Below are 48271 nucleotides of genomic sequence, written 5' to 3' on the forward strand. Positions count from 1 at the left end.
TATGGCTTTACCAAAGTAGAGAAAAAGGTGTGGTGAGTAGGGCAAAGGCTTGTGAGATGTGCGCGGCAAACCAGCGACGGGCGTGAGCGGCATTATGAAATTTAGCCTGTCGAATGAGAGCCAAAACAAGATTGTTGAGGGAGGCCATGACTTTTCCAGTATTGCCGACAGTCATGCGAGTAGCATCTTCTTTGAAAGTGACATCTCTGCGATAATGCAACCCGGTCTCAATGCCCCAATGGGCGCGGCGAATATGCAAGAGGCGGGCGGGAGTGGCTTGGGTACGGGTCAAACTGGTAATGCCGAATTCGATTTCATGGGAAGTACGGTAGCAGCGTCCAGAACGCCACCATTGGAATTGACGTTCCAAACGGTAGACTTGCGCCAGACCCGGCCAAGTCGAATAGGGGTTGAGCATTTCACTGGTGGTCATCGTGCGAGTTTCAAGGCGGCCATGCCCTTTGTTGACTTTTTGAGCCGTGAGGAAATCGGTCTGGATTTTCCCAAAACCAGGCTTCGGATATTCAGGGGCAAAGAGTTGCTGAATGTGTTGGTATAAGTGCAATTGATTTTCCTTGACTGGCAGAACATAGTCGCCGCCTTGGCTCACAATCTGAGTGGCTAGGGCTCTTTGAGTGTGAATCGCATCTGCGGTGACCACTTTGTGTGAGATTTCCACAGGGTGTAGGGCTTTGGAGGCTTTCGTGATTTCATTTTCTTTGCGACCCACTTCCACCTGCGACAGTACTTTTGCCTGTTCCACATCATAGACACTCAACAAATATTCTCCCGCCTCTTCATCCTTCTTGCGCATGCCGCGCACCGCCTTCCCATCCAGCGCATACACTTCCCCGTGCGCACCACCCTGGTTGTATTCCCCCACCAACCTCTCGATCTCTTCCTGATAGACCACGTGTGCCATGATCCGACGATACGTATTGTAATGCGGCAGGCTGGGTCGCTCCAGACGCAATAACTTCACAAGCTGCTCCTGATGGTTGCTGGCCCAATCCGCAATTTCCATCGGTCGATCACTGCCACACAACTTTGCCAGCACAATGATCATCAGCACAGTTTCCAGACGGTAACGCTTCCCCTTGGCCTTCCGAACATCCGTTAACTGACAGAACCGTTCATACACACTCCCGCGTTCATACTCAAAGCCCTCCGCACTGAACTCTCGTTCAACTTTGCCTGTGCTATACTCCATTTTAGATCCTCCTCGGTCTTTTTGCTTGTCTCTACTCGCAATTGTACCGAGAAGGATCTACTTTTTGCTCTTTGTCAACCTACTTTGGTAAAGCCATAGTGGGAATGCGGAGGAGAGGCGACCCAGATGTAAGGCGGGGCGAAGCGCTATTCGTATTTGAGCGCCAGCACGGGGATCATCGTCGCGGCTCGCAGGGCGGGATAGAGTCCAGAGAACATCCCCACCAGGGTTGAAAACACGAGCGCGAAGATGGGCAACCAAAGCGGGGTAGACACCGCAATGCTCAGCGGCGCGCCTCCCTGCTCGCCGGCTTGATTGGCGAGATAAACACTCGCAAGCACATTGATCCCTTGCGAAGCAAGCCAGCCAATGATCACGCCGCCCAGCCCGCCAAGAAACCCGATGCCCGCCGCTTCGCCCAAAAAGATGGCAAGCACATCGCGGTTCGTCGCGCCGACCGCTTTCATCAAACCGATCTCGCGCGTGCGCTCAAGGATCGACATCGCCATCGTGTTGGCGATGCCGATCGCCGCGACAAGCAACGCGATCGCGCCAACGCCGCCGAAAATGATCTGAAGAGCGATGAAAAAATTATTGATGCCTTCAAGGAACGATTGCGGCGTAAATGCTTGAAAGCCCATCGCTGTGATCTGGTCGGCGATCTCGATCACTTTATCCACGTCGCCAACTTTGACGATGACCATGCCGTAGCCGTCTTTGTTATAGTTGAAGCGGCGGCTCTGCGACCACTCGTTGAGCAGTTTTACCTGTTCGAGCGGCATGTATACCGTAAAATCGGATTCGCCGCGCGTTTCTTTTAGCACGCCCGTCACGCGCAAAGCAATGTTCTTGCGGATTTCGTTCCCATTGGCGTCATATTTGAAAACGATCATCTGCACTTGCTGGTCGAATAAATCTGGCGGAGGCGGAATCTCCTGCCCCGGCCGAACATTCGGGTCGTAAAAACTTTGCGGGACGGTAACGCCGATCACGATTCTCCCGCGACCTAGTTCTGTTGTGCCTTGCTCGGCTGTATCGCCCAGGTCGGCGACATCGTCTGTGCCGATGCCGATCACGTTGACATACGATTCCATCTTTTGAAATTTCATCAACGCGCCAGACATTATATACTCGCGCGGAATGACGGATTCAACCCCGGGGATGGCGCGAAATTCCTCCAACACGGAATTGGTCAGCAGTTTCACCTCATCCGACGCGGGAAAACCTCCGCCTCCTCCCCCGCCTCCGCCTGCTTCAACGTAGACGCCTTCACCGCCGTACGAGGGACTCACTTGAATCTGCGTCAAGTCGCCGATGCCGTATAACTGCTCGGTGGCTGTTTGTTGCAATCCGACTGCCAACGAAACAAGGATCACCACCGCCGCGGTGCCGATGACCACGCCTACAGCGGTTAACGCGACGCGCGCTTTGCGGCGGCTCAAATTTCCAACAACAAGACGAAGCAGATCGAGAAAATTCACGGACCGCCCTTGCCTCCGCCGCCGCCACCAGCGGGAACGCCTTCTTCGATGACGGCGCCCTCCTCAAGCGGAGCCGATTCGACGCCTGCTGGCGGCGAACTATCCAAACCAAGAAGACCGAGGATGAATCGTTTTACCTTTTGCCAGAATGTTTCTGCGGCTGGCTCTTCGACGCCTCCGTTGTTCGGGTCAACGGTCGGTTCTTCGATGACCATCTCCTCCACTTCAACTTCGAGGGTCTTGACGATCGTGCGCGGTTTATTGAAATCGTCCACGTATTCGATGGTGACGGTGAGTTCGTTCGTCCCTGCCTGCTCGGGCGTGAATAACGCGTCGATGGTGAAGAACGCCCCCAAGTCGAGCGAACCGACGAGTCCCGTGTTGCCTTCGAGGAAACCGGAATCCGATTCGATCTTCACATTTCCCAGCACCGCAGAACGCCTGCCCACGTTGACGATTTGAATCGGCAGAGGTCCGGGCTGACCGGTGAACAACACGCCGGGCGGTTGGTAAAAACTTACATCCAGATTCGGCAGGCTGTGAACAAGCAAGGTGATCACCTGCTCGTCGTTGACCACTTCGTTCTTATCGTTGAGATATGAAAATGAAATTTTCATCGGGTAGGCGCCGGGATTCGTGGACACGTTGACGATGAGACTTTGCGTCGCCTCGATCGCACCGCCCGCGCCGAGATCTCCCAGCGATTGCACATTCGAAGCGCCGACTGGCGCGAAGTTCGCAAAATCTCCTCCGCCACCCGAGACCCCGCCGGGTTGCGGAGTCCCGCCGGAGGTGCCGCCCGAACCGCCGCCCACGATCATGGTGATGCGCTGGGCTTTGGCATTCCCTACATTTTGAACGTTCAACTTGAGGGCAAACTGTTCGCCGGGTTGAAGCGGATCAATGTCTGTTGAGTAGCCGGTGATCACCAACTGCGAACTCTTCACGCCTGTGGGCGTGGACGTTGCCGCCGCAACTCCGCTGGAGACGCCGCCGGTTGCGGTGATCGAGAGCGTGAATTTATCCGAATACGATGCGCCTGAGCTGTCGTAATACGTGAGCGTGAGATCGACGACGACGATCTGCTGTCCGTAAATTTGACCGCTGACTAAAAAGGTCTGCGCCAGATTGGCGTTGTTACCGGCATCTACAGTTCCCAAAACAGACACGCCACCATTTTTAAGTGGCACGAGATCAGTGGAGGAAAGGACGGCTTGCGTGCTGTAAGCGGTTGCCGTCCCTGCGTTTTGGAGCTCGATGCTCAACTTGAATTCGGCATTCGTTTGAACGCTCCCCTTTGTCGCTGTTGCCTTGACCACCATCTGGGGGCGGACAAATGGAAGCGGCGTATTGGTAGAAGTTGGGACAGCAGTGGTTGGGACAGCAGTGGTTGGAACAGCAGTGGTTGGAACAGCAGTAGTTGGGGTTATCGGTGTGGAAGCAGTAGACGTTCCTGTAGGTGGCTCCGTAGCCTGAGCAAATACGTCAAAATACCCGCCAGCGCTGAACGAAAACGCCAACGAGATCAACACGATGATGGATGTAAACCGAGAAATTTTATTTTTCATTTTTTCCTGCACGTAAAAGTTATTCAACGCTCATCGCTTCCAACGCGGCGGCTTCGTATTCCGCTTCGCTAACGACGTGACCATCGAGCAAATGGATCTTGTGCGTGGCAAAGCGCGTCATGCGCGGGTCGTGCGTCACCACCAACACCGTGCGCCCGGCTTTATGCAGATCCGACAACACATGCATGATCGCGCTTCCACTCGTGGTATCGAGGTTGCCGGTCGGCTCGTCTGCCAAAATTAATTTGGGATCGTTGACCAGCGCGCGGGCAATCGCGACGCGTTGTTGTTGCCCGCCCGAAAGTTCGGAGGGACGGTGATCGGCTCGATTCCCCAGCCCAACCTGATTCAACAACCCCAGCGCCCGCTCCCGCCTCAGCGACGGGGCGACACCGGCGAATTGCATCGGGAACGCGACGTTATCCAACGCGGTCATACTCGTCACCAGGTTAAATGATTGAAAGACGAATCCCATTGTGCGGCGGCGAAACAATGCCAACGCATTTTCATCCATTTCGTCGAGGCGTTCGCCCTCAATAGCGATCTCGCCTGAAGTTGGGCGATCCAGCCCGCCAAGGAGGTAAAGAAGCGTGCTCTTTCCCGATCCCGAGGGACCCATCACCACAGTGAACGTCCCCTCCTCGATCTGCACATCCACCCCATCCAACGCGCGGACGATCTGCCCGCCCATCTCGAAATGTTTTTTCAACCCGACAATGCGAATGAACGACTTACCCATGTTACCCAAAGCTTGCGATTGCCGCGCCTACGCCCGATTGAATGGCGATGAGGATCAATACAACAACGATCACGCCCATCAATGCTTTGCCTTTTGGCAAGCCGTCCACCACTGCAAAACCGATCCCGAGCAAAGCGATATTCCAAAATAGGAAAATATCGGTTCGTGCCAGAAAGTGATACATGAAACCCTGCTGAACAAATCCCGAAAGTCCGGGGCTGGCGATCTCATGCCCCGCGATCAACATAAAGAACGCTTGCAATAGATCGCGAACAATGAACGGAGCATTCGCCCAGGCAACGATGTTCAACGCGCTTTGCGTCGAGCCGCGTCCGCCGAGCAATGTCGAAACCAACCGCATGATTCCCGCGAAGATCACCCATCCAAGCCAGAGCAAAATCAACGCGCCAATCGCCGGCAAAACGTAATTGACCAAGGGACCCTGAGAGGTCTGTTGCGCTTGAAGATAACTCTCCTGCATTTCCGGCGACCAAAACTCCCAATCGGGCGGGAACTCAACCACGCCATTCAGCGAGGCTTGCGTTTTGAGGTAGCCCACGACGATCACAACCAGGATCGACGAAATGGACAAGATGAGCATCGGAGTCAACCAAGAGCCTTGCCGGTCGGAAGCCATAGGCGAGAACGCTTCGCTCGGACGCAACATCATGGTTGCCAAACGAGGGAGATCGATCTTTCGCGCGGATTGTTTTTCAAAGGGTGTTTCAGTCATAGGATTTAATCGATTCTAACACGCCTTGAAGCGCCTTTCGTGGAACGAAAAAGCGGCTGGAAATGTTCCAGCCGCTTTGCATCTTTTTTACAGTTCAAACAGGTCGTTTTTTACGCGAAACTTCCCCTCTACAGGAGGATATGCCCGCATGTAATCGTCATGTTCTCCGAGGATGCGCGAAAGGATGCCGAACAATCCGCGGCGCATCTGACGTCCACCCTGCGAGGCGTGTTGCTCGCTCGCTTCGCGCTTGATGTCTGTCACCGAACGAATATTGATCCGGGCATGGACAGGAAAATCAACGATCAACTCCGTCAGGTCAATATCCTTGTTGCGACCCCACTTGCGAGGGTCTTTTCCAAGTAACGGCATCAAACGCGCTGACCATTTGAGAAGCCATTTCGGAAAGACATGGTAGTAGAGCGCGCTTGGTTTGAAGGGCGCCCCAGCCTCAGGGTGGAAAGACGCGTCGTTTGCTTTTTCGAAGGCAAGCGTTGTGGCGCGTTGGATGTGAATGTGGTCGGGATGTTTGTACCCGCCAATGGGATCGAATGTGATGACAACTTCGGGCTTAAGTTCGCGGATGTATTTCACAACGCGTCCCGCCACTTCGTCGATCGAATGCGCAACTTGCGCGTTGGGATGCTTGTTATCTTCCGAGCCGGGCATCCCCGAATCGCGGTAGCCTAGAAAGAACACTTCTTTCAATCCGAGAATTTTCGCGGCGCGCATCAGTTCATCGGTACGCATTTCAGCGGTGTCTTTGAAGCCTTTCATGAATTCTTCATCCGCCGCGCCGACCTCGCCGCGCGTGGCGCAGACATAATATGTGTCAACTCCTTTTCGGTGATACAGAGCCAACGTGCCGCCCAAACCGAAGGTTTCATCATCGGGGTGGGCTAGCACTGCTAGAATATTTTTGGTCATGGATTTTTCCTCGTTTGCATAGACGCAGGATCAGCTCGGAAGTTTACCTCCGCAAGAAGGTGGTTTTGAAAAGCAAATCGAATGAGGAAACCTACCGAGAGGGCGGATTATCTAAAAAGAAATTCTCTACCGTACATGAGAAGACTTTTACCGCAAAGCACGCTAAGGCCGCCAAGTTAAAAAGCGTTCTTTGCGGGTGTCGCATGGCGCCATGGCGACACTTAGCGGTGCAGATGTACGGTAGAGAGAAAAGAAAATGTCTTTCCTTTGTTATGAACTAGCCACCTGACAGTTTGTTTTTTTGGACGCAGAAAAACGCTGATCGACGCAGATTTTTGTGAAACCCATCTAAGGGTCTGTAAATTAATAACTTCCCGCGTTTTTGCTCGCTCGCAGTTGCACTGCGAGCGGGATGCACGATTTGCCAAGCAAATCGAACTGCATCTCAACAAGGAATTTATATTTTTACGAACCCTACAAGGTCCATCAGAATCAGCGTTTTCAGCGTTCACGCCGCACTGGCGCTCGGCGCAAGTGTCAGCGTCCCATTTTGAAACTGTCAGGCAGGTAGGTTATGAAATAGCCCGGTAAACATAAACCAAAAAGACATCCTTTCGCGGATGTCTTTTTTTGATTCTGAAAATCTTTACTTGATCTTGAACATATGCATCAACTTCATCGCCAGGTTCAAATCGCCGCCTAATTTCAACTTTCCCTGCATGAAGGCTTGCATGCCATCCAATTCGCCTGTGAAGAGTTTGACGTAATCTTCCGAGTCGGCGGTGAGCGTCATCGTCGCCGCGCCGCTGGGAGCGCCTTGCGCCACGTCGCACTTCCCATCGGCGATCTTCGCGTTCCAGTCGCCTGCTTCCGCGCCTGTGAATTTGAAGTGGATGGTGGCATTCACGCCCTGTGCCTTTTCAGGCAGGAACGCGCCAGGCATTTTTTCCATGAGTTGTGATACGGTGAGGGGCATTGTTTAGTCTCCTAGTTTGGTAGTTGGTTAGTTTATTAGTTCAGTGATCAAAGGTCGAAAGTCAAAAGTCGGCGGCCTTCGACCTTTGACATTCGACTCAGTTCTGAAGGTTCTCAAACACCGCCGCCGCGCCCATGCCGCCGCCGATGCACATGGTCACCATACCATACTTGGATTTACGGCGAGCCATTTCGTAGATGAGTTGCGTGGTGAGTTTCGAGCCTGTGCATCCCAGCGGATGTCCCAGCGCAATCGCGCCGCCGTTGACGTTGACCTTGCTCTCGTCAATCTCCAACGTGCGGATGATCGCCAGCGACTGCGCGGCGAAGGCTTCGTTCAATTCTATCAGGTCAATATCGTTCAGCGTCAGCCCCGCGAGTTTCAACGTTTTCGGTATCGCCACGATGGGACCGATCCCCATCAATTCAGGCGGGACGCCTCCAACGGCGAACGAGACGAATCGCACCAACGGCTTGAGTCCAAGCGCGTTTGCCTTCTCCGCAGACATGACCATCACCGCCGCCGCGCCGTCGGACATTTGCGACGAGTTGCCCGCAGTGACGACTCCATCTTCTTTGAATACAGGCTTGAGTTTGGATAACGCTTCCATGCTCGTATCCGCGCGCGGACCTTCGTCGCGCTTCACGGTGAAATTCTTTTTGACGGGTTTTTCATTCCCATCGAGTTCCGTGATTTCAACATCCAGCGGCACGAGTTCGGGATCGAACAATCCAGAGTTGACAGCCTTCGCCGCTTTCTGATTGCTCTTCAACGAAAACTCGTCCTGGTCTTCGCGGCTGACTCCGTACTTGACCGAGACATTCTCTGCCGTGAGTCCCATATTGGTGTAGTACTGCGGCAGGTCTTGTGCGAAATATGGATTCGGCGAGAACTTGAATCCCGCCATCGGCACCATCGTCATGGACTCTGCTCCGCCCGCGATGCCGACTTCGATCTGTCCCGATTGAATCGCATACGCCACATGCGCAATGGACTGCACACCCGAAGCGCAATAACGATTGATCGTCTCAGCGGGGACAGAGTCGGGCAAGCCAGCGCGTAAGGCGATCATGCGCGCCATGTTGAGTCCCTGCTCGCCTTCGGGGAAGGCACAGCCGATAACCACGTCCTCGATCTGGGCGGGGTCAAGATTCGGCGTCCGCTTGAGCAAGGCTTGGATGGTCGCGGCAGACATCTCATCGGTACGAACCGTGGCAAGTCCTCCGCGTTTGGCTTTGCCGACGGGAGTCCGAACGGCGGATACGATTACAGCGTCTTTCATAAAATCTCCTTCGTAGAAAGTGGAAAGTAGAAACTATCCACCACTTTCCACTTTCTAATTTCTAAGTGGTTTTCCCGTCTGCAAAATACTCCACATCCGCGCCTGCGTTTTTTCTTCACCGAACAGCGACAGAATCGCTTCGCGTTCGAGATCGAGAATATATTGCTCGCTCACCCATTGACCGCGCGTGAGTTCGCCGCCGCACATCACGTAGGCGAGTTTGCCCGCGACGTGATGATCGTATTGCGTGATGTAGTGACCTTCCTTGAACATCCACGCGCCGATGCGGATTGCGGCGAGCGCGTCGCGTCCAGCGACATAGATGAGTTCGGGCGCGGGCGGTTTATATCCCGCGGCGATCATGTGCAGGACTTCGTTCTTCGCTTCGGCGAGCAGATGACTGCGATTCATCACGATGCGATCGGCTGGCAAAAGAATATTCATGCCGCGCGCTTCCTCCGCGCTCGTGGCAACTTTGGCTTGACCCATTTGCAGAAACGCTTTTTGCAGCGCGGCGAGCGGCTCGGCATTTTCGACTCGCATCACAGGGTTGACGATGCGCCGCAGCATTTCTTTCGTGCCCGCGCCCGCAGGGATGACTCCCACGCCGAGTTCGACGAGTCCGATGTAGGTTTCCGCCGCGGCAACCACGCGCGAGGCGTGCATCGTGATCTCGCATCCACCGCCAAGCGTAAGCCCCGCAGGCGCAACGACGATCGGCTTCGGCGAATAACGCATCCGCATGTTCATGTCTTGCAATTTGCGCACTGCGCCGTCGAGCATATCCCACATGCCTTGTTGCGCGCCGACGACCATCATAAATAAATTCGCGCCCGCGCTAAAATTTTCGCCTTCGTTGCCGATCACCAGCCCGTCAAAATTTTCAAGCCGCTCAAACGTCTCGACCGTCATGTTCATCACATCTTCATCGAGCGAGTTCATCTTCGTGTGAAATTCCAAACACGCCACGCCATCGCCCATATCGCGCAACGTCGCGCCCGCATTTTGCGAAACAACTTTCGTGCCTCTCAGCATCACCACGCTTTCAAGTTTTTTCAACTTGACATACTTGCCCTTCGCCGCATCATACACAGAAACCTTCTCACCATTTTTATATTGATAAAACGACTCGACGCCGTTCTTCAACATCGCGCCGACCCACTTCGCCGCAGGATAGCCCGCCTCTTTCATCCGTTTGACTGTCTCGCGCACCCCAAGCATGTCCCACGTCTCGAACGGTCCCGCCTCGTGCATGAATCCCCAGCGGACGGCATCGTCAATCGGCTTCACCGTATCGGCAACTTCGGGGATGATGGACGACGCATACTGGAAACCTTGATACGTCAACGCGCGGACTAACTGCGCCGCTTTGTCGTCCGCTTCCCCCTTCGGGGACGGCGCAAGCATGACCTTCAGCCTGTCTCCCAATCCCTCGACATCTTTCGCCGCTTTGACCGATTCGAATCTCGGCTTCGTCGGCGCGACGTGTTCGAGAGTCTTCAAGTCCAGCGACCAGAATTCTTTTTTACCTTCAGAGTTGCGAACTTCTTTATAGAAACCAATTTTGGTTTTATTCCCAAGCCACTTGCGCTCGATGAGAGTCGAGATCAACTTGTTCGGCGCTTCGGCATTGAGATATTCCTGCCCCAACTTGTCATGCGGAATCAACGGCGCAAGATTTCGCCCCACGAGGTCCCACACGTCAATGCCGACCAAGTCCATCAAGCGGAAGGACGCCGTCTTCGGTCGTCCCATCAACGGACCCGTGAGCGCGTCCACTTCATCTACGGTGTAGTCGTTCTTCAAGAAGAAGTCCAGCGCAAACGCGCCCGTTCCAAAAGCGACTCGGTTGCCGATGAAGTTTGGCGTGTCCTTGCACAACACGATTCCTTTACCCAAACGATATTCGGCGAACCAAGAGATAAACTCGACAACCGCTTTATCCGTGTCTTTTGTCGGGATGACTTCCAGCAACTTCAAATAGCGCGGCGGGTTGAAGAAATGCGTCCCAAGAAAATGCTTCTTGAATTCCTTCGAGCGTCCCTCGGCGATGTCATTTACAGGGATTCCCGAAGTGTTCGTCGAAACAATCGCCGTTGGCTTACGCACTTCATCTATGCGAGCCATCAATTCCTGCTTGATCTTCAAATTCTCAACAATCGCCTCAACGATCCAATCCGCCTCGCCCACCGCGCCGAAATCGTCGTCGAGATTCCCCAATTTCACCAACGACTTCAACTCGTCCGCCATCAAATTGGCAGGTTTGGCTTTGAGGCAACAATCCCAGCCGTCTTTCACGATCTTGTTTTTATCGCCATCTTTTGCGGCAATATCCAGCAACGTCACAGGCACGCCCGCGTTCGCCAAATGCGCCGCAATCGCCGCCCCCATCGTCCCCGCGCCGATGACTACTGCTTTGTGAATTTGATATTTCATAATCACCTCGTTTCAATCATGCTTTGGTGGTCGAGACCACCACTATTCAAAAGACAAACTTGATTACCAAACTTACCTTACACGCGTTCAATCCCGAAGGGATGACAGAATTATAGAAATGGAGCAAAACATCACCAAATCCCGAAGGGATGATATAAATTTTCACAGAACGCTATGACACCCCTTCGGGGTTGACGAGCCTGTATCATGAAAATCTATCATCATTTCACTCCTTCGGAGTTTTGATTGCTTGCGCTCAAACAACACGAACCAAAACAAATCATCCAACGAAATTATGTATGCTTACCTGTGGTTTCGACCGCCTGCGCTCAACCACCGAGTACACAAGTCTCCAATCTCTAATCTCAATTCTCCAATTCTCTCAATTCTCCAATTACTATTTACCAATTACCACTCACCTCAACTCCGCTCCCGAATACCCCAATATCTGCCTCGCCACCACGAGACGATTGATCTGCCCCGTCCCCTCGTAAATATCTGTGATCTTCGCGTCGCGCATCCACTTCTCGGCGAGGAACTCGCGGCTGTACCCAAGCGGACCCAAAATCTCGACGACCTTCTGCGTGATCTTCGTCGTCACATCGCCTGCCTTCACCTTGCTCATCGAAGCCTCGAGCGCGTTCGGCTTTTTGTTGTCCGCCATCCACGTCGCCTTGATGACCATCAGCCACGACGACTTGAGCATGATCTCCATGTCAATCACATCCCGTTCGATGGACGTCAATTTCTGACGCGGCAACCCATAACGGATTTTGACTCCGCTCTCGGCGAGTTTCTCTTTCAGGAAATCGAGAGCGGCTCTTGCCACGCCGACGCCTGTCGCGGCGACGAGGGGACGAGTCGCATCGAACGTCGCCATCGCCTTTTTGAATCCCGCCATGTTCTTCTCGACGGTGGGACTTCCAAGAATATTCTCGAATGGGACTCTTGCGTCCACGAGCGAGATCGCCGCCGTGTCGCTGACTCGGATTCCCATCTTGTGTTCCAACTTGACGACCTTCACACCCTTTGTCCCGCCCTCGACGACGAACGCCCGCATCCCTGCCCGCCCCGCCGAGGGATCAATCGAAGCCCACACGACGATGAAGCCGCGCCCGAGTTTTTCATATTCGGTGAACGACTTGTCGCCGCCAGTGACGAAGATCTTCTCGCCGTTGATCACCCATTCGTTGGTCTTTTCGTCCAACACCGCGCGCATGCGGATGGCGGAATTGTCCGAGCCTGCGCCCGCCTCGGTGATGCACATCGCCGCGAACGTGGGTTTGTCCCCGTTGAAGCGTGATAAAAATTTCGCACGCTGATCAGCCGTCCCTGCGGAGTGAACCGCCGCCGCGCCGAGTCCGCCGCCTGGTAAACAGTGATACATCCCCACGTCACCCCACGACAACGCCTCCAACTGCGCGGCGATCAATTGATATCCGATCGGCGGTCGCTTTTCTTTTTCAGCATCTTTGCCGTTTCCATTTTCTTTCGGCGCGAGCGAACTTCCGCCCATCGCTTTCATGGCAGAGTGCATGAACTCGATGTAGTCCCAGGGAATCTCGTGTTCGTGCTCGTCGAAGTAACGCGACTTCGGTCGCATCATCTCCTCGGCGACAGTTTTCAACACAAACTGCGCGTTGGTAATTGGTTTCGGCGCTTCAAATTCGATTGGCATGATTCCTCCAGATTCCACTTTCTACTTTCCATCATGGGCGAGTAGAAAGTGGAAAGTAGTTTTATACGATTGCAAGTCCGGTGAACATTGCGAATCCGCGTCCATTCCTCATCCACATCTCAACAGGATGTTCGCGGATGTAGCCATGTCCGCCGAGAATTTGCACAGCGCGGTCGGTGACCATCATCGCCATATCCGCCGCGCCAGTGGATGCGAGATACGCTTCGTTGCTCGCGCCTTCGCGTCTTTGGTCCAACTTCCACGCGGCTTCCCACGTGAGCAAACGCATCGCTTCGATCTCCGTCCGCATCTCGGCGAGCATGAACGCGATGGCTTGCTTCTGCGCGATCTTCACGCCGAACGCCTCGCGCTCTTTTGCATAGTTCATCGAATATTCAAACGCGGCATTCGCAACGCCGACAGCTGTCGCGGCATTGGCGATTCGCATCGAAGCGAGCAGGACATCAAAATCGTGACCCGCCGCGCCGCCGAGTCGATTCGCAACAGGGACTTTCACATCCTCCAACTTGACGCGATACATCGGCAGCGCGTTGAGACTCATCAACTTCTCGCGCTCCTCGCCGATGGACAACCCCGCCGCTTCTTTTCCGACGATGAAGGCTTGACTCTGCCCATCGAGATTCGCGTACACGAGCATGGATTCGGCTCCCCTCGCAAACGGGACAAACGCCTTCTCGCCGTTGAGAACATAATTCTCGCCCTGAAGCGTCGCTGTCGTCTTCAAATCGTTCGGGTCGAAGTCAAAAGCATACTCAATCAACGCGGCAGTGAACGGACTCCACTCGCCCGCAACGATCTTCGGCAGGTATTCCTTCTTCTGCTCTTCACTGCCCGCCAGCAGAATCGGCGTCGCAAACAGACTCGGAGTCATCACCGCCAGCGTGCCAGCCAGGTCGCCGAACGCCATCTCTTCGATTGCCAGCGCGCCAGTTATTGCACTGCGTTCACCAAATCCGCCATAGGATTCGGGAATCGAGGCTTGCAAGAGTCCAAGTTCCCAGCCTTTGCTGATCAGTTTCTTCGGCAGTTCGTTGCTCTCCTCCGCATCATGCGCGGCGGGACGCAGATCGTTTTCGGCGTATTTCTTCACCGCGTCCATGAGCATCTGTTGTTCTTCAGTCGGGTCGAATGAGTACATGGATTTCCTTTCGGGGTACAGAGGTAAACAGGTAGACAAGTAAACAAGTACACACGTGTCTACATGTCTACCTGTATACCTGTTTCCTTGTTTACGTTTCTTTCCAATTCCTTCAACAAAACATCTTCGCCGCCCATTCTGCGATACATCGGCGGCAATCCCTGCTCCACTTCATCGGCGTTGACCACTTCAATCATGTCATGCTCGTAGAAATATTCAACGTACGCGCCTGTCTTTTCAACGACGAGCAATTGGCTATATCCCTCCGCTTTGCCATACACCGCCACGGAAATTTCGGCGACAGTGAGCGGCTCCGCAAGCGCATCCACAGCCTTGCTCATGCGGCGGAGGATATTTCTATGTGTCGCGTCAATTTTTTCGGGGAGGTTCGTGATGACTTCGTCGTGACCGTTCAAGATCAAACGCGTTCCGTTTGCCCAAGCCTGCAATCTCTCAAGCGAGTCGAGGTAGTGACTCAGTCCGTTGTATGCGCCGATGGTTTCTGGGAACAAATGCGGAGTGACGCCTTCCACGACCATGTCGCCGCAGAAGACGACATCGTCCAGCCGCATCGCCACGTGACCCGCGCAATGTCCTGGCAAATGGATCATCTCAAATGGACCGACTCGCATGTTTTGCGACTCGTATGTCAAGTCCACGGGAACGGATTGATAGAGGCTCTTCGTGAAGCGGTAAATGCCGAGGAGCGAATCACGCGTCTCTTCAGCGAGTCCAGCCGACGTCAGGAAAGAGGCGACGCGGGTACTCATCAACGCAAGGTCTGAATCGTGATGCGCCACGGTTTGCACATCCAATTCGTGACATCCGATGACCGCGTTCGTAAGCGGTTTCAATTTGGAGAGTCCGCCGTAGTGGTCAATGTGCGCGTGAGTCAAAAGGATGTGAGTTAAATCAGATGGAGCGAGTCCCGCTTGCTTGAGTCCGTTCAGCAAATCTTCGTGCGAGGTGTCTGTCCCCGAGCCAGCATCAATGAGATACGTTTCGTGAGCGTGTTGAACAACATACGCATACGCCCAAAAATTCGGGAAGACTTGAAGCGGAAGGCGAAAGATTCTTGCACCGCCCGCAGACTCAAAGGTGGCGAACGATGCGTTCATTTCAACAATCCGTTCAGCAACAAGTTGGAATATTCGTCGGCGATCTCTTCGATGGATTTGTCGCCGTCGGGCGAGTACCACGTGATCGTCCAATTCAATTGCCCCAGCAACGCGCGGACAGCCATTGGCGGGTCGTCACATTTGAAAATTTTCTTGCTCACGCCCTCGGCAATCACATCTTTCCAGAGCGATTCGAATTTATCGCGGCTGGGAATATGACGCGCATGTTGCCTGCGCTCGAGGGCGCGGTGTTCAAAAAGCAAAACTGCGGCGAGGTCCACATTCTCTGCCAGGATCTGCAGATATTGTCGGATCATCAACCGCAGTTTCTTGTCGGCGGAAATAGTTTGTTCGGTGATGGCGGAAATCTTGTCGAGGAGCAATTGCAGGGCGCGGTCTAAAATTTCGAGCAGAATTTCCTGCTTGGATGAAAAATGGTGATACAGGCTCGCCTTGCGTAGATGCACGGCGGCGGCAATATCTTCCATGGACGCGCCATGATAGCCTTTCTGACGAAAGACCTGCGCGGCGGTTTCGATGAGTTCGTCTCGTGTCATGATTTTCCCTACCGAACGGTCGGTTCGTGGTATAATACTGCGGAAGCAACGAAAGGTCAAGGTCGGTTGCAATTGCCGCAGGTTACAGATTTGCAACGAGGATAACTTTCAATGAAATATTTCATTACAGGCGCGACAGGTTTTGTGGGCGGCGAGATCGTTCGGCAACTCGTCAAAGCAGGGCATAACGTCCGCGCTGTTGTGCGTGACCCGCAAAAAGCAAAATGGATGGAAAAGCTCGGCGTCAAACTGCACAAAGGTGATGTGACCGACAAAGAGTCCATGCGCGAGGCGATGACAGGCGTGGACGGCGTGTTCCATGTGGCGGGCTGGTACAAATATTCGGCAAAGGCGAAAGACAAGCAGGACGGCTACAACATCAACGTGCATGGCACGCGCAACGTCCTCGAGTTGATGCGGGAATTGAAAATCCCAAAGGGCGTGTACACCAGCACCTGCGCGGTCAACTCCGATACCAAAGGAAAGATCGTAGACGAGACGTATCGCTTCACTGGCAAACATCTCACCCAGTACGATCGCACAAAAGCCGCCGCGCACGAAATCGCAAAAGACTTCATCGCAAAAGGACTACCATTGGTCATCGCCATGCCCGGAGGCATTTACGGACCTGACGATAAATCTCCCATGGGAAATGGCATACGAGATCTCTTACAAGGGAAGTTTCCTGTGATCCCAACGAAATTCGGCGTGTGCTACGACCACATAGAAGACACCGCGCGCGGACACATCCTCATGATGGAGAAGGGCAAGATCGGCGAAACATACATCATCGCGGGCGAACCGCACACGCTTGTGGAAGTCTATAAATTTACGTGCGAGATCGCAGGCGTGAAAATGCCGACAATCGCGCCGTATCAATTGATGAAGATACTCTCTGTGCTTGTAATGCCCATAGCAAGATTCATGCCTGAAATCTATTCCCCGGACGCCCTGCGCTCCCTTGCGGGCGTGACCTATTGGGGCGACAGCAGTAAAGCCAAACGCGAACTGGGACTGACACAACGTCCCTTCCGCGAAGGCTGGGGAACGCTCATCCGTCACGAGATGAAACTACTTGGAATGTAGCAATCACTCGCAGGTTTGGAATCAGAGAGCCGCTTTCCAGCAACTTGCGTGACGATCATCCGTAAATAACAATGCTATAATTTGATTATGACAACTCCGCCAACAAACCCCGAACCCACTCCGCGCACTCCTGAACAGATCGAACAGGAGAAGCAGATGAAACGCCTGATGATCGGCGTGATTATTGGCGCGGTCATCATTCTGGTCGGACTCGTCGCCGCCATCATCGCCCTGATGCAGCCCTCAACGCCCACCGATCGCATCCGCGACGTGTTCATCATCGTGGTCGCGCTTGAATCGCTTGTCATCGGAGTCGCGCTCATCGTGCTGATCGTCCAACTCGCCAGCCTGATCAACCTTCTGCAAAACGAGGTGCGCCCCATCCTCAAAGCCACCAGCGAAACGGTCAACAACCTGCGCGGCACGGCAGAGTTCCTCGGTGAGAATGTCGTCGAGCCTGTCGTCCAACTCAACGGCTATCTCGCGGGCTTATACCGTATGTTAGAATTGATGGGACTTAAGAAAAAATAGAAATCCGCGCTGAGCGGAGTGAAACGAAGTCGAAGCGCATTTTCTGGCAATACGTCCTTCGACTACGAACTGGGAATATCACCCAGTTCTCCGCTCAGGACGAAACTTAACTGCTAACCCCAAGGAGGTTACCATGTCTGATCGTGATGAATTCGGAGCCTTTCTCGTAGGCTTCATCGTCGGTGGACTCACCGGCGCAGTCGTATCCCTGCTCTTTGCCCCGCAATCCGGCGAAGAGACCCGCGCGTTGATCAAGGACAAGTCCATTGAACTGCGAGATCGCGCCCAGCACACCACGGAAGAAGCGCTCGCCCGCGCCGAAGCCGCCGCCGCCGAAGCCCGCGCCCGCGCCGATGAACTTGCCAGGCAAGTGCGCGAACGCGGCGGTGAAATGTACAACACCGCCCGCGAACGCGGCAAAGCCATCTACGACGATGCGCGCGAGCGCGGCAAATCTGCCGTCGACTCGCTTCGCAAAGGCAAAAAGTCCGAAGGCGAAGAAGCCGCCGCGTAAGTTTCACCGAAACAATGAGACGAGGGTTTGGCGCAACCAAGCCCTCGTTTTATTTGACCTCTCGCATAAGTATCTCTAGCGTAGCCACAGAGTCCACAGAGACCTTTGAGAAATACTCATTTTCTCTGTGTTCTCTGTGGCAGAAATGACTTTCGCAAGAGATCTATTATGAAAGCGCTCCTCCGTCTTTTCTTCAAACTTCTCTACCACCAGTTTGCATTCACGTACGACCTCGTCGCCGCGGCTGTTTCATTCAATCGCTGGAAGGACTGGACGCGGGAGATTCTCCCTCTCATCGAAGGGACTCGGATTCTCGAACTCGGCTACGGACCTGGACACTTGCAACGCCTCTTACGACGGGACGGCTGGTTCGCCGTAGGAATCGACGAGTCGCCTCAGATGACTCGTCTCGCGCGGCGCAACACGAATGGCAACGCAAATCTCACGCGCGGGCTGGCGCAACACCTCCCCTTCGCGAGCGGATCATTCGATACCATCGTCTCAACCTTCCCATCGGAATACATCTTCGACCCGCGCGCATTGGCAGAGGCGCGAAGATGTCTCATGGACAGAGGCAGGTTGATCGTCCTGCCTGTGGCGATGCCGAAGAGCCGATTGCTCGAATGGGTGTATAAGGTCACAGGCGAGGCTCCCTCCGAATCGGAGGAAATCGTCAAGAAAAAATTGAAAGAACCGTTTGCGAAAGCAAAGTTTGAAACCGAAATTATCATACGCGATGCGCAATCAAGCCGATTGTTCATCATCATTGCAACAAGAATCTATTCGTAAGGCTGACTTAAGTCGGCAGTAGCCAAGCAAGGAGAAAGAATGTCGAAAATATTTCGTGAGCCCGTAAATAGTCTCACCCATTGGGCGGGCGCGTTGTTCGCGCTTGGAGGGCTGGTCGCGCTGTTGATCATCGGCTGGGACACGCCCGCCAAAATTATCTCGCTCGCAATTTACGGCGTGAGTCTCATCGCCATGTTTTCCGCAAGCGCGACGTACCACATGGTGCGCGTGAAAGACCGCGCGCTGGAAATTTTTCGCAAAGTGGACCACGCCGCCATCTACCTGCTCATCGCAGGGACGTATACGCCATTTTGCGTCAACGCCTTCGAAGGCTTCTGGAAGTGGGGCATGTTGACCATCATCTGGTCTCTGGCGTTGATCGGGATCATCGTCAAGGTGTTTTACATCCGCGCGCCGCGCTGGCTGAACGCGGGGATTTATCTCGTAATGGGCTGGCTCGCGCTCGCCGCGGCGGGACAAATGCTCGCGGCTCTGCCCGCCTGGGTGCTGACGTGGCTCATCATCGGCGGCGTGCTGTACACGCTCGGCGCGGTTGTGTACATCACGAAAATTTTCAACTTCAAGCCCGGTGTCTTCGGCTTCCACGAGATGTGGCACATTTTTGTGCTATTTGCCGCCGCCGCGCATTATGTGGCGGTGATGGGAGTGGCTATTTAAAACAAATGACGACCATTTCAAATCAAGGCGATTAGGTTATGAGTCGCCAAACCATTGTTAGCCGTTTACTTTATCTTCGCAACTGGGAGCTTGTAAATATTTTCCTCTTGCCTATTTTCTTGTACAGGGTTCTCACGTTGTTCAGTGTCAAAAACTGGCAACCTTATGCGTTCGGCATGTTCATTGTTTGCTTTATTCTAATGCAAGGCGTTTTTTATTGGCATCTAAAACTTCAGACTATCGTTAATAATGAAATATCATTGCCGCCTTATTTTCGACAAACCTTCTTGTTTTTCAACACGGCAAATATTGCTCTATTATTAATTTACCCCATAGCAGCGACAAGCAGTGAACTAATGCCATTCATAAATTTTCGAGTTTCGCTTGGGGCAAATGCGCTTTTTATTTTTGCGTTCCTTGAATACATAAATTATTATCACCATCAACTTAGTCACGATAGTTTAAACGACATTCGGTATTTAATGAGACACAGAATAATTCGGAGATCTCCGTTATATACCGATTTACAGCGAAACAAGAAATAATCTTCAAAGCGAATTTCGAGCTAACACGGAGCCAACTCATAGAGGGGATTCTGTGGCTTCGGCAAGCATCTTCCACCCTCACATGCTTTTTCTATCCCATCTACCACTAACACAAACCAACGACTGTCACCCGCATTCACTTCAAAATCTGAAACAGATTGCTGTAATCATCCGTCCATAATTGGATGTCAGTAGAATATCCGCTCAAATCAACAGCGTGATCTTGAATAGCAGGACTTGCAAGCACCGCAGGGTCGCGGGCGAGAAGAATCCAATGAGAGGCATAGCCGCCGTTTTCGTCGCCTTCGTAGTTGACGCGCACCATGCTCAAGCCATAAAACTTTGCTAATTGCCAGAACACGGGTTGCAGATCGAGATGTAAATTCGTGATGTGCGCGGCAATGATGCCGTCAGGGGCGAGATGTTCGAGATACAACGCAAAGGCTTCTTTCGTGACGAGGTGAACGGGGATCGAGTCACTGCTGAATGTGTCCAAGACAAGCACATCGAAATTTTGCGCCTCCCCTTCGGCAAGTTCGCGCTCGAGGGATATTCTCGCATCGCCGAGGACGGTTGTGATGTTCGCCTCGCTGTCTTTCAAGAACGAAAAATAATCTCCCTGCCCTTCTGCCAGATCAATGACCACTGGATTGATTTCATACAAACGATACACGTCGCCGGGTTGACCGTAAGTCGCAAGAGTCCCCACGCCGAGACCGAGCAAGCCGACGCGCATGTTCTTCCCGTATTTCGGATGATTCAAGATCGCCAGCCCCGCTCCACCATCGCGGACATAGTACGTAGTGGGCATGTCGCGCAGACTTGGATTTGTGAATTGAAGTCCGTGCACGGTGATCCCATGCGACATGACGAGCGCAGGTTCGTTCGAGCCTTCCAGCGAAATGCCGCGCACACGAATCACGCCGTAGAAATTTCGCTTGGAATACAATGCGCCAGAGTAGACGTTGCTCAACACAGCCAGCATAAGAGTGACAAGCGCGAATATGACAAAAACAAATCTTGCTTTCTGTGTCACTTTCAGGGATTGGAGTTCTGCAACCGAGGAGCGGCTTACTCCCGAAAGTAGAGACCCTTCGCTGGCGCTCAGGGTGACATGCCTGATGTCGCGCAGAACGGTCAACGCGATGGCAACCGTCATTGCCAGACCGACGAAGAACTCCCAGTAGCCGTTGAAGATGGCGGGGGCAATGAGGCTAACGAACAGTCCGCCTAACGCGCCGCCGATGGAGACCATCAGATAAAAAGTTGTCAGGTGGTCGGCGTCGGGGCGGAGGAGATATAACTCGCCGTGACACAACATACACGCGGCGAATAACAACAGGCAATACGCGCCGATCTGCCAGTAGATATGCAACGCGGTCGCATTGAGCATGACGAACAGGGTCAACGCGAGGGAGATGAAAAATAAGATGGAATAAATCTTTCGATGGTAGCCGCGCCCTGAAAAGGTCAAGATGAACGATAGCAAGTAAATGGTCAGCGGCAAAATCCACAGGAAGGGAATCACTGCCACCTCTTGCGAAATTTGGTTCGTGACCGAAAGCAGAAACAGCGACGCGGTCGCGCTCAACGCCAGCCATAGCGTGAACAAGGCTGGGGATGGGCGTCCGCTCGACGAGGGCGAATCAACTTCCACTGGGGAAAGAGGCGACGCGCGTCGTGAGCGAATCGCGATCCAAACAGCGAAGAGTCCAAAGAGCGCGAATCCGATTGACCACATCCATCCTTGCGCGCGCAATGTCAACAAAGGTTCGATCAATGCGGGGTAGGCGAGCAAGCCGAGCAGTGATCCGAGATTCGATAACGAATATAAACGCGCGTAGGATTGGCTTGGAAAGATTCGGCTAAACCATGCCTGCATGAGCGGGCCGTTCGCGGCGAGAATGAAATATGGCAAGCCGACGGACACACTGAGCAATGTGAAAATATGGATGATCGGCGCGGCGACGTTTTGCGGCTTCCAACTTGAGTCGGGTGTGATGGGCGATGTCCATGCGAACGAAAGGGCGATTAGAACCGCGATGGAAAAAAGAATCAACGCGATGTGGATGGAAGTTTGCAAATGTATTTTCACGCGGCGAATGAGCCAATAGGCGTACGCATACCCGCCTGTGAGCAAGGCTTGAAAAAATAACATCGCCGTTGTCCACACGGCGGGCGCGCCACCGAACCACGGCAAGATAAATTTTCCGATCAACGGTTGGATCTGAAAAAGAAGAAACGCGGAAAGAAAAATGCTGAACGCAAATGAGATGAACATGCGCCGATTGTACCCCGCCCGAACTTTATTCGTCGGGGTCTGCGCGACGCTCCGACAGCAACGCGGGATTTCATGTACAATCGTGCCATGCGATTACTTGAGATCATCACACCCATCCTGCTCGCCGTTCATCTGCTATGGCGCGCGCCGCGCCCAATGATGGTTCGTTATCTGCCGCTACTCGCGCTCGCGTTGATTCTGATCCATTTTGTTGTTGAAGGTTATCGCTGGCAGATGATTCCATTGTATGCGCTGACGATCATCTTTTCGATTCTTGTCATCTTTCATGTGGAAATAAAGTGCATCGCTTCATTTCTAACGTTCATCCTGCTCGCACTCGCGACGGCTCTTCCTATCCTTCTGCCTGTTCCGCGCATCGCCAATCCCAGCGGACCTTACACCGCCGTCGGCACGCGCATCTACGAATTGACGGATGACTCGCGCCGCGAGATCTATTCGGGCAAAGACGAAGCGCGTCGCTTCATGATTCAAATTTGGTACCCGTCTGAAGCGGACTCATCCGCCAAGCGCGCGCCGTGGATGACGGACGCAAAGATTTACGCGCCCGCAATTGCGAGCCACATCGGTCTGCCTTCGTTTTTCCTCGATCATCTTGCGTTGGTAAAAATCCCCGCATACAAAGAAACTGAAGTTGCCCGTAGAGAGAAATCGTATCCCGTGATCCTATTTTCACACGGTTGGAACGGATTCAACGCGCAGAACACCGAGCAAGCCCTTGAACTCGCCAGTCACGGATACGTTGTGGTCGGCGTGCAACACACCTACGGCGCGGTCGTGACGGTTTTCCCAAATGGCGACGTGGCGTTGAACAACCCGTCGGCATTGCCTCCCGACGAAACTCCCACCGCGGAGTACGAAGCGACCGCGCAAAAATTGGTTAATCAATGGGCTGGCGACTTGGGGTACACGCTCGACGTGTTAGCCGTGATGAATAGCAGTTCGCAAACTCCGTTTGCAGACAAACTTGATCTCTCCCACGTCGGCGTCTACGGACATTCCACCGGAGGCGGCGCGGCGATCCAATTCTGCGGCACGGACTCGCGTTGCATCGCCCTGCTCGGCATGGACCCGTTCATGCGTCCCGTTTCATACGAAGTGATTGACAACGGAGTGACTCAACCGTCGTTCTTCATGTTCAGTCAGGTCTGGGCAGACGAGGTTGACAGCCGCAACAACGAATTGTTCAATCGGTTTTATCCAAACGTCAAACAACCCTTCGGCGTGATCAAAATTGAGGGGACTGCCCATTACGATTTCACCGACCTGCCTCTGCTTTCTCCTCTCGCCCCGCAACTTGGACTGAAAGGTCCGATCAACGGGAAACTCGTGACAAGGATTGTAAATGACTACTTGCTTTCTTTCTTCAACGCAACATTGAAAGATGGACAGTTTGACAATTCAAGCAAATATTCCGAAGTGAAAAAAATTCATTGATCCCATCGCAAGACTTTGTCGGTAATAAGACAAAGTTGGACGCTGAAAAACGCAGAAAGCGCAGATTTTTTCTCTCTTTTAATCGGAGTGAATCAGCGTTCATCTGCGTCCTAAAAATTATTTCCGATAGGGTCTAATATCAAGGAGAAAAATGGACACCAAACCCGCGCTCGAATCAAAACTTGTTCAGGAATTTGTCGCTGTTGCGCACAGCGACTTGAACCGCGTGAAAGAGTTGCTCGCGCAGGAACCCGCCCTCGTCAACGCAACATGGGACTGGGGCGGCGGCGACTTTGAATCCGCTCTCGGAGCGGCTGGTCACATGGGCAGAAAAGATATCGCCAACTTTTTACTGGAGCATGGCGCGAGAATTGATCTTTTTGTCGCCGCGATGCTGGGCAATTTGGAGATCGTCAAAGCCGCGCTGACCGCCTACCCTGAGGCAATCAACACACCGGGACCGCACGGCATCCCTTTGATCGCCCACGCCAAAGCAGGCGGCGAAGATGCGAAAGCCGTATTGGAGTTTTTAGAATCGCAGTTAAAGTAAATCTCCTACCCAAGAATGAACTTCCTGCCACGGATTACACGGATTCACACAGATTAAAAAAAATCCGCGCTAATCTGTGAAATCCGTGGCTAAGGTTTTGATTCAAGAACCCGCCCTCATCGCCCGCCTCTTGATCGCGGCGCGAAAAATACGATCCAGAAAACCGTCATGCCCCGCCGCGTCCCATGAGATCGGCAAGTCGGAGTGACTGCGGTCGTTGGGACCGTAATACAAAATTCCGCAGTTGGGATTGATCTCGATGATCACGATCTCGCCGTTCGGTCTCACGCGCAGGTCAAGCCGCGCGTATCCGTTCCCATCCATGGCAAGGAAAAATTTGCGGCACACATCTTGAATTCGAGCGGTGAGCGCATCGTCATTCAGCGGGATAACAAAAATATCAAAACTGTACCATTTGGCGGCTTCGTGTAAAAAGGTTTCGCCTTCAGGGAACAACACTTCCGCCGGGGAATATGCAAACGGAGACTGGGCATCGTCCGCGTTTTCAACGACCAGACAAGAGAACTCCCGCCCTTCGATAAACTCCTCCACGCGGGCTGATCCGTAGGCTTCGGACATTCGCTCAAATTGGATTCGTAATTCATCAGGATTCGTCACGCGCGATTCCTTCGTTAATCCCGCGCTGGCAAAACTATTCGGATGCTTCACGATCAAGGGATACGAAAGTCCATCCGCCTGTTTCAAATCTTCGAGCGACTCGGCATGGAATCCGCGCGCAAAACGGATTTGATACGCCTCCGCCGCCGCTTGCATTTCCTCCCGCGTGGAACGATAGAATTTCGACTCCGCGCCTGTGAACGGAAGGTTCAATTTCTCAAGCGCTTGAACGAATTGCAAACCCGAACTCTCCTTTGCATCCTCCCCCTCATAAATATTCAAGTACACATCATAATGGCGCGAGTGTGACAACTCGGTTATGAACTCGGTTACGGGCGGAGCAACCGTGACATAATCCCAATCGTAATTTTTGAAGTAAACCTCAGGGTTGAAATCCTCGACCTTTTCGTCGGTCAACAGGCAGACACGCATACAGCCTCAACGCGCCGCGCGCATTGCCTGTCGCAGTTTTGCCACGCGGAACATGCGGTCGAAGAAAACTTTGTAACCGCCCTCGTCGTACAGGATCATAAAATCAGCGGGACCGAACTCATCGGGGCGAAGCATGATCGCGGGGTTCGGGTTGATCTCAAGGATGAACATCTCGCCGCGTTCATTCATCCGCACATCGCAACGCCCATAACTCACCGCGCCGATGGCTTGATACATCCGCACGCCAATATCTTGCAAGCGCGGGATCAACTCAGGGTCAGCGACGCGCGCAAAGTTGAACGGGAGCGACGTGTCCCATTTCACAACCGTGTGCCAAAATTCTTCGCCGGGCGGAAACACCAACTCGGTCGGCGGATACGCGATCGGCTTGCTGAAGTCATCGGGGTTATCCACGACCAGCACATTGAACTCCCTGCCGACGATAAATTCCTCCATCCGCGCTGCGCCATATTCTTTGCAGACGCGCTCCACTTGCGCCAGCACTTCTTCGAGCGAATCGCACCGCGACTCTTTGATCATTCCCGTGCTTCCATAGCTCTGTGGATGCTTCACCATGATCGGATATCGCAGTCCCTCGACAAGTCGCTTCGCTTCGACGGGCGAACTGACCCGGTATCCTTTGGCGAATCCAACCCCGTGCGCGTCGGCGGCGGCTTGCATCTGCTCGCGCGTCGGGTCGAAAAATGTTGAGTCCGCGCCTGTGAACGGAAGGTTCAACTCTTCCAACGCTTTGATCACATCGACTCCCTCGTAGCCTTCTTCGTCGTGATCGTCTTTTTCATAGCCTTCGCACAAGTTGATATACACATCGAATTCATGGCGGGCATCGAGCGCGCGCAACGTATCGATGATGGGATTCGTCATCGTGACAAATTCCCAGTCATACCCTTCCATGAATTGCGTCGGGTTGAAGTCTTCGATCTTTTCATCGGAGAGAATGCAGACTCGCATGAATCACCTCGCGTAGAGATTTGATTCATTATCGCACAACTTTCAATTCAAAGACAAATTTATTAAGGCTGAACCATGATGCGCAAAAGTATAATTCCGCCTATGAACCGCAAAAACTCCTCGATAATTTTTCTCGCGCTTGGACTCGTCTTCCTCACCATTGGACTATCCACCGACAACACCGCGTTTTCGTGGATTGCAATTGTGTTCGTTTTATTGTCTCTCGTGATGGGTGGACGATGGATGAGACCAAGAAGGTAGTTGAATGTCACCCTGAGGGAGTGGCGCTTCGCGCCACGACCGAAGGGTCTCTGCTTGTCGCGTCTGAGATGCTTCGCGGAGTTTATCCTGAGCCTGTCGAAGGGCTCAGCATGACATGACTCAATAAATTATTTCGTCTTCGTCACTTTATGGATCGTGCGCGGCTTTTCGGTATCGAATCCCTTTGCCAGTGTGAGATGATAGGCGAACAATTGCGCTGGCAAAATTGTGACCAGCGGCGAAAGCCACTCTGGCACATCGGCGGGAATGGACAGGGGAATTTGAGCAAGCGATAACGCGCGTTTATCGTTCGAGATCACAACCAATTCCGCTGAAATATCTTTTTTCAACCGTTGAAGCATCTGCAACATCGAATTAAACACCTTCCCCTTCGGCGCGACGGCAAAGACGGGGTAGCCGCTCTCCACCAGCGCGATCGGTCCGTGCGCAAAGTCGGCGGAGGAGTACGGCTCGGCGATGATGTACGATAACTCTTTCAACTTCAACGCCCACTCGAACGCGGTGGCGTAATTGAATCCCCGCCCCAGCACAACGGTCTGGTCAATGTAGCGATAGCGCTGCACAGCCTCGGAAATATAATCGTGATGCTTCAAAACAGATTTCATCCAACCTGCAACCTGTTTCAACTCGCCCCATTGCTTTTGATTTCCGTTCAGCGCGGCAGACAACATCGCAACCGTCATCAACTCAGTGGTGTAGGTCTTCGTCGCGGCGACGGCTTTCTCCGCGCCCGCTTGAATATCCAGCACGAAGTCAGAGACATGCGCGAGCGGCGAGTTTGACTCATTTGTGATCGAAAGCGTCAGGCACCCCTGCTTCTTCCCCTCTTCCAATACCGCCACAATATCAGGCGACGCGCCCGATTGCGAAATACCAACAACCAGGGCGTTTTTTAGTTTCGGCGGGCGGTTGTAATACGTGAACAGCGACGGAGTCGCCAGCGCGAGTGGCAATCCATTCATTGCGCCGAGCAGATAATTCGCGTACCTGCCCGCGTTATCCGAAGTCCCGCGCGCGGCGAGAAAGACATAGTCAACACCGTGTTTTCGAATGGCAGTCGCAACACGCTCAATGTTCTTTCTCTGCGAGGCAAGCAAGCGTTTGATCCGTTCAGGTTGTTCGTTAATCTCGGAATACAGCGTCATGTGTGGTACCGTCCAATTTCCTCGGCAAGCGGGGCGAACAGTTCGATCTTCCACGGTTCCACGCGCGGCGCGATCGAACACGCCGAACTCAAAATATATCCGCCGCCCGGCTTGCCGATAATAATCCGTTCCGTCGCTTCGGCGATCACTTGTTCCTTTGTAGTGTATTCAAGAAGCGACACCGAATTCATATTGCCCTTCAAAAACATCCGCTGACCCACGCCCTTCTTCGCATCTGCCAATTCCACGTTGCCAAGCGGATGCGGGTCGAGCGTGTCAATGCCCATCGTATGCGTCTGCTCCATTAGATCGAGTCGGTCGCCGATCTTGCCGCACGTGTGCGTGTACACCGGCGCGCCGCAAGCGCGAACGGCGTCTGCCAATTTTTGTTCATACGGAAGGATGTATTCCGCGTACATCTTTGGGGATAAGAACCCGCCGCCCGCAAACGCGGATGAAATAAGCACCGCGTCAACCCCATGTCGGGCTTGAGCGACCGCCCAGGCAATCGTCGCGTCTGTGAGACGGTCCAACAACGCCTTCACCTTCTCCTTGCTCTTCACTAATCCGATAATCGCGTTCATGTATCCAAACAACTCGAGATAATGCGTGAACGGCGAGAAAACTTCGCCATGCACCGAAACTTCGCCTCTTGTTTTCTCGCGGACAAGGTCGATCGTATCAAAAAAATAATCGGGGATTTCGTTCAGCAACCCGGTATCCGCTTTGCCCTCGATCCACGGCACATGATAGGTATTCCAGAGATAGCCGGGGAATTGGTCAACATCCTCCAAATGGTCTGGATCAAGCACCCCCAAGTCGGCGCGAGGTGTGAGATCGGGGCGGGCGGTGTAAACGTATTGGGCGTTGTCATCCCAAGGGATGACGGTCACGTGCCCGTTTTTCCACGTCACAAGTTCGCCCTTCTTCGTCTTCTCTACGCTTTTGATCTGGTTCAAAAATCCGCGGGGTCGCCCCGGCAGGTTGATCAAAATCCCATCGAATTGATAGCGCCTTTGCATCGTGACGAGGGCTTCGGCAAAGCCTTCACTGCTGAACCAGATTTCATGCGGGGCAAGACCGGCGTTTAAAAAATAATGTCCCAACGCCAATTGGCACATGACCGGGACACGGTCGGCTTCTTCGTGGCGCATGGCAAGCGCCATGCGTTCCCTGCCGTTCATGCCTAGCCTTTCACAGCCCCGGCGGTAAGCCCTTTGATGAATTCGCGCGCCAGGATCATATACAAGATCAGCATAGGCACCGCCGCCAGCGAGAGGACGGCAAGCGCGCGCGTCCAGTCGGTGCGATATTGCCCGAAGAGCAGAGAGACGCCCAGCGCCACCGTGCGCGATTCCTCCGCGCGGATGAACACGAGCGGGAACCAAAAGTCGTTCCAGATTTTTATCATGTTGAAGATCGCCACCGTCGCCAGCGCGGGGCGCATAAGCGGCAGGACGATGCGGGAATACACCTGCCATTCGGTCGCGCCGTCTATCTTCGCCGCCTCGAACATTTCGCCGGGCAACTCTTTGATGAAGGCGGTCAACACGAAGGTTGCGATTGGCATCCCCATGGCAACATACACAGGGATGAGACTCCAATAAGTATCCTGCAAATTGAGCGCCTTGATCAGCCGCACGAGGTCGAGCGTGCCGAGGCGGATGGGAATCATCAAACCGGCGATGAAAAATACGTACAGGAAACTGGAGACCGGCGATTTCCACTTTGCGAGCGCGTACGCCGCCATCGAGCCGATGAAGAGGATCAGCCCGAGCGCGATCGCCGTCACAATGAGGGTGTTGATGAAATACAGGTCGAACCGTCCGTTATTCCAAGCTTCGCGATAGCCGTCTAACGTGAAAGTTTCCGGCAACCCGAACGGGTCTTTGAAAATCTGCTTCTGCGGTTTGAAGGAATTTACCACGAGAGTCCAGATCGGGAACAGGACGATAAGCGACCAAATGCCAAGAACAATATAAGTAAATAGCAGTTGGGGTTTATTCAAACGCATCGCGCGCCTCCTATTCCGTCGCCTGCTTGCGAGAGAAATACAGCCAGAACAGGACGCCCGTCATTAGAATGGCAAACGTCAGGGTGGCGATTGCCGCGCCCATGCCCATATTTGGAATGCCGACAGGGTGTTCGCCCGCGATCCCCGTGCGGTAGAACAGGGTCGCCAACAAATCGGCTGAATACGATGGTTCGCCTTTCGCGCCTGCCATGGCATAGATGACATCGAAAGCGTTGAAGTTATCCACGAAGGTCAAAATGGTGACCACGCCGATCACCGGTTTCAGAAGCGGGAACTTTATCTTCCAGAAGATATTCCACTCCGATGCGCCGTCGATACGGGCGGCTTCGAGCAATTCGTCCGAGATACCCATCAGCCCGGCGAGGAACATTACCGTGGGCATGCCCACCCATTGCCAGACCGAGGTCAGAGAAATAACCGGGAGGGCGAGGTTTTCGCGTCCAAGCCAGGGGAGCGCCAATTCCCTTAACCCCATGGCGATGAGCGTCTTATTTACCGCGCCCCAGTTCGGGTTGAGGATCAACGTCCATAAAAAGCCAGTGACCAGCACCGATAAAGTCGCGGGGGCAAAGATCACTGTGCGAAAGAAATTCCTGCCTCGAAATTCCGACGAGAGCAGGTTGGCGAACAACAAGCCAAGCGTATTTTGCACAAGCATGTGAATGGCGAAAAAGACGCAGGTGTTGGTAAACGCGTTGAAAAATTTCTCGCGCCATAATGGGTTGGTAAATAAGTCCCTGTAATTTTGCGAGCCGACAAACGTTGTCGGGTTATAGCCTTCCCCTTGATACAGGCTCAAGCGCAGTGAGTCGAACAATGGTCCCGCCATGAACACGAGGTACATTGCCACGGCGGGCAATAGGAATAAGAGCCATGTAATTTTTTGGCGGTTCTTTACGCTGAACAGGTCTGGCGCGCGAGTCATGGTCTCTACTTTTTATGGTTATACAATCGGCAGGGATGGGAAACCCATCCCTGCCTTTTATTGTACGCTGAAACGGCTGATTACTTGCAAGCCGCGGCAGGTTCGTACCAAGCCGCCACATCAGCATTGAAAGCGTCGGCGGCTTCCTTCGGGGTCTTCTCGCCCTTCAACACGGCGATCACGTTGTTGTTGAGGGAGGTGTAGGCATCCACGCTGCCGGAGGGCGCGGCGAGGAGTTTTTCCCACACGAAGCGAATGTCCACGCCTTTGGCGGCTTTGTTGAACGCCATGAAGTCGGCGCTGATCGGGTCGCTGAGGGTCGGAATCTCCTTGGTCAGCGGGAAGAAGCCTGGCAGGTTATCGCCAAGCAATCCGGCAAATTCAGGCGATTCGAGGAACTCAAGGAAGAGCATGGCCGATTCGAGGTTCGGGGATGCGGCGTTCGCGCCGACAGCGGCATCGGTATGGAAGGACACATAGGTGTCTTTGCCTGCGAGCGCGGGCGGGTAGAACACGCCCCACTCAAAGTCGGTGGCGTCTTTCTTGATCGGACCGATGCTCCAAGAGCCGTCGAATAACATGGCGGCTTGTCCCTGCGCGAAAAGCTGGCTGGCGTCATAGTAACTGACCGCTTCAAAGCCTGTCGGCAGGTAGGGTTTCAGATCGGCAATCTGCTGGAAGGCGGCGACCATTTCGTCGCTGTTGAAACAGCGTTCGCCGTTCAGGTACGCCATGCGCCCATCGTAACCGCCGATATCGCTGGGGATGAGTTGCATCATCACAACTTCGTTGATATCCCAGGCGTCTTTTGTCCCGTTCGCAAACGGTATCACGCCCGCGTCTTGCAGGGTCTTGGCGGCGGCCATCAGGTCTTCCCAAGTGGCGGGAATCTCAATGCCATTGGCGGCGAAGAGGTCTTTGTTATAGTAAATGCCATGAGATACGGCGATGATCGGCACCGCATACGGCTCGCCGTCATCGGTCGCCCACGGAGCGCGGGAAGCGGCAGTGAAGCTATCGTTGATGCCGGGCAGGTCTTTCAAAGAAGCGATGTAACCCGCATCGAACAGTTCGCGCCCGGTTGCGAAGGAACGCACGAAGAACAAGTCGGGACCTGTGCCGGTCTCGAGTTGGGTGCGAAGCGTGGCATTGTAATCGGGCGGGTTGGTCGGGTCGAATTTGACGGTGATGTTGGGATATTTCTCGTGGAACGCGGCATTGATCACGTCCCAGGCGGCAACATCATCCACGCGCCAGGAGCCCAGGGTGAGGGTCACTTCAGCGGCTGGCGCTTCTGTGGCGGGAGCCTCAGTCGCAGGCGCCTCGGTAGCGGGAGCCTCAGTGGCTGGCGCTTCTGTGGCAGGCGCCTCGGTAGGCGCGGGGGTGCCGCAAGCCGAGAGCACAAGGCTCGCCAAAATCAAAGCAGATAACAAAACGAACAGTTTCTTTTGCATTTCTTCTCCTATATATTTTGAACACGTTACAAACAGACTTCCGGTTACTTTTGACGCAATGGTTTCCTTACTCGCTCCTTTCAGGTTGTCTTATCAAGCGGCAGCGCACACTGCGCTTCGGCAACTCGCCCGCAACCTTCCTGTGTAATATGACGCATGAGTTGCGTAACAAGATTCGCAAGAGCGCGAATCCGACAGGACATTCACTATTCCACTTCGATCGATTCAGAGAAATTATGTAGACGGGACTCCGCGCTTCACCCGACAGTGGGTATGGATACCGGTAGTCGGCCGGTCATCTGGATGCGGCCAAACAAGGCTTTCGCGACGGCGCGCATGGACGGCTCCATAATGCCGTACGCGGCAACGTACGCGGAGACTTGCGGAAAGGCGGCAAGGTCATACGGGAGACGCATGGCGATCACAATCGTGGGCTTGCCAAGATTCAAGAGCGCGCGCGCAAACCCGGCTTGCTTCTCTTCGGCATAGGCGTTGATCGTGCCAACGACGATCACATCATATTCACGGACACGCCCCAACACTGAGGCCGATTCTGCCTCAGTGGGCGAATACGGGATGACGAACTCATCTGTGCGAGCGTGATAGTCCCGAATAGACTCTGCCAGTTTAGGCTGAATGTACGATGACGTGTCCGCTGGCGTCAGGTCTTTTGGCTGGGGAACGATCACCGCAATGCGTTGGTCCGATTCGAGTTTGAGCGGCAAATACTTTTCACGATCGCGCACCAGTGTGATGGATTTCTCCGCAATCTCTTGAGCAACCCGCATGTGTTCGGCAGATCGAATTACCGCGAGATCATGCGAGGCTGAATTCTCGGCGATCCATTGTTTCAAGCGTGAGATCCGCGCGGCGGACGCTTCCAACTCGCCCAGCGTGAGTTGACCAGACTTGAATCCTTCCATCAGGCCTTCGAACGCGCGGGTCTGATCTTGTGGGTCGCTGGTATTGAGCAACAAGTCTGCGCCCGCTTTCACCGCGCGCACAGATTCCTCGCGCAAAGCCTCGCCCTGACGAATCGCTTTCATGTCCATCGCGTCGGTGACAACGACACCATCGTAGCCGAAATCGCGGCGCAGTAGACCGTTGATGATGTTGGGAGATAAGGTGGCGGGAGGAGGGTTTGCGCCGTCCAGCGAAGTGATTCCGAGGTGCGCGGTCATCACCATTTTGGCATCCGCTTTGAAGGCGGCGATAAAAGGAGGCAATTCTACGGCGCGAAGTCGTTCGAGAGAGTGTGGCACAGTGCCAAGCCCGTGGTGCGTGTCGCTGGCGGTATCGCCGTGACCGGGGAAGTGCTTGACCGTGGCGGCAACTCCTTGCGATTGAATTCCTTCGATCATGGCCGCGGTCAGCTCCGCAACCAGACGAGGATCTTCGCCAAAGGAGCGCGCGCCCACAACGGGATTCTGCGGGTTGATGTTCACATCGGCGCAGGGCGCATAATTGACGTTGATGCCCAGCGCGGACAATTCGCGCCCGAGCACTTCGCCCGCTTTGCGCGCGAGTTCTGCGGAGCGTGTGGCGCCCAACGCCATATTGCCGGGCAGGGGCGTGCCGTCGCCCACCGCCATCAACTGCCCTCCTTCCTGGTCGGTAGCGATGAGGAGGCGAGGCAGGTCGAGGTCGCGCGCGAGGCGTTGCAGGGCGTTGGTCAACTCGCGCACTTGGGAGGGAGTCCCGATATTTAAACTGCGGAAGTATGAAATCCCGCTGGGGTGGTATTTTTGGAACGCTTCGATAATTTCAGGCGAGGGGGTCTCTTTGCCGTGAAACGCGAATAATAGTTTTTGCCCGATGAGATGTTCGATGTCCACGCTTATCCTTTCAAGCCAGAGACCACTACGCTTTCGAGAATGTAGCGCTGGGCAAGGAAAAAGACAACGATGAGAGGCACGGTGGTCAGCACTGCCGAGGTCATGATGGTGGGCCACGGTTGCGTCGTCAGGTTGATGTTGTATAGGGTGGACACGTATACGGGCAGGGTGTACAGGTCGATGGTTTGCAGATAGATAAGCGGGGTGAGCAGGTTGTTCCACATGCCGACAAAAAGGAAGGTTGCCACGGTGGCGAGCGGCGCTTTAACCAGCGGCAGGATAATCTCCCACCAGATTTGGATGTGGTTTGCGCCGTCTACGAACGCGGATTCGTCCAATTCTTTGGGGATTTGCGCCATTGCCTGACGCAATAAGAAGACCATCGCCGCGCCGCCGGCGAAGTAGCCCGGAATAATAAGCGGGTTGAAGGTGCCGATCCAGTCCAGTTTATTGAAGAACACGTACTGCGGCACGATAAGCGCTTGCGGCGGAATCATCATGGTGGAGAGCATGAGGAAGAATACGATGTTTCGCCCGGGCCATTCCACGCGGCTGAAGGCATATGCCACGGCGGCGATCGAAATCAATGTGCCTGCCAATGCCAGCGTTACGTAGAACACGGAGTTGAAATAGGAGCGCACAAAATTTTCATTCTGAAAAATATCGATGTAGGCTTCGAGAGTTGGGCGGTCTGGAATCCAGACGATGCCCGGAGAGTTCGTTTCTTCCACGGTTTTAAGCGAGGATGAGATCATCCAAAACAAGGGGAAGCTCATTAGGATGGTTGCGCCGGTGAGCAAGGCGTACAGCAAAATGCCTTTGAGGATGGGGAAGTATCTTTTCATTTTGCCTGCCTAGTACACATCGTAGGTTACCCAGCGGTCTTGAAGCTTGAACTGGATAAGCGTAAAAATGAGGATGATGACAAGAATGACCCACGAAATGGCAGAGCCATACCCGATCTCAAAATGGCTGAAACTCGTTTCCCATAGATAGTAGACCATTGAGATCGTCGAAGAGACAATCGGCTCGTTATCACGGTAAAGGACAAAGATCGGCTCGAAGATCTGCAGGGAGCCGATCAACCCAACGACCAGGTTATAGAAAATATACGGGGTGAGCAGGGGGAAGGAAATTCTCCAGAATTTTTGCCAGGCGGTCGCGCCATCCACTTCGGCGGCTTCGTGCAATTCTTTGGGGATGTTGTTCAAACCGGCGAGGAAGATCAGCATCATTGTGCCGCATCCCCAGACCATGAGTAAAATTACGGACATTTTCGTCCACAATGGACTCTGGACCCAAAGCGGAACGCGGTTGTCGGCAGGGAAACCCGCTTCAAGCACTTTTGTCAGCAGGTTGTATTTCCCCGTATTCATCCCTAAAAAGAACGCGGTGACAACTTCCTGGACGAGGATCAGCGCGCGACTGAATACTCCAAAGGGCGGAACGGAAGTGGATATCGCGCGAATGATCTGGTTAACAATACCCGTGCCGGTATTCAACATCAAACGCCAGCACAGCAATACGGCGGTGTTAAAGCCGAGGATCACCGGCAAGTAAAACGCCATTCGGAAAACGCGCTCGCCTTTCATCTTTTGGTTCAACAGCACGGCAAGGAATAACGCCACTCCCATCTGTAATGGCAAGCCGATCAAGGTCAGATACAAGGTGTTGACAAGCGAGGCGCGGAAACCAGTATCATGGAGGAGGATGTCGCGGTAATTTTCGATCCCTTTCCAGGTTGCCGGCGCGCCGGAGGCGATGCGATAATCGGTGAAACTCCAGTATAAAGAAAAAGACAGGGGTACAACGACAAATATGATGAAGCCAACGATCCAGGGTGCGGCGAAAAAATAACCCGCAAAGGCGCTTTCTTGCTGTTTGGGCGTGGCGCCGCGCGCCCGGACGATCGAACGGGCAAGGAAACCCAAACCATAACTGGCAGATACAATGAGCGCAACGGTCAATACCGCCACGATCAACACATTGATATATGGGTTTTCCAGCATGGCATACTCCTCGAGGTACGAGGGGAGAGTTGGGCGGGGAGGACTCCCCGCCCAACTCACTTAGATCTTTTCTTATTCGGCGAGCGCCGCAGAGTATTGTTCCTGAATCGTCTGGTTGACTTCTTCAGGAGTGAGCTCTTCGGTCACCAATTTGCCCAGCGCGTCTTGCATGATGGTGGACAATTTTGCGGCTTCCTTGATTCCAGCGAAGCCCACGCCATATTCCGCCGCCAATTCCGCTTCGCGTTGCAGTTGCGGAGAGTCGGTCACGTAGCCGTATTGCGAGTCGTTGCGGGCAGGGATGAGACCCATGGTCTCGTTCCACTTGTTGTTGCCTTCCTTGCTGAAGGCAAGTTTCAACCAATCCGCCGCGAGTTCCTTGTTCGGGCTGTAATCCGCGACTGCAAGCCAGTCGTTGAACGCAAGCACCACCGGTTTGCTGTTGGGGAAGTTCGCCGGATCGCCGTAGAACGGTTCAATGGAAATATTTTCCCAGACGGGGCGATCAAACGCGGGAGCCGCCCAGCCGGAGTGGGCAAGGCAGATCACCCCGTTGTTCTTACCCGTGGCGTCGTCCACATCAATGACGGAGCCTTGGCCAGCAGGAAGCGCGCCAACCGCATCTGAAGCGGGACCGTAGGTAGCCTGTCGCAGATCGAGCAGGAATTGGGTGGTCGCCAGCGCTTCCGGGGAATCGAAGTTGGGCGAGCCATCGGCTTTATAAAGTTGGCCGCCGAGAGAGTAGAAGACCAACAACCACCACTGCCAGTCAGCCATGGTAGCCGCATCCACCGGGTGAAGCGCCTGTTGGGTCAACGAGTTGGTGGCGGGGTCGATCACTGTGTTGGCTTTCGTGAACGAAATCCAATCCGCAAAGCTCTTCGGCGGAAGCGTGCCGGTCGCAAGATCGGAACGGCAGAAAACGTAACGAGGAGCGGTGAAGATCGGCAGACCGCGCAGTTTGCCTTCGTACTTGGCATTTTCGAGCGCGGGACCGAAGTTACTGATCTCGCTCCAGGCGCCAGCGCCAAGGTACGGATCCATATCGGCAAGATTCTTGCCGTAGAGCGTGTTCATTTCAGAGCCGAGGTTAATGATGTCGGGACCTTCGCCCGCGGCGAAGAAACCGGCAAAGGTCGTATCCCAACCCGACCATGAGCCTTCGGTGATCTCGACCGTCACGCCCGGGTGAGCCTTTTCAAACGCCGGGTTGATATCGCTCTTCAACCACGCGATGGTGTCGGGGGTGTAATCGAGCAGGTAGATCTTCAAGGTTTTTGGCTGAGCCGCGCCACCGCAGGCGGTCAACATCATACTGACCAACACCAAAACTGAAAGCAACGTAAACAGTTTCTTGTTCATTTTTTTCTTCTCCTTGTAGTTTTTCAAACATCGGTTGAATACGCAAATTGAAATACTATGCTCTTCGATCGATCTCCTTTCTGCCGCATGAACAGGATAAATAAAGAAAAGTCAGTTCATCTGGCGAATACGAGTATCAACATCCTGCGCAAAACGATGAATAAACTCCCGCACAAAAACAGCCGGGTCAAGCGACTCTTCGGCGATCAAAGGAGTCATATCCATTGCATACGAAAGCCCGTGTGTCGCATCTACGCCGTGCGATTCAAAATATGTGGCGTTGGCGCGGCGGCGCCCCATCGAAGCGAGGTCGTACCGCTTCCCGCCGACGATCTGCGAATCAAAGACGCCCAACAAAGCGAACTGGAGATTTTCATGGGCGGAGGTATTCATCAACACCTTATCTGGATCGATCATCCAATCGAGCGAGCGCCAGACCTCACACCCCACGAGTCTCTCGGGACGTTCAGCCGGGTCCAGTCGGCGGATGGCTTCCACCACCCTCAGAACAACCGCGATATGCGTATCATGCTTGTCCGCAAGGTTATGGGTGTACACATAGTTCGGTTTTGTGGCGCGCAAGATCTCCACAAAATCTTCGATGGGTTCCTGTCGAGACGCGTCCTTAAGTGTGGCGCTGGGCAGGTCCAACATGATTTGCGCGGAGAACTCGCCCACATATGCCGCCTTGCGTTGTTCATGAAAACGCACAGCCCGCATCTCATCGTCTGTGTAATCCTTATAAAGGCTATCGCGCGGAGACCCTCGACCATCCGTGACAACAACGCCTGTGAACCATTTATCGCCTTGTTGAAAACACTCCAAGATCGGTTGCGCCGCCATGATCTCAATATCGTCCTGATGCGCGGCAAGGCATAAATGCGTTGTGCGTCCCAGCGCCTGCTCCTCAGCCACGCCGTCCGGGATAAAAACTTCAGCCGTATTCAGAGAAAATTTCATGCCTGCGCCTGTTCTATGACCGGCAAACTTGCCGCCGCAATGGATTGACCCACGCGGCGTAATTTCTCGCTGGGCAAATGAATTTCTATTTTCTTCAAAAGTTCGGGGAATTCGGTTTCGAACACGTTGATCACGCCTTCCAACAATAGATTTCCGCCTCGTCCCGAGGTGCACCGGCCTAAAATCAAAACATGCTTGAGGTCGTAAAACTCGGCATAGTGAGCAATGCCATAGCCTAAATAAATTCCCATCGTTTGCCAGATCTTCAACGCGCCTCCGTATCCCGAATCCAGCAGGTTCTGAACAAATTTCAACTTCTCGGCGTCGGTCAGGCTCGATGGGATATCGATCTCCGCTTTGGGCGCGAGCCTGAAAACGCATTGTTGTGAAAAATACGACGCGCCACAGCCTCGGTCGCCCGACCACTCTTCGATCGGCGCGTTTGGGTTGTAGTCGATGGGGGCGAACGCCAGCTCGTTTAGCCAGCCGGTGATCTGCCCAGTCATGTTCACATAACCCGCCGCCTCGCTCGAACCCAGGGCAATACCCAAAATGCCGTTATCTTCAATGGACATCGAGCCAGCCAACGCGGTGACGTCTCCGTCATTGATCACTTCCAGCGGCACTCCCATCTCGTCTCTGATTCGCAGGAACATGTTCCTGATTTCGCTAAAGCGCTCAACAGGAATCCCCCGGAACAGCGAAGCCACCATCGGTCGGTTATCCACATAAATGCCAGCGGAACTGCCGCCGATCGCGTCCACGCGCGGGAGTTTGCTCGCGGCAGTTTTCAGCGATTGCATGATCTCGTTGTAGTGATATTCGGGATCAGAGTGTTTGCGCGGCTCCCAGATGACTTCCTCGCTGAAAACCGGAACCCCGCCAACCACCGCGCTGACTTTTCTGTCGGATGCGCCCAAGTCGAAGCCGATGCGATGACCTTGCAGGTTGCGGCCGAGCAGTTTCCCCCTCTCGAAAGAAGCGGGCACTTCATCCGCAGCGCATAAGACCACTTCGAATGCGCGCTCGTAGACTTGATCTCCCATAAAATGGTAATCAAAGTTCCGAGCGCCGTTTGCCGCGTAATCATTTCGAATGTGCTCGCCGATCTTGCGCGAGCCGCCAACGTAGATCTTGTGTCCGCCGCGTTGCCAGAGGAGAAACTTGAGAGCGCGTTCAACATATTCAAGATTTGCGCCGAAGTTCGAGTGCGATTCGGGAAAAACTTTTAATTCGATTCGAGAAAACTCTCCGTTATTTCTTTCAAGCCCGATCACCAGCCTCTCGCTCTCAGATTCAACGGAATTCTGAAACGCGCGACGCGCCAAAACCGCCGGGCGAAATTCTTCATCCAATGGAGGCGCAACACGCGGAGGGATTAACGGTAAAGTCATTAATGCGCTCCGCCAAACAAAGGCGAGTAGCCATCCTGCAACAGGAAAGCAGACGCGCCGAGGATACAGGCGCGATAATCCAAGGTGCCTAATTCAAGCTGAGTGCCTTCAGACATGCGAGTTAACGCGGCGTTTTGCATCGCGCGATTAACAGCTTCCAGCCACGGCGTACCGAAGAGCGTCATATCGCCTGTCAAAACGATTTTCTGAATATTCAGTGTGCCGATCAAATTTGCAAGAGAGACGCCTAAATACCGCGCCGCCCGTTCAATGGACTCTTTCGTTTTGGCGTCGCCAGCCTCAAACGCGGATTGAACCGCATCGAGCGAATCCATTTTCAAGCGCTGCATCACCGCGCGCGCGCTGGAGATGGTTTCCAGACAGCCGCGTTTGCCGCACCGGCATAATTCGCCATTCTCTTGAATCACCACATGACCGATCTCGCCTGCGCCTCCCCCGTCGCCTTGAAACAATTGCCCGTTGACTAATATCCCCGCGCCGATACCATACTTCACATTGACAACGATCAGGTTCTCGTCCGGCTTGTGCTTATTTCCATACACATACTCCCCAATCGCGGTTGCTTGACTGTCATTGAGAACGAGAACGGGAATCTTATATTTCTTTTGAAGCAGAGTACCAAGCGGAAGATTTTCCCATTCCAGGTTCACCGCGTTCAAAATGATTCCCTCGCGCGTGTTGATTAGGCCGGGCGCGCCGACTCCAATTCCCACAAGCGGCTTGTATTTTTTTCGTTTCAATTGGTCAAGAATTTGGTAAACGAGTTCGAGCGCTTTTTCCCCGTTATCGTCGTGCACGCCCACTTCAACGGTCTCTTTGATTTCGCCCCTCAAATTGACTACCGCGCCGATAAATTTATCTTGCGCGAGGTTCAGTCCGATTAAATAGCGCGAATCTGCAAGGACGCTCAGTAAGATTGGAGATTTTCCTCCAATGGATTCCCCGCGCCCCACTTCATGCACCAAACCTTCGGCAAGCAAGCCAGACACAACATCTGAAACCGTGGTGCGGGTCAGGTGGGTGATACGCGCAATCTCGGCGCGGCTGATCGGGTCATTGGCAAAGATCGTTCTGAGAACCAAATCTCGATTGTGTTGCTTCGTTTGTTGATGCGTAGCCTTTTTCATCAAGTTTCCTGCAACAAGAATTTGGATTGCCACTACAAGAAGAACAATTTGTCTGACGACTTTGTAAATTCACTGGACTAACAAACGCATTGTACAGACTCCCCCACAAAAAGTCAACCCTGTATTTTGGCAAGATCGAAACCAGAATCTTTGGACGGGTATTTTCGCCAATTCCAAATCCGCCCTTGACAGATTATTCATCTCCTCCTAAAATTTAGGCATACCTAAATTTTTGTTTAGTTACCCAAATGGAGAATCGATGACTACTAAATTCACACGAAGGGATTTCCTCAAAACGGGCGGACTCACCCTGCTCGGCGCGGCGGGTGTCGGTGTGCTTGCAAACACGAACCACGATCACGCGAACAAAACAAAAGTCCTTGCCGCGCCAGCCATGCAACACGATGGACATGATGGCACACTGCCCAACACTGTCGGCGAAGTGGACCACGAAGCCAACGGCTTCAATCCTGACGACATTCTGACCGATTTCGATTACGGCGAAGTCTCCACCCTGCCCAGCGGACAAACCCTGCGCGAGTACAAGATCCTCGCGCACAACAAGGATATCGAAGTTGTTCCGGGCATCGTTTATCCCGCATGGACGTACAACGGACGCATCCCCGGTCCAACGCTTCGCGCCACCGAAGGCGACCGCATACGAATCAATTTTGCCAACGGAAGCAATCATCCGCACACGATGCACTTTCACGGGTTTCATCCAGGCTCGATGGACGGCGTACCAGGTTCAGGTCCGGGGGGAAACGTGTTGCCCGGCGAATCATTCGTCTACGAGTTCGATGCGGAACCGTTCGGACTCCACCTCTATCATTGTCACGCATTCCCTCTCGCGCGTCACATCGCAAAGGGACTCTACGGCACGTTCATCGTTGACCCCAAAGGCGGACGTCCGCGCGTGGATCGCGAGATGGTGATGGTGATGAGCGGCTTTGATGTGGACTTCGATGATGCGAATGATTTTTATGCGGTCAACGCGATTCCTTTTCATTATCAAAACCATCCGATCCAGATCAAGGTCGGCGAAACGATTCGCATCTATCTCGTGAACATCCTCGAGTTCGATCTCATCAACTCATTCCACTTGCACGCAAACTTTTTTCAATACTTTCCCACTGGCACAAGTCTCACGCCCGCCGAATTTACCGACACGATCATTCAAGGACAGGCGCAACGCGGCATTCTCGAATTCAGTTACAAATATCCGGGCATGTACATGTTCCACGCGCACGTGACGGAGTTTGCGGAACTCGGCTGGAATGGCATGTTCGAAGTGACGGAATAGAGGCTCATCATGACTCATTCGACTGAACCCACACGCTTCACCTTTCGGACCTTCGTCCTGCTTCTGCTCCCCATCATTCTCCTCGCTGGAGTGATCGCGCTCTTCCTCTCCACTGGCGGCGGCTTGGATTTGGAATCTGCCGCGCCCATCGAGACTCTCGACATCGAGCGTTACAACCTCCAACAAAACGTGATTGAGCTTCACGTCCGCAACATGGGACCTGACGCGCTCACAATTGCGCAAGTCGGCGTGAACGAAGCCATCATGCCATTCACGGTTTCACCAGATACAACGATACCGCGCTTGGGACGCGCCGTTATTCACATTCCCTATCCATGGAATTACGGCGAAGCATACGGTGTCAGCGTTTTCACAACGAATGCAATCGTCTTCGGCGTGGACATTCCCGTCGCATTCGAAACTCCACAACCCGACGCGGCAACATTCTGGGGCTTCACATTGATCGGCTTATACGTCGGCGTGATCCCCGTTTTCATCGGCATCTTCTGGTTCCCCGCACTGCGGACTCTCGGTCGCCGCACGATGACCTTCCTCATGGCGGCAACGGCGGGCTTGCTCATCTTCCTCGGCTTGGACACGCTCGCCGAAGCGCTGGAGTTTGCGGCAGAAGTTCCAGCCACATTCCAAGGGATTGGATTGATCGGCATCGGCGCGGTTGCAACTTTCCTTTTGTTGGATGCAATTTCAAAGAGTCAAACCAACACATCAGGCGATGAATCGCAGAGACGTTTATCGGTCGCGTTCATCATCGCGGTCGGAATAGGATTCCACAACCTCGGCGAGGGACTTGCCATCGGCGCGGCGTACAACGTCGGCGAGATCGCGCTGGGAACATTCCTCGTCGTGGGATTCATCATCCAAAACATCACCGAGGGACTTGGAATCATCGCTCCCGTACTACGCGACAAACCCACAATTAGACGACTCGCGGTCATGGGATTGATCGGCGGCGCACCCGCCATCCTCGGCGCATGGATCGGCGGATATGCTCCCTCGCCGTTTCTCGCTGTGCTGTTCCTCGCCATCGGCGCAGGCGCGATCTTCCAAGTCATTTACGAAATCGCCAAATTGATTCAAAAAGACACCCAACGCGAAGCCATACCGATGACCGTCTTCAGCGGCGTGTTGACAGGCATGATGCTGTTGTGGGTAACTGGATTATTGATTAAGTAAGTTGTAACTCCGAAGGAGTGAAATGATTATAGATTTGCACGTAATAGGCAAGCCAACCCCGAAGGGGTGTCATGGCTTTGCATGAGGATATGTCATCCCTGCGGGATTTGATCGTGCCTTGTTCCATTTTCTATAATTCTTCCATCCCTTCGGGATTGAAAGTTCTTCAGGCAAATAAATAAACATCGTTCTGCGAAGTCGAAGTATCGCCTCGCAACAACAGAAAACTATGGAAACCATTCTCCTCCCCCTCCGCATCTCTGGATTACTCGCCTTCCTCGGCGCGTTCCTCTATGCCATCGGTGATGTGCTTTTGCTCGCGAGCAAAGTGAATCTCGCTGAGTATCCCAAACTCAAGCCGTTCGCCAAACTGCTTTCAGACGCCGAAAAGATGATCGTGCTATCACCGAACCGAATGATCTGGGGCGCGTTGCTCGGCGTGTTCGGGACACCTTTATACGTCGCAGGATACTGGCACATCTATCAAGGCTTGGGCGGCGCGAACACCTCCGCTGTGCTGACAGTTGTCGGCTTGTTCGGAACCGCATCCATCCTGGGCGCGTTCGTCCACGGCACGTTTTATTACATGGGCGAATACGTCCACGCGTTGAACAATGTCAGCGAAGAGTCGCAGGCGGTGATCGTCAAAATGATCGAGCGGCATAAAAAAGTTTTGATCATCACATACGCTCCTGTGATGATCTTCATTGTGATCGCATCCATTTGGTTTTCGATTTTGGTTGCATCGGGTCAAACGTCATTCCCACTTTGGTTGACGTGGATCAACCCGCTCACACTGACCATCGCGTGGCTGGTCATCAACCGCATCCTGCCGCAATTTTTGCGCGACGCGACAGAAGGCGCAGGCTTCAACATTGCGTTCATGGTCTTCTTCGCCTGCACTACGATCACACTTTGGAACGGATAATGGAACAAACACTCACCATCTCGATTCAGGATTACCTGAAACACATTTACGAATTGACCGATCGCGGCGCGCCGGCCAGCACCAACGCGCTCGCGGAACGACTCAAGATCAAGCCTGCGTCAGTGACGGGCATGATTCAAAAACTTGCCGCGTCGAATCCGCCGCTGGTTGAATATCAAAAACACCAAGGCGTGACGCTCACGAAAGATGGGAAGAAAGCCGCGCTCGAAGTGATTCGGCATCACCGTCTGCTCGAAGCGTGGCTCGTGCAAACACTCGGCTATTCGTGGGATGAAGTGCACGAAGAGGCGGAGCGACTCGAACACGTCATCTCGGAAGATTTTGAGCGACGTATCGCCGCCGCGATGGGACATCCGCTTCGTGACCCCCATGGAGAGTTGATCCCCACCGCCGATCTTAAGATGCCGCTGGACGATTCGACTCCGCTCTCCGCGCTGAGACCGAATCAAACTGGCACGATCCAATGCGTCAAAGCCGCGGACGATGAGTTACTTCGTCATCTCGAATCCCTCGGCATCACGCCTGGCGCAAGTATCGAGGTGAAGGAATATTCATCATACGACCACAATCTAACGGTCAAAGTCGGGCGCAAAACCTCGGTGCTTGGGTTGAACATTACAAGCAAGATTTTTGTGGAAGAGAGTTAAATGCTTTGTAGGTCAGGCTTACAGCCTGACAATCTTTTGCATGGTGAGCGTATGCAATAAGTCTATTAGCCCTCTTACACAAGAAATTGTACGGCAGGTTTTCAACCCACTATTCATCAAAATTCGGAAAAGCGTCAGGCTAAAAGCCTGACCTACGATTGACCTTTGCAAGAAATCAATCAAAGAAAGTTAACGAACATGTTTGAACGCGCAGTTTTACTTCCATCTTTACCAGCAGTCAGCCTGACCGAAATCCTCATCGTCCTGACCATTGCCAGCCTTGCTTACTTCGTTGTCTTCAACAAATTTGAAAAGCATGTTCCAACAAACAGAAGGATCACTAAACTTGCTATCGTTGTCGGCGTCCTGACAATCGTTGGCATTTTGTTTAGCAGGTATGCATTTTGGGGCGTGATCGCCCTGATGACAATCGGACAGATTTATATACACGGCGTGTATTTCCCCAAACACGGAGTCAACGGCTGGACAGCCGAACCGTACGACAAATATCTTGAACTAACAGAACGAATGAAAGGTAAAAAATGAACGAAAATATTTTCCGCATGATCGCCGCGCTTGTCTTGTTCACAGGCATCGGCATCTCAGGTTACTTCCGCCGCAAAGCGGACAAAGAATCAGGCGAAACCGTTTCCCGCAAAGTGGACGGCGGCGTGATGATGAACTTCATCCGTATCGGAGGACTGATCCTCTGGTTGAGTCCGCTGATCTATCTCATTAATCCGCAATGGATGGCTTGGTCGAAGATCGGACTCCCCGAATCGATTCGCTGGCTCGGCGTTGGGATTGGAATCCTGTGTGTGTTCGGCATTTACTGGCTGTTCAGCAGTATCGGGAGCGGAATCACCCCCACCAGCGCGACGCGCAAAGAGCACAAACTCACCACGAATGGGATTTACAAATACATTCGTCATCCGTTGTACACGATCGGTTCGTCATTCATCTTGTCCTTTGGCATGATGGCGGACAACTGGTTTATCGGGATGTTCGGCATCCTGGCATTCGTCCTCATGGCGATCCGCACACCAAAAGAGGAAGCCAACCTCATCGAAAAATTCGGAGATGAGTATCGAGAATACATGAAGCGCACAGGTCGCTTTTTGCCGAAACTATTCTAAAGTCATCTCAAAATGTCACCCTGAGCGATAGCGAAGGGTCTCTACTGCCAACACAAGAGACTCTTCGGTCGCAAACCCCGCTCCCTCAGAGTGACATGGTATTGTCTCAAATCTTTTATCACGCAAACATCGAAGAACAAACATGAAAAAACATTCGCAAAATTCCCTTTCAGAAGTACATGAATCCGTTATTGTGCCAGCCAAAGCCTCCTCATGGAGGCGCTGGCTGGCGATCACTGGACCCGCCCTCATGGTATCCGTCGGCTACATGGACCCGGGCAACTGGGCAACAGACATCGCGGGCGGAAGCCGCTATAGCTACGCCTTGATCTGGGTCTTGTTGATGTCCAACCTTATGGCGATTCTCCTGCAAAGTTTAGCCGCGAGGCTCGGCATCGTCAGTCGCCGCGACCTGGCGCAAGTCTGTCATGAAGATTATCCGCCCATTGTGAATATCCCCCTCTACATTCTGGCAGAGATCGCCATCACAGCCTGCGACTTGGCGGAGGTGATCGGTTCTGCCATCGCGCTTCAATTACTTTTCGGTATCCCACTTCTGTATGGCGTGATACTTACCGCGTTGGATACATTCCTGCTTTTGTTGTTGTCGCATGCGGGGATTCGCAAACTGGAAAGCGTGGTCATCGCGTTGGTCGGAACGATCGGCGTCGCTTTCTTCATCGAGATCCTGTTGGGCAAACCTGATTGGGTTGGCATCGCTCATGGCTTTGTCCCATCCCTGCCCGACGCGACCGCGTTATATATTTCCATCGGCATTTTAGGCGCGACCGTCATGCCGCACAATTTATATTTGCATTCGTCACTCGTGCAAACTCGCAAGATCGGGCGCGACAGCGACGAAGTCAAAAAGACCCTGCGCTGGAACACGATCGACACATCGTTATCGCTCAACATTGCTTTCTTCATCAACGCTGCGATTTTGGTGATGGCGGCTTCGGTCTTTCACAGAAACGGATATTTTGCCGTCGCCGAGATTCAAGACGCGCATCATTTGCTGGAGCCTCTGCTTGGGGCGTCCATCGCGCCGATCGCGTTCGCCATCGCGCTTCTCGCCTCGGGACAGAGTTCCACCATCACCGGCACGCTCGCCGGGCAGATCGTGATGGAGGGCTACCTCAACCTGCGGATTCGACCGTGGCTGCGCCGCCTCATTACCCGACTTCTGGCTGTCATCCCCGCGATACTCGTCATCGCCCACTTCGGCGAAAACGCCACAGGCGCGATGCTCGTGCTGAGTCAAGTCGTCCTCTCGCTTCAACTGCCGTTTGCGATCATTCCGCTGATCAACGCAGTAGCAGACAAACGCCGCATGGGCGAATTCACCATCAGCCCGAAGATAAAAGCCCTGGCATGGATCGTGGCGGGAATCATTTTGTCGCTGAACATCAAATTGATCGTTGACCAAATCGGAGCGTGGATCGCCGACGCGGGAAGCGACGCGTGGATCATCGAAGCGACCGTGATCCCATTAACTGTATTACTCGGACTGCTATTGCTTTACGTGGTCGCGCATCCCTGGCTGGACAAAAACGGATTTCGCATTGGGAGTGTCCATCGTCAAGCCGCGCAAACGATCAACGCGATCCAACCACCTCCGCCCTACCAGCACATCGGCGTGGCATTGGACTTTTCAGGCAAGGACGAAAAATTGCTCACGGAAAGTCTGCGCTTCATCAACAAAAAGCAAACGAAACTCACCTTGTTGCACGTTGTCGAAAGTCCAGTGGCAAGAAGGCTGGGCGTCGAGGGTGAAGATTCCGAAACGCTCGCAGACCGCGACCGACTCGAAAAATTGACCGAGATGATGAAAGCGAACAAAGTCAACTCCGAATGGCAGATCGGAAGCGGCGAGCCAGGCAAAGAACTGGCGAAAATGATCAACGATTCGAATATAGAAATGATCGTCGTCGGTGGACATGGTCACACGGGCGTTTCAGATTTGATCCACGGAACGGTCATCAGCGACTTGCGCCACCACATCAAAGCCAGCGTGGTGATCGTGCCGATTGGTGATTAGCATACGTCAAGATAGGGGTTGTCTAAAAAGGGGAAGAACAAGTTGAGAAAACGGCGTAAACGGAGCAAGAGACAAAAAAACTGGCGGTCATTGGATCGCCAGTTTTCGTAAATTGTGCGCCATGCACACCAGACCCCACT

42 protein-coding genes are annotated in these 48271 nt (G+C 53.5%); 14 read left to right on the forward strand and 28 right to left on the reverse strand.

Features of this window, described 5'->3' with window-relative positions:
• Positions 1–7: 7 nt before the first annotated feature.
• From AC16KF_RS01100 to AC16KF_RS01160, 13 genes are all read right to left on the reverse strand, one after another.
• On the reverse strand, positions 8–1210 hold the full coding sequence (locus AC16KF_RS01100; protein WP_484035436.1) for an ISAs1 family transposase: 1203 nt from the start codon (positions 1208–1210) through the stop codon (positions 8–10).
• Between the two features lie 146 nt (positions 1211–1356).
• Positions 1357–2691 (reverse strand): ABC transporter permease, encoded by a 1335-nt coding sequence (locus AC16KF_RS01105; protein ID WP_484035437.1) that lies wholly within the window; start codon positions 2689–2691, stop codon positions 1357–1359.
• Positions 2688–4259, reverse strand: coding sequence for a COG1361 S-layer family protein (locus tag AC16KF_RS01110; RefSeq protein WP_484035438.1), 1572 nt, complete (start codon positions 4257–4259; stop codon positions 2688–2690). Before AC16KF_RS01110 ends, AC16KF_RS01105 begins: the two co-directional genes overlap by 4 nt.
• A 19-nt stretch (positions 4260–4278) precedes the next feature.
• Complete coding sequence (locus tag AC16KF_RS01115) at positions 4279–4998, reverse strand: ABC transporter ATP-binding protein (RefSeq protein WP_484035439.1); 720 nt, start codon at positions 4996–4998, stop codon at positions 4279–4281.
• A gap of 1 nt (position 4999) precedes the next feature.
• On the reverse strand, positions 5000–5731 hold the full coding sequence (locus AC16KF_RS01120; RefSeq protein ID WP_484035440.1) for a Yip1 family protein: 732 nt from the start codon (positions 5729–5731) through the stop codon (positions 5000–5002).
• 87 nt (positions 5732–5818) lie between these two features.
• Positions 5819–6658, reverse strand: coding sequence for a PIG-L deacetylase family protein (locus tag AC16KF_RS01125; protein ID WP_484035441.1), 840 nt, complete (start codon positions 6656–6658; stop codon positions 5819–5821).
• 646 nt (positions 6659–7304) lie between these two features.
• Positions 7305–7634 (reverse strand): SCP2 sterol-binding domain-containing protein, encoded by a 330-nt coding sequence (locus tag AC16KF_RS01130; protein ID WP_484035442.1) that lies wholly within the window; start codon positions 7632–7634, stop codon positions 7305–7307.
• A 97-nt stretch (positions 7635–7731) separates the two neighbouring features.
• The gene (locus tag AC16KF_RS01135; protein WP_484035443.1) at positions 7732–8916 is read right to left on the reverse strand and encodes an acetyl-CoA C-acyltransferase; all 1185 of its coding nucleotides are present in this window, start codon (positions 8914–8916) and stop codon (positions 7732–7734) included.
• A gap of 54 nt (positions 8917–8970) precedes the next feature.
• Positions 8971–11352: a 3-hydroxyacyl-CoA dehydrogenase/enoyl-CoA hydratase family protein gene (locus AC16KF_RS01140; protein WP_484035444.1), complete on the reverse strand. Its 2382-nt coding sequence runs from the start codon at positions 11350–11352 to the stop codon at positions 8971–8973.
• Between the two features lie 415 nt (positions 11353–11767).
• Positions 11768–13030 carry an acyl-CoA dehydrogenase family protein gene (locus AC16KF_RS01145; RefSeq protein ID WP_484035445.1) on the reverse strand — a complete coding sequence of 421 codons (1263 nt, stop codon included), beginning with the start codon at positions 13028–13030 and terminating at the stop codon, positions 11768–11770.
• A gap of 61 nt (positions 13031–13091) precedes the next feature.
• On the reverse strand, positions 13092–14189 hold the full coding sequence (locus AC16KF_RS01150) for an acyl-CoA dehydrogenase family protein (protein WP_484035446.1): 1098 nt from the start codon (positions 14187–14189) through the stop codon (positions 13092–13094).
• Between the two features lie 59 nt (positions 14190–14248).
• A complete protein-coding gene (locus AC16KF_RS01155) occupies positions 14249–15307 on the reverse strand; it encodes an MBL fold metallo-hydrolase (RefSeq protein WP_484035447.1) in 1059 nt (352 codons plus the stop codon).
• Complete coding sequence (locus AC16KF_RS01160; RefSeq protein WP_484035448.1) at positions 15304–15864, reverse strand: TetR/AcrR family transcriptional regulator; 561 nt, start codon at positions 15862–15864, stop codon at positions 15304–15306. The genes AC16KF_RS01155 and AC16KF_RS01160 overlap by 4 nt, the downstream gene beginning before the upstream one ends.
• A 111-nt stretch (positions 15865–15975) precedes the next feature.
• On the opposite strand from AC16KF_RS01160, the gene AC16KF_RS01165 reads away from it, so the two are divergent.
• From AC16KF_RS01165 to trhA, 5 genes are all read left to right on the forward strand, one after another.
• A complete protein-coding gene (locus tag AC16KF_RS01165; protein ID WP_484035449.1) occupies positions 15976–16950 on the forward strand; it encodes an NAD-dependent epimerase/dehydratase family protein in 975 nt (324 codons plus the stop codon).
• Positions 16951–17037: 87 nt separating this feature from the next.
• Positions 17038–17481 carry a hypothetical protein gene (locus AC16KF_RS01170; protein WP_484035450.1) on the forward strand — a complete coding sequence of 148 codons (444 nt, stop codon included), beginning with the start codon at positions 17038–17040 and terminating at the stop codon, positions 17479–17481.
• Positions 17482–17614: 133 nt separating this feature from the next.
• Positions 17615–17995, forward strand: coding sequence for a YtxH domain-containing protein (locus AC16KF_RS01175; protein WP_484035451.1), 381 nt, complete (start codon positions 17615–17617; stop codon positions 17993–17995).
• A 168-nt stretch (positions 17996–18163) separates the two neighbouring features.
• Complete coding sequence (locus AC16KF_RS01180; protein WP_484035452.1) at positions 18164–18784, forward strand: class I SAM-dependent methyltransferase; 621 nt, start codon at positions 18164–18166, stop codon at positions 18782–18784.
• A gap of 39 nt (positions 18785–18823) precedes the next feature.
• On the forward strand, positions 18824–19462 hold the full coding sequence (gene trhA, locus AC16KF_RS01185; RefSeq protein ID WP_484035453.1) for a PAQR family membrane homeostasis protein TrhA: 639 nt from the start codon (positions 18824–18826) through the stop codon (positions 19460–19462).
• A 681-nt stretch (positions 19463–20143) separates the two neighbouring features.
• On the opposite strand, the gene AC16KF_RS01190 is transcribed toward trhA, so the two are convergent.
• On the reverse strand, positions 20144–22288 hold the full coding sequence (locus AC16KF_RS01190) for a spermidine synthase (RefSeq protein ID WP_484035454.1): 2145 nt from the start codon (positions 22286–22288) through the stop codon (positions 20144–20146).
• 72 nt (positions 22289–22360) lie between these two features.
• On the opposite strand from AC16KF_RS01190, the gene AC16KF_RS01195 reads away from it, so the two are divergent.
• Both AC16KF_RS01195 and AC16KF_RS01200 read left to right on the forward strand, forming a co-directional pair.
• Positions 22361–23743, forward strand: coding sequence for an alpha/beta hydrolase (locus AC16KF_RS01195; RefSeq protein WP_484035455.1), 1383 nt, complete (start codon positions 22361–22363; stop codon positions 23741–23743).
• Between the two features lie 151 nt (positions 23744–23894).
• Positions 23895–24293 (forward strand): ankyrin repeat domain-containing protein, encoded by a 399-nt coding sequence (locus AC16KF_RS01200; protein WP_484035456.1) that lies wholly within the window; start codon positions 23895–23897, stop codon positions 24291–24293.
• Between the two features lie 102 nt (positions 24294–24395).
• Here AC16KF_RS01200 and AC16KF_RS01205 read toward each other — a convergent pair whose 3' ends face one another.
• The 14 genes from AC16KF_RS01205 to AC16KF_RS01270 form a co-directional block, all read right to left on the reverse strand.
• A complete protein-coding gene (locus AC16KF_RS01205; RefSeq protein WP_484035457.1) occupies positions 24396–25343 on the reverse strand; it encodes a D-alanine--D-alanine ligase family protein in 948 nt (315 codons plus the stop codon).
• 6 nt (positions 25344–25349) lie between these two features.
• A complete protein-coding gene (locus AC16KF_RS01210) occupies positions 25350–26315 on the reverse strand; it encodes a D-alanine--D-alanine ligase family protein (RefSeq protein ID WP_484035458.1) in 966 nt (321 codons plus the stop codon).
• A 389-nt stretch (positions 26316–26704) separates the two neighbouring features.
• Entirely contained in the window at positions 26705–27742 is a 1038-nt protein-coding gene (locus AC16KF_RS01215) for an SIS domain-containing protein (RefSeq protein ID WP_484035459.1), read from the reverse strand.
• Positions 27739–28926: a uroporphyrinogen decarboxylase family protein gene (locus AC16KF_RS01220; RefSeq protein WP_484035460.1), complete on the reverse strand. Its 1188-nt coding sequence runs from the start codon at positions 28924–28926 to the stop codon at positions 27739–27741. Before AC16KF_RS01220 ends, AC16KF_RS01215 begins: the two co-directional genes overlap by 4 nt.
• Positions 28927–28928: 2 nt before the next feature.
• A complete protein-coding gene (locus AC16KF_RS01225; protein ID WP_484035461.1) occupies positions 28929–29756 on the reverse strand; it encodes a carbohydrate ABC transporter permease in 828 nt (275 codons plus the stop codon).
• A 10-nt stretch (positions 29757–29766) separates the two neighbouring features.
• Positions 29767–30702, reverse strand: a complete 936-nt coding sequence (locus AC16KF_RS01230) for a carbohydrate ABC transporter permease (protein WP_484035462.1) — start codon at positions 30700–30702, stop codon at positions 29767–29769.
• A gap of 80 nt (positions 30703–30782) precedes the next feature.
• A complete protein-coding gene (locus AC16KF_RS01235; RefSeq protein ID WP_484035463.1) occupies positions 30783–32156 on the reverse strand; it encodes an ABC transporter substrate-binding protein in 1374 nt (457 codons plus the stop codon).
• Positions 32157–32413: 257 nt separating this feature from the next.
• Positions 32414–33991, reverse strand: a complete 1578-nt coding sequence (locus AC16KF_RS01240; protein ID WP_484035464.1) for a glycoside hydrolase family 3 protein — start codon at positions 33989–33991, stop codon at positions 32414–32416.
• Positions 33992–33993: 2 nt separating this feature from the next.
• On the reverse strand, positions 33994–34836 hold the full coding sequence (locus tag AC16KF_RS01245) for a carbohydrate ABC transporter permease (protein WP_484035465.1): 843 nt from the start codon (positions 34834–34836) through the stop codon (positions 33994–33996).
• 9 nt (positions 34837–34845) lie between these two features.
• Positions 34846–36000: a carbohydrate ABC transporter permease gene (locus tag AC16KF_RS01250; protein WP_484035466.1), complete on the reverse strand. Its 1155-nt coding sequence runs from the start codon at positions 35998–36000 to the stop codon at positions 34846–34848.
• Between the two features lie 72 nt (positions 36001–36072).
• A complete protein-coding gene (locus tag AC16KF_RS01255) occupies positions 36073–37362 on the reverse strand; it encodes a sugar ABC transporter substrate-binding protein (RefSeq protein WP_484035467.1) in 1290 nt (429 codons plus the stop codon).
• Positions 37363–37473: 111 nt separating this feature from the next.
• Positions 37474–38322 (reverse strand): PIG-L deacetylase family protein, encoded by an 849-nt coding sequence (locus AC16KF_RS01260; RefSeq protein ID WP_484035468.1) that lies wholly within the window; start codon positions 38320–38322, stop codon positions 37474–37476.
• Entirely contained in the window at positions 38319–39716 is a 1398-nt protein-coding gene (locus tag AC16KF_RS01265; RefSeq protein WP_484035469.1) for an ROK family protein, read from the reverse strand. The genes AC16KF_RS01260 and AC16KF_RS01265 overlap by 4 nt, the downstream gene beginning before the upstream one ends.
• Entirely contained in the window at positions 39716–40864 is a 1149-nt protein-coding gene (locus tag AC16KF_RS01270) for an ROK family protein (protein WP_484035470.1), read from the reverse strand. The genes AC16KF_RS01265 and AC16KF_RS01270 overlap by 1 nt, the downstream gene beginning before the upstream one ends.
• A 259-nt stretch (positions 40865–41123) precedes the next feature.
• Between AC16KF_RS01270 and AC16KF_RS01275 the strand changes: the two genes are divergently transcribed.
• From AC16KF_RS01275 to AC16KF_RS01305, 7 genes are all read left to right on the forward strand, one after another.
• Positions 41124–42167: a multicopper oxidase domain-containing protein gene (locus AC16KF_RS01275; protein WP_484035471.1), complete on the forward strand. Its 1044-nt coding sequence runs from the start codon at positions 41124–41126 to the stop codon at positions 42165–42167.
• 9 nt (positions 42168–42176) lie between these two features.
• Entirely contained in the window at positions 42177–43361 is a 1185-nt protein-coding gene (locus AC16KF_RS01280) for a ZIP family metal transporter (RefSeq protein ID WP_484035472.1), read from the forward strand.
• A 229-nt stretch (positions 43362–43590) separates the two neighbouring features.
• The gene (locus tag AC16KF_RS01285; RefSeq protein WP_484035473.1) at positions 43591–44289 is read left to right on the forward strand and encodes a DUF6796 family protein; all 699 of its coding nucleotides are present in this window, start codon (positions 43591–43593) and stop codon (positions 44287–44289) included.
• Positions 44289–44957, forward strand: a complete 669-nt coding sequence (locus AC16KF_RS01290; RefSeq protein WP_484035474.1) for a metal-dependent transcriptional regulator — start codon at positions 44289–44291, stop codon at positions 44955–44957. Before AC16KF_RS01285 ends, AC16KF_RS01290 begins: the two co-directional genes overlap by 1 nt.
• Positions 44958–45155: 198 nt before the next feature.
• Positions 45156–45503 (forward strand): hypothetical protein, encoded by a 348-nt coding sequence (locus AC16KF_RS01295; RefSeq protein ID WP_484035475.1) that lies wholly within the window; start codon positions 45156–45158, stop codon positions 45501–45503.
• The gene (locus AC16KF_RS01300) at positions 45500–46093 is read left to right on the forward strand and encodes a methyltransferase (RefSeq protein ID WP_484035476.1); all 594 of its coding nucleotides are present in this window, start codon (positions 45500–45502) and stop codon (positions 46091–46093) included. Before AC16KF_RS01295 ends, AC16KF_RS01300 begins: the two co-directional genes overlap by 4 nt.
• Before the next feature lie 142 nt (positions 46094–46235).
• Positions 46236–48131 (forward strand): Nramp family divalent metal transporter, encoded by a 1896-nt coding sequence (locus tag AC16KF_RS01305; RefSeq protein WP_484035477.1) that lies wholly within the window; start codon positions 46236–46238, stop codon positions 48129–48131.
• Positions 48132–48271: the final 140 nt, after the last annotated feature.

Source organism: Candidatus Defluviilinea gracilis (assembly GCF_057138825.1).

Excerpts from the sequence above, each read along its gene's own strand:
- AC16KF_RS01100 (WP_484035436.1), bottom strand. The coding sequence starts at position 1,210 with ATGGAGTATAGCACAGGCAAAGTTGAACGAGAGTTCAGTGCGGAGGGC.
- AC16KF_RS01110 (WP_484035438.1), bottom strand. The coding sequence starts at position 4,259 with ATGAAAAATAAAATTTCTCGGTTTACATCCATCATCGTGTTGATCTCG.
- AC16KF_RS01115 (WP_484035439.1), bottom strand. The coding sequence starts at position 4,998 with ATGGGTAAGTCGTTCATTCGCATTGTCGGGTTGAAAAAACATTTCGAG.
- AC16KF_RS01120 (WP_484035440.1), bottom strand. The coding sequence starts at position 5,731 with ATGACTGAAACACCCTTTGAAAAACAATCCGCGCGAAAGATCGATCTC.
- AC16KF_RS01125 (WP_484035441.1), bottom strand. The coding sequence starts at position 6,658 with ATGACCAAAAATATTCTAGCAGTGCTAGCCCACCCCGATGATGAAACC.
- AC16KF_RS01130 (WP_484035442.1), bottom strand. The coding sequence starts at position 7,634 with ATGCCCCTCACCGTATCACAACTCATGGAAAAAATGCCTGGCGCGTTC.
- AC16KF_RS01135 (WP_484035443.1), bottom strand. The coding sequence starts at position 8,916 with ATGAAAGACGCTGTAATCGTATCCGCCGTTCGGACTCCCGTCGGCAAA.
- AC16KF_RS01140 (WP_484035444.1), bottom strand. The coding sequence starts at position 11,352 with ATGAAATATCAAATTCACAAAGCAGTAGTCATCGGCGCGGGGACGATG.
- AC16KF_RS01145 (WP_484035445.1), bottom strand. The coding sequence starts at position 13,030 with ATGCCAATCGAATTTGAAGCGCCGAAACCAATTACCAACGCGCAGTTT.
- AC16KF_RS01150 (WP_484035446.1), bottom strand. The coding sequence starts at position 14,189 with ATGTACTCATTCGACCCGACTGAAGAACAACAGATGCTCATGGACGCG.
- AC16KF_RS01155 (WP_484035447.1), bottom strand. The coding sequence starts at position 15,307 with ATGAACGCATCGTTCGCCACCTTTGAGTCTGCGGGCGGTGCAAGAATC.
- AC16KF_RS01160 (WP_484035448.1), bottom strand. The coding sequence starts at position 15,864 with ATGACACGAGACGAACTCATCGAAACCGCCGCGCAGGTCTTTCGTCAG.
- AC16KF_RS01165 (WP_484035449.1), top strand. The coding sequence starts at position 15,976 with ATGAAATATTTCATTACAGGCGCGACAGGTTTTGTGGGCGGCGAGATC.
- AC16KF_RS01170 (WP_484035450.1), top strand. The coding sequence starts at position 17,038 with ATGACAACTCCGCCAACAAACCCCGAACCCACTCCGCGCACTCCTGAA.
- AC16KF_RS01175 (WP_484035451.1), top strand. The coding sequence starts at position 17,615 with ATGTCTGATCGTGATGAATTCGGAGCCTTTCTCGTAGGCTTCATCGTC.
- AC16KF_RS01180 (WP_484035452.1), top strand. The coding sequence starts at position 18,164 with ATGAAAGCGCTCCTCCGTCTTTTCTTCAAACTTCTCTACCACCAGTTT.
- trhA (WP_484035453.1), top strand. The coding sequence starts at position 18,824 with ATGTCGAAAATATTTCGTGAGCCCGTAAATAGTCTCACCCATTGGGCG.
- AC16KF_RS01190 (WP_484035454.1), bottom strand. The coding sequence starts at position 22,288 with ATGTTCATCTCATTTGCGTTCAGCATTTTTCTTTCCGCGTTTCTTCTT.
- AC16KF_RS01195 (WP_484035455.1), top strand. The coding sequence starts at position 22,361 with ATGTACAATCGTGCCATGCGATTACTTGAGATCATCACACCCATCCTG.
- AC16KF_RS01200 (WP_484035456.1), top strand. The coding sequence starts at position 23,895 with ATGGACACCAAACCCGCGCTCGAATCAAAACTTGTTCAGGAATTTGTC.
- AC16KF_RS01205 (WP_484035457.1), bottom strand. The coding sequence starts at position 25,343 with ATGCGTGTCTGCCTGTTGACCGACGAAAAGGTCGAGGATTTCAACCCT.
- AC16KF_RS01210 (WP_484035458.1), bottom strand. The coding sequence starts at position 26,315 with ATGCGAGTCTGCATTCTCTCCGATGAAAAGATCGAAGACTTCAACCCG.
- AC16KF_RS01215 (WP_484035459.1), bottom strand. The coding sequence starts at position 27,742 with ATGACGCTGTATTCCGAGATTAACGAACAACCTGAACGGATCAAACGC.
- AC16KF_RS01220 (WP_484035460.1), bottom strand. The coding sequence starts at position 28,926 with ATGAACGGCAGGGAACGCATGGCGCTTGCCATGCGCCACGAAGAAGCC.
- AC16KF_RS01225 (WP_484035461.1), bottom strand. The coding sequence starts at position 29,756 with ATGCGTTTGAATAAACCCCAACTGCTATTTACTTATATTGTTCTTGGC.
- AC16KF_RS01230 (WP_484035462.1), bottom strand. The coding sequence starts at position 30,702 with ATGACTCGCGCGCCAGACCTGTTCAGCGTAAAGAACCGCCAAAAAATT.
- AC16KF_RS01235 (WP_484035463.1), bottom strand. The coding sequence starts at position 32,156 with ATGCAAAAGAAACTGTTCGTTTTGTTATCTGCTTTGATTTTGGCGAGC.
- AC16KF_RS01245 (WP_484035465.1), bottom strand. The coding sequence starts at position 34,836 with ATGAAAAGATACTTCCCCATCCTCAAAGGCATTTTGCTGTACGCCTTG.
- AC16KF_RS01250 (WP_484035466.1), bottom strand. The coding sequence starts at position 36,000 with ATGCTGGAAAACCCATATATCAATGTGTTGATCGTGGCGGTATTGACC.
- AC16KF_RS01255 (WP_484035467.1), bottom strand. The coding sequence starts at position 37,362 with ATGAACAAGAAACTGTTTACGTTGCTTTCAGTTTTGGTGTTGGTCAGT.
- AC16KF_RS01260 (WP_484035468.1), bottom strand. The coding sequence starts at position 38,322 with ATGAAATTTTCTCTGAATACGGCTGAAGTTTTTATCCCGGACGGCGTG.
- AC16KF_RS01265 (WP_484035469.1), bottom strand. The coding sequence starts at position 39,716 with ATGACTTTACCGTTAATCCCTCCGCGTGTTGCGCCTCCATTGGATGAA.
- AC16KF_RS01270 (WP_484035470.1), bottom strand. The coding sequence starts at position 40,864 with ATGAAAAAGGCTACGCATCAACAAACGAAGCAACACAATCGAGATTTG.
- AC16KF_RS01275 (WP_484035471.1), top strand. The coding sequence starts at position 41,124 with ATGACTACTAAATTCACACGAAGGGATTTCCTCAAAACGGGCGGACTC.
- AC16KF_RS01280 (WP_484035472.1), top strand. The coding sequence starts at position 42,177 with ATGACTCATTCGACTGAACCCACACGCTTCACCTTTCGGACCTTCGTC.
- AC16KF_RS01285 (WP_484035473.1), top strand. The coding sequence starts at position 43,591 with ATGGAAACCATTCTCCTCCCCCTCCGCATCTCTGGATTACTCGCCTTC.
- AC16KF_RS01290 (WP_484035474.1), top strand. The coding sequence starts at position 44,289 with ATGGAACAAACACTCACCATCTCGATTCAGGATTACCTGAAACACATT.
- AC16KF_RS01295 (WP_484035475.1), top strand. The coding sequence starts at position 45,156 with ATGTTTGAACGCGCAGTTTTACTTCCATCTTTACCAGCAGTCAGCCTG.
- AC16KF_RS01300 (WP_484035476.1), top strand. The coding sequence starts at position 45,500 with ATGAACGAAAATATTTTCCGCATGATCGCCGCGCTTGTCTTGTTCACA.
- AC16KF_RS01305 (WP_484035477.1), top strand. The coding sequence starts at position 46,236 with ATGAAAAAACATTCGCAAAATTCCCTTTCAGAAGTACATGAATCCGTT.